Raw genomic sequence first — 56,947 nt, 5'->3', positions numbered from 1 at the left:
CTCGAGATCGCAGCTGCCGGAGCGCATCACGTGTTGATGACCGGACCCCCGGGGATCGGCAAGACGATGTTGGCCCGCCGGTTGCCGGGCATCCTGCCGCCGCTCGGGCCGGAGGAGTCATTGGAGGTGACCGCGATCCACAGCATCGCCGGAACCTTGCGCGCCGGACATCCGCTGATGACCGAGGCGCCGTTCATCGCGCCCCATCACAGCACATCTGTCACCGCGCTCTTGGGCGGTGGCACCGGACTCGCCCGTCCGGGCGCGGTCAGCCGCGCCCATCGCGGCATCCTGTTCCTCGACGAATGCGCCGAGATGGGGCCGAAGGTCCTCGACTCACTCCGCCAGCCGCTCGAGGAGGGGGAGGTGCGGGTGTCGCGGCGCGACGGCGTGGCGACGTATCCTGCGCGTTTCCAACTGATCATGGCGGCCAATCCGTGTCCGTGTGCGCCCGCACACGACGTCGATTGCATCTGCTCCGCGGTGGCACGCCGTCGATACCTCGGCAAACTGTCCGGACCGCTGATGGACCGGGTCGACATCCGGGTCCGCATGGACCCGCCGGGCAACACCGCGCTGATGCACGCGGCGGAGGAGTCCAGTGCTGTGATGCGTGCGCGGGTGGGCGCCGCACGGGCGGCTGCCGTCGAACGGTGGCGCGATCACGGCTGGCTGACGAATGCCGAGGTCCCGGGTTCGGCCTTGCGCCAGCGGTTTCGGCTCAGTCCCGCAGCGTTGCGGCCGGTCGAGCTGTTCCTCCGGGACGGGCGGGTCACCGCACGCGGTGCAGATCGCGCGATCAGATTGGCCTGGACCCTCGCCGACCTGACCGGGCGCGATCGGCCGGAGGAGGCCGATGTGGCCGAGGCGCTGTTGTACCGCGATCGGGGTGCACGGTGACATCGGGTGAGGTGGACGACGAGCGTCGTCGTGCGTGGGCCTACCTGTCCAGGGTGGCCGAATCCCCCTGCTCCGCAGTCGAAATGCTCGTCGCGGCCGTCGGCCCGGAAGAGGCTGCGGCGGCGATCCGCGCCCGCTCGGTCCCGGCGGGCCACGAGCAGGTCCTCGGCGTGACCACCGCGCGTGCGACGACCGACACGTCGGCGGCCGATCTGGAGGTTGCCGACCGGGTGGGCGGGCGGCTGGTCACCCGCGACGACGACGAGTGGCCGGGCTGGCCGCTGATGGCGTTGGCCCAGTCCGACACCGCGGCTCGTGGAGGCGAGCCGCTGGCGCTGTGGGTGCGCGGACCGCGGCGCCTGGACGAGATGGCAACCGCCGGGGTCGCGCTGGTCGGCTCCCGCGCAGCATCCGGGTATGGCGAACAGGTCGCGTCCAACCTGGCCTCCGGACTGGCACTCGAGAACTGGACCGTGACCTCGGGCGGGGCGTACGGGATCGACGGCGTGGCCCACCGGGCCGCACTCGCCGCAGGTGGTGCCACGATGGCGGTGATGGCCTGCGGCATCGACCGCGACTATCCGGCCGGTCACGCCCGGCTGCTCGCCGAGATCGGCGAACACGGCCTGATCGTGACGGAGTACCCGCCGGGCACGACGGCTGCCAAACACCGCTTCCTGACCCGGAATCGGTTGGTGGCCGCGATGTCGGACGCGGTCGTCGTCGTCGAGGCCGGACGACGATCCGGTGCCGCGAACACCGCGGCGTGGGCGCGCAAACTCGGGCGCCCGCTCGGCGCGGTCCCGGGGCCGGTGACCTCGGCGACCTCGGTCGGCTGTCACCGGATGATCGCCGACGATCTCGCCGTCCTGGTGACGGACACGCGGTCGGTGATCGCGCTGGCGGCGCCGGATGGCGGCGGCGACATCGGTCGCGGCCGCACACGGACGACCGATTCGCTGACCGCGGAGCAGAAGCGGGTCCACGACGCACTGCCAGGGCGCGGGTCGGTGACGATCGAGGAGATCGCGTTCTCTGCGGGTCTCGACATCCCCACCGTTCGTACGGCCCTCGCCTGCATGGATGTGTCCGGCCATGTCGCATGTGTCGACGGGATGTGGCGATTGCCGTGATGGCTGTTCGTCGTCCGCGGTGGCCGGGTCGCGCATAGGCTCGTCCGATGAGAATCCTTCTTGTCGGTGCCGGCGGCGTCGGCGATGCGATCGCCAAGATCGCAGCGCGACGACAGTTCTTCGAGCACATGGTCGTCTGCGACTACGACCCCGCTCGCGCCGAACGCACTGTCGCCGCGATCGTCGATGCCCTCGGCGCCGACGCGGGCGCGAGATTCAGCGCCGCCGCGATCGACGCCGGCGATGCCGACGCGGTGGCGCAGGCGGTCCGTGATCACGCCGCCACGCACGTGATGAACGCGGTGGAGCCGAGATTCGTCCCGACGGTGTTCGCCGGCGCATTCGCCGGTGGTGCGGACTATCTCGACATGGCGATGAGCCTGTCGCAACGACACCCCAGTAATCCGTACACCGAGACCGGCATCAAGCTCGGCGACGAGCAGTTCGCGGCGAGCGCGCGGTGGGAGGACGCGGGACGACTCGCACTCGTCGGGATGGGCGTGGAACCGGGCCTGTCGGACGTCTTCGCCCGGTACGCCTGCGACAACCTGTTCGACGACGTCGACGAACTCGGCACCCGCGACGGCGCAAACCTGGTGGTGCGCAACGAGAACGGCGAGGAGATCTTCGCACCCTCGTTCAGCATCTGGACCACGATCGAGGAGTGTCTGAATCCTCCGGTGATCTGGGAGCGCGACCGCGGCTTCTTCACCACACCGCCGTTCTCCGAGCCCGAGGTGTTCGAGTTCCCGGAGGGAATCGGGCCCGTCGAGTGCGTCAACGTCGAGCACGAGGAGGTGCTGTTGATGCCGCGGTGGTGTCGGGCCCGTCGGGTCACGTTCAAGTACGGGCTGGGGGAGGAGTTCATCGGTGTGCTCCGCACGCTCAACACACTGGGACTCGACTCGACCGAGCCCCTCACCGTTCGGTCTGCCGACGGCCCGGTACGCGTGGCTCCCCGCGACGTGATCGCCGCGGCGCTGCCCGATCCGGCCACGATCGGCCCGATCATGACCGGCAAGACCTGTGCCGGGCTCGCGGTGACAGGGACCAAGGACGGCAGGCCCCGGCGCGTGTACCTCTATCACGTCAGCGACAACGAGTGGACGATGCGCAACTACGGAACCCAGTGTGTGGTCTGGCAGACCGCGCTCGGTCCGGTCATCGCGCTCGAACTCCTCGCCACCGGTGTGTGGAGCGGGACCGGCGTCCTCGGCCCGGAGGCGTTCACGTCGGAACCGTTCCTCGAACTGATGGCGGCCGACGAGGCCGACGGCGGCTACGGCCAGCCATGGGGACTACGCGAGGACGAGCCGAACTGAATCGGCGGTCGCGGAGGGAAGACCGGCTGCCCGCGGCGATCAGCGCCGCGTCAGCAGATCGATGAACAGTCGCTTGTCACTCTCGTTCGCGGGACCGCGTGCCGAGTGCAGATAGCCGATCCCCGCGTACAGCAGGGTCGTCGCCCGCGCGTGCGCCTCGGGTTCGTCGAAGCCCAGGTCACGCATCGCCTGATGGGCCACCGCGAAGACCTGTTCGTCGAGAGCGGCCACGGTGGCCGCGATCGATTCATCGGTCTCCGCCCACTTGCGTACCGCGGACTCGACCGTCCAGCGCCGTGGGTCGGACACGAGGACCACCATCGCCTCGATGCGTTCGGCCGGAGGCCGCGATCCGAGGTCGGCGAGGGTCTGCCGTGCCGACTCTTCGACCTGTCGGCAGTGCTCCGCGAGGGCCGACATCAACGCTGCGATGTCGGTGAAGTGCCAGTAGAAGCTGCCCTTGGTGACCCCGAGCCGGTCGCAGAGCCGGGAGATCTTGATCCCTCCGACGCCCTCGCTCACCAGAACCTGCATGGCGGCGTCGAGCCAGTCATCGACGGTGAGGCGAGAGCCCCGTCGGGATGACGTCTCCGGCATGGTTGACCTCGAATGATGTGGACGGCAGTGATGACGATTCAGCGAACTGAAGACCGAGTTTAGATGACTCCTACAACAGGTGTGGTAATCGGGGAGTTCTTAGGTTTACCTAACGAGGCGTACTGTGGTGTCCGAGAGGAGGCTTCATGGCCAAGACACTGACCACGTTGACCGTGCTGAGGCGCGAACAGCTCAGCCCACACTTCGTCCGCCTGTACCTCGGTGGAGACGGCTTCGGCGACTTCACCCCGGCCGGGGAGGCCGGCCGGTGGGATACGGACATGTACATCAAACTCGCCTTCGGTCCCGATGGTGCCCCGTACACCGGGGCCGATTTCGACCGTAGGCAGATCGCACAGCTCCCGCCAGAGCGTCAGCCGGTCCTGCGGACCTACACGGTCCGGTCGGTCGACACCGACCGGCGAGAGATCGCGGTCGATTTCGTGGTGCATGGCGACGAGGGCATCGCCGGCCCGTGGGCGGCGTCGGTCGAGCCGGGCACCGCAGTGCGTTTCCTCGGTCCGGGCAGCGGATATCGACCCAGCCCGGTGGCGCCCTGGCATCTGCTCGCCGCGGATGAGGCAGGCCTTCCTGCCGTCGCGGCGGCGCTGGAGGCGCTCCCGGCGGATGCGATCGCGAAGGTGTTCCTGGAGGTGGCCGGGCCCGACGACGAGTTGCCGCTGACCGCCCCCGCGGGCGCGCAGATCACCTGGGTGCACCGCGGCGGACCGGCCCGTGAGGTGGGTGACGACGTCTCCGGCGACAACTCTCCGCTCATCGCTGCCGTGCGTGGAGCGCAATGGCTCGACGGCGAACCACACGTGTTCATCCATGGGGAGGCCCAGGCCGTCATGCACAACCTCCGCGGATATGTCCGCAAGGAGCGTGGCGTCGGGGCCAAGAACGCGTCCATCTCCGGGTACTGGCGTCGCGGGCGGACCGAAGAGGGATTCCGCCAGTGGAAGTCCGATCTCCGGGCGGCCGAAGAGTCGGCGGGCGTTTCCGCGTAACAACTGCGGGTCCGCGTGAGGCGGTCGGGATCCGTTGACCACCGCCCCATGGGGACACCACGATTCGGCAACGACCCGCGTGGCTGATTGCGGATGACGGCGTCGACCGCTTGGGTCGACGCCATGACCGATGTGGCCGGACGAGCCGATTCCGGTGTCCTCGCCGACTACGCCGACTTCCTGCGCCTCGAGAAAGGTCACAGCGCGCACACCGTGCGCGCGTACCTCGGTGACATCCGGGGTCTGATCTCGTATGCCGGGGCACGCGGTGTGGCGGTCGGCGACATCGATCTGGCCCTCCTGCGGTCGTGGTTGGCCGATCACACGCGACGTGGGGCGGCCCGGACGTCGATCGCACGTCAGGTGTCGTCGGCCAAGTCGTTCTGCGCCTGGGCGGTTCGCGACGGGCGGATGGGCGCTGATCCGTCGGCGCGTCTGCAGGCGCCCCGGGCGCACCGCACGCTGCCCGCCGTGCTCGCCCCCGAGCAGGCAGTGGCCGCCGTCGAGGCGGCGGCACGCGTGCGCGAGGGCGCCGACGCCGATCGGGGCCCTTCCGACCAGGCCGACGACGCCGGCCAGGCCGACGACCCGCTCGCGCTTCGCGACCGGCTGATCGTCGAACTGCTCTACGCGAGCGGCGTCCGCGTCGGCGAACTCTGCGGCCTCGATCTCGGCGACGTCGACTCCGGTCGCCGGGTGCTGCGGGTCATCGGCAAGGGCGACAAGCAACGCACCGTGCCGTACGGGGAGCCGGCTGCCCGGGCTGTCCGGCGGTGGTTGAGCGACGGTCGCCCGGAGCTCGCCAACGATCGTTCGGGTCAGGCGTTGCTGCTCGGTGCGAAGGGCGGGCGACTCAATCAGCGGATGGCGCGTGCCGTCGTCCACCGGGCGGTCGAGGCCGCGGGCGGTCCGTCGATGGGACCGCACGGCCTGCGCCACAGCGCGGCCACCCACCTGCTCGAGGGTGGTGCGGACCTGCGGATCGTGCAGGAGATGCTCGGACATTCGTCGTTGGCGACGACGCAGCTCTACACCCATGTCAGTGTGGAGCGCCTGCGGGCCGTGCATCGGCAGGCCCACCCGCGGGCCTGACCGGCTGGACCGGCTTCAGTCGTACCCGGACCGCGCCGAGCAGGGCGAGCGGGTTCAGATAGACCGCTTCCCGTCCGCGTCCACGACGAGCGCCCCAGTGCAGACATGCCGTCGCCCGACACTTCTCGTGGCCGGTCGACACGGTGCCGATCGCGTCCCCGCGGCGCACCGACGACCCCGTTCGCACCGTTGGCTCGACCGGCTCATAGGTGGTGATCAGGTCGGTGGCGTGCCGGATCGAGACCAGAGGCCGCCCGGCCACCCGACCGGCGAACTGCACCCGACCCGGACCAGCAGCGCGCACGATGGTGCCTGGAGCGACGGACAGGTCGACGCCGCGATGCCCGGGTTCCCACCGCTGCGCAGGGAGATCGAACCCTCGGACGACGGAGGTGGGCCGCGGTACCGGCAGACGGAACCGCGAGGTCTCGCCGACGGCGACCGCGGGCACGGCCCACACCAGGATCGCCACCACCAACAGCTCGGCGATCGCGCAGAGCGCGCCCCGGACGACGAAGAGGCGTGCCGGTCGATCCGGAGTCGAGGTCATATTCTTCAGACGCACGGGCGGGCCGATCGGATCCATCGGATCGTCGTCGGCGTGTCCCGGCCGAGGTGGCCGACCGGTCGACGTACCGATGGACATTTTGGTTTTCCGCAGGTGACCGGCGTAAACTCGCGTCCGCACCTCGTCGGGTTCGATGGGGTGACTTCGCGCGCCTGCACAGCGACGCCGTTCCACCTGGTGAGAGCGGCATCCACACCCGTGGCGGGCGGTCCCGGACACCCGGGTCCGTCACGGAGCAGACGCCAGGGTCGGCACCGCCGGTGTCGATGTCAACTGCACACAAAGGATCACTCATGGCTGTCGTGACCATGAAGCAGCTGCTGGACAGCGGCGCACACTTCGGGCATCAGACCCGCCGTTGGAACCCGAAGATGAAGCGATTCATCTTCACCGACCGCAACGGCATCTACATCATCGACCTGCAGCAGACGCTGACCTACATCGACAAGGCGTACGAGTTCGTCAAGGAGACCGTCGCCCACGGCGGCACCATCCTGTTCGTCGGCACCAAGAAGCAGGCCCAGGAATCCATCGCCGCCGAGGCCACCCGCGTCGGGATGCCGTACGTGAACCAGCGCTGGCTGGGCGGCATGCTCACCAACTTCTCGACCGTCCACAAGCGCCTGCAGCGCCTGAAGGAACTCGAGACCATGGAGCAGACCGGTGGCTTCGAGGGTCGCACCAAGAAGGAAATCCTCATGCTGACGCGTGAGAAGAACAAGCTCGAGCGCACCCTCGGTGGTATCCGGGATATGGCCAAGGTGCCTTCTGCTGTTTGGGTCGTGGACACCAACAAGGAGCACATTGCTGTCGGTGAGGCACGCAAGCTCAACATCCCGGTCATCGCGATCCTCGACACCAACTGCGATCCCGACCTCGTCGACTACCCGATCCCGGGCAACGACGACGCGATCCGCAGCGCCGCGCTGCTGACCCGCGTGGTGGCCTCGGCCGTCGCCGAGGGCGTCCAGGCACGGGCCGGCCAGTCGTCCGACGACTCCAAGCCGGAGGCGGGCGGCGGCGAGCCGCTGGCCGAGTGGGAGCAGGAGCTGCTCACCCAGGCCACCGCACCCGCGGGTGGCGAGGCCGGCACCGCGCCGGCCGCCCAGTAGTCGGTTCGGATCACCTCACCCGGTTGGAGATGCCGGACGGGGCGACCCGTCCGGCATCGACATCGACACACTCTCTCTAAGGAGGCTCGCCAACGATGGCGAACTACACCGCAGCCGATGTGAAGCGTCTCCGCGAGCTCACCGGCTCAGGAATGCTGGACTGCAAGAACGCCCTCGCCAACAACGACGGTGACTTCGACAAGGCCGTCGAGGAACTGCGCATCAAGGGTGCCAAGGACGTCGGCAAGCGCGCCGAGCGTTCGACTGCCGAAGGTCTCGTGGCCGCCAAGGACGGCGCTCTCGTCGAGATCAACTCGGAGACCGACTTCGTCGCGAAGAACGCCGAGTTCCAGGAACTCGCGGACAAGATCGTCGCCGCCGCTGCCGCAGCGAAGACCAACGATCTCGACGCGCTCAAGGCCGCCGCACTGGGCGACGGCACGGTCGACGAGGCCGTGCAGGCCCTCTCGGCGAAGATCGGCGAGAAGCTGGAACTGCGCCGGGTCGCCTACTACGACGGTCCGGTCGCCGTGTACCTGCACAAGCGTGCCTCGGATCTGCCGCCCGCCGTCGGCGTGCTGGTGTCCTACGCCGGTGAGGGCGACGCCGCCGCGGAGGCCGCTCGCGCCGCCGCGATGCAGGTCGCCGCGCTGAAGGCCAAGTACGCCACCCGCGACGAGGTCCCTGCCGACGTCGTCGACAACGAGCGTCGCATCGCCGAGCAGACCGCGAAGGAAGAGGGCAAGCCCGAGCAGGCGCTGCCGAAGATCGTCGAGGGCCGGGTCAACGGGTTCTACAAGGACGTCGTGCTGCTCGACCAGCCGTCGGTGCAGGACTCCAAGAAGACCGTGAAGGCTCTCCTCGACGAGGCAGGCGTCACCGTCAAGGCATTCGAGCGCTTCGAGGTCGGTCAGTCCTGACCTGCCCAACCGGATCGCTCACGACCCCGCGTCACCGCCACGGTGAGGCGGGGTCGTCCGTATGTGCGGACCTCTCCGTCCCGCGTCGACGACTGGCGCGCACCGCCAGGGCCAGTACGGCGATCACCACGCACATCCCCGACAAGACCCACAACGTCACCTGGAACGCGCCGACGAAGGTCCACGACGCCACCGAGCGCGCGGCAGTCTGCAATGGTGCGGCGGCGCGATCGGCGACCTGCGCGGCGACTCCGGTCTGACCGGCACCCTCCGCGGAGCAGCCCGGCGCCGGACGATCCGGATGCGCCGAGGTCAACTGAGCGCGCGCGCAGTCGGCGAACCGATCAGCGACGGCGCCGCGGAAGAGCGGCTCGACGGTACTGGTCCGCAGGTCGTCGGACAGCGCCGCGCGTACCGCCGGCACAGCCGAATCAGCCTGCACCGCAACCTGTCCGAAGAAGAACAAGGTAACGACGGCCAGACCGAGGGAGGCGCCGATCTGTTGCACGGTCGGCACGCAACCCGACGCCGAGCCGATGTTGGCCGGTTCGGTGTCGGACAGGATCGCCGTCTGCAGCGGCGCGACAAAGAGCCCGGTCCCGATTCCGCCTACGATCAGCGGAGCAATCACCGCGGGCACCGACAACGAACCGGACGCCGGATCGAGGGTCGTGGCGAGCCAGGCGAGCCCGACGGCGAGGACGAGGGCACCCGAACACAAGGTCAGACCGGCGCCGATCCGGGCCACCACCCACGGAGACGACAGCGAACCGATCGCGCCGCCGACGGCGAACGGCAACGCGAGCAGTCCGGTCGTGAGCGCGGAGTAGCCGAGACCGAACTGCACCGATACGGACACGGTGAAGAAGAAGCCGGCGAACACGCTGAAGAAGAGCAGCGACAACACCAGGCCCACCGAGAAGCGGCGGGACCGGAACAGGTCGATGCGCAGGAGGGGCATCCCACCGCGCGCGAAGGTCCGTCGTTCGACGACGACGAAGGCCGCCAGCAGGATCACCGCCGATGCCATCATCGCCCAGAGGCTCGGCGGCCAGTCCTCCTCACGTCCCACCGCGAGCGGATACAGCACCAGGAACAGGCCCGCCGTCGACAGGACGACGCCGGGCAGATCCAATCGTGATCCAGCGGACTCGCGGAGCTGGGGCAGACGATGCCATGCCAGCGCGCATGCCACGAGGCCCAACGGGATGTTGACGAAGAAGATGGTGCGCCACCCCCAGCCGAAGAGGTCCGAGGTGACCAGGACACCGCCGATGACCGGCCCGAGCATCGCGGCCAGACCCGCGACCGCTCCGTAGATGCCGAAGACGAGCCCGTGCCGTGACTTCGGGAACAAGGCCGCGATCAGGGCGAGGGTCTGGGCCGACATCATCGCGGCGCTGATGCCCTGGATGCCACGGAAGACGATGAGTTGGAGCGGACCCTGCGCCAGCCCGCACAGCACCGAGGTGACGGTGAACGCGACGACGGATGCGATGAACACCCGGCGGCGTCCCAGCCGGCCGCCGAGCGTGGCCGCGGTGAGGAGCGTACAGGCGAAGGCCAGGGTGTACACCGTCAGGACGAACAGTTGCTGGGATGTCGACGCGCCCAGGTCGACGGTCAGGTCGGGCAACGCGATGTTGACGATCGTCGTGTCCAGCATCTGCATGAACACGCCGAGCAGACATCCCGCGAGGGCGAACCACGCGGCACGGTCGACCGGCGCGGGCGCCCTGGCCGCGGTGGCCGCGGTGGCCGCCGTGACGTCGGCGTTCGAGCTCACGTCAGGACGGCGACAACTGGCTCGTACTCACCTTGGGCCGCAACCGCTTCCATGACCCCGATGAACTTCTCGGTGTAGTCGCGGACCGACGCGGCACCGATCTCGGTGTCGGGATACAGGAAGGTCATCGACGTCTGGTCCTGGAAGCGGTTGATCCAGATGAAGACCTCTTCGCTGCTCCCGCGGTTGCCGTAGAGACACCCGTTGATGGCATCGAACATCTCGACACCCGGCAGCTTGCGGACGTCGATGTAGGAGATCATCGGTACCGACCACCCCGGTTGCACCGCGATGCCGTCCTCGGGTCGCACGAGCTCGAGCACCCGGTGGAACGACACGTCGGTGAGTTCCTTGCCGGCGTCGTAGCTCTGTGCGGCCGCGGCGGCGACCGAAGTGAACGTGGCATCGGCGTCGACGGTCAACGGAACGGGGATCAGACTGGTGAACCATCCGACCGAGTTCAGCTCGGGACCGGCCTGCCGCGTGCTCTTCGGCGTCATACCGAGGTAGTCGGAATCGCCGGTGAACTCGAGGTAGACCAGTGCTGCGACGGCCATCAGGCCTGCGGTGACATTGGCGCCACTCGCGCGGCACACCTCCTCAAAGCGTTGTGCGGCAGCCTCATCGAACACGGTCGTTGTCAGATGGGCGCTGCGCGTGTGGGTGTCGGACTCGTCGGTCCCCAGCGGCAACGGGAAGTGGGGGAGTCGTCCCTCTTGTCCACGGACCAACTCGATCCATCGCTGCACGTGGGGGGACTCCCGGGTGAGTGCACGCGAAATGGTGCGCTCGCGATCGCAGTACTCGAGGTAGCTGCCGACGGGCGTCACGGGATTGTCCATGCCGAATGCGGCATTCATATACAGCGTCATGAGGTCCACGCAGGTGATCGCCTGGGAGATCCCGTCGGTGTTCAGATGATCGACGGCGCAGTAGATCGTGAACCCGCCGTCCCATTCGATCGCACCGAACGTGAAGCAGTCCCAATGCGACGGCCCCGGCGTCTCGGCCTGCACATGGTCGCGGATCTGGCCCGGGGTGGTGAAGTCACCGTGCGCGGTGTGCACCAGGTCGATGTCGTCGGCGTCGAACGCACGCCGCACCACGGCCCCGTCGGGCTCGACGGAGAACCAGGTCCGGAACGTGTCGTGCCTGCGGAGGAAGGTCGTGAGGGCGGATGTCAACGCGGCCGGATCCAAGGGTGCCTGGATGTCGAACGCGATGAGGCACAGGCGGGAGAAGCGGAATCCGGCGGTCTCGTTGCGTCGTGCCGCGCGGAGGTACTCCTCCTGCTGATGCGACGGCGGGACCGGATGCACGTCGGCGGCTGCCGCGGCGGCGATCGCCGCCGGAGCCGCGGTCCAGCTGGTGAGCCTGCCCGGTCGGGGCTGCCACTCGTCGATGAGTCCGAAACTGACCATGCCAAACCTCGAAATCTGTGGTCGCGGACGTGGAACCCCCCGACTGGCCGCCGCGTCATGTGGATGAAGTCACGCAGCGAGACCGTTCCGGTAGTGCGTTCCCCCTGCCCGATTAGCGAAGCTGCCATGGAAATCGTTGTCCGTCAACCTCTTTAGTTGGACAATGGTCCCACTTGTGAAGTGCGTCGTTTGCTGGACAGCCCGGGATGACGTCGGGCACACTCCCTTGCGTCGGGGTGGGAATCGTGCTGTGCATTCGGCGCAGTGCTGTGCGCATGAGGGATAACAGGGGTGGGGATGCCTGAGACGATGCGGTCGACGCCACGGTCGGCACCGCGACCGACGTGGGGAAACGTGGCGAGACGGGCTGCGGTGATGGTCGCGGTCGCGGCCGGGACCGCCGCAGTGGCCTCGCTCCTGCCGGCAATGTCGGCAGCAGCGCCGCGCGGGGCGACGATCGTGTCGGAGCGTGTCGCTCCGACCCAGGAGACCGACCTCACCGTGCGGTCCTTCGCCATGCGAAACACCGTGACCGTCAAGGTGATCCCGGCCGCGGGTGGCGGGCCGGCGCCGACGCTCTACCTCCTCAACGGCGCCGCCGGGGGCGAGGGGGGCAGCAGTTGGTTCGACAAGACCGACATCCGCTCGTTCTTCGCCGATCAGAATGTCAACGTCGTCGTCCCGATGGGCGGCGCCGCAAGCTATTTCACCGACTGGCGACAGACGGATCCGAAACTTGGTCGGCAGAAGTGGGCGACCTTCCTGACGCGGGAACTCCCCGCGGCGATCGACGAGCGGTTCGATGGCAACGGGCGCAATGCGATTGCGGGGATCTCGATGGCCGGGACGTCGGTGTTCCAGCTGGCACTGCATGCGCCCCGCCTGTACCGAGCGCTCGGTTCGTTCAGCGGGTGTGCACAGACCAGCGATCCGACGGGTCAGGCCGTGGTCCGGATGGTGGTCGAGGGCCGCGGCGGCGGCAACACCGTCAACATGTGGGGACCACCGGGCGATCCGATGTGGCAGGACAACGATCCCTATGTCCATGTCGACAGCTTCCGCGGCACGTCCATCTACGTCTCCAACGGTTCGGGCACGCCCGGTCGCTACGACACCATCGACGGACCGGGCATCGACGGCAACGGCAGCAAACTCTTCGATCAGCTCGCCGTCGGCGCGGTCATCGAGACGGCGACCGCGGAGTGCACGCGCAACCTCCAGCGGCGGATGGCCGAGCGCGGCGTGCCGGCCACCTTCCACCTCTACGACGGCGGGACCCATTCATGGCCCTACTGGCAGGACGAACTGCACCGGGCGTGGCCGCAGTTCCGGGCAGCGTTGGCATCGTGAACGCCGATCCGCGCGAGGAGATCACCATCGCCTCGATGGAAGGGTCGGCGACCTGGCTGGAGACCAACACCTGGGAGCGTCCGCGGTGGACCGTCGCCGATGTGCTCGCACGCAAGGGGGACCGCACGATCTCGGTGGTCCTGCCCGCACTCGACGAGGAGGCCACCGTGGGTTCGGTCGTCGAGAGCATCCGTCCGCTCCTCGGGAACCTCGTCGACGAACTCGTCGTGGTCGACTCCGGGTCCGCCGACGACACGATCGCGTGCGCGAGGTCGGCCGGGGCGCGGGTGGAGACCCGGGAGACCTCGCTGCCCGGTGTGCCGGTCGTGCCGGGAAAGGGCGAGGTGTTGTGGCGCTCGCTGGCGGCGACGACGGGCGACATCGTCGTGTTCGTCGACAGCGATGTCGTCGACGCCGATCCGCTGTACGTGCCGCGTCTCGTCGCGCCGCTGCTGACGGTGCCCGAGCTGCACCTCGTCAAGGGGTACTACCGTCGGCCGCTGGTCGGCGCGGGAGGCGTCGATCCCTCGGGTGGGGGACGGGTCACCGAATTGGTGGTGCGGCCACTCGTCGCGGCGCTGGCTCCCGAACTGTCGGCGATCATCCAGCCGTTGGCGGGTGAGTACGCCGGGACGCGCGAACTGTTGACCTCGATCCCGTTCGCCGCGGGATACGGCGTGGAGATCGGCATCGTCCTCGACACGCTCGACCGGCACGGGATCGACGCGATCGGCCAGGTCGACCTCGGCACGCGGATTCACCGCAACCGGCCGCTGCACGAACTGGGGCCGATGGCCCGGCAGATCGTCGCGACACTGCTGGGACGTCTGGGACTCGATGACTCGGGGAGTCCTCTCACACAATTCGTGATGGACGACGACGGCGGGCACAGCCTGCGACGTCGCTATCCGGTCCTCGATGACCGCCCGCCGATGTCGACGGTCCTCGCGACGCCGGTGGGCAGCCCCGCGATGTGACGGGCGAGCCGTCTCCGCGGCTCGACAATGACCAGGTCGGGGTCGGTGCACGATCTCTCGACAACCCCGCATGCGGAGCATGTCGGGTCTGTCGGTCCGGGCGGGACGTACGATGTTCACCGAACCGACCAGTGAGGAAGTAGATGAGCGCATCCCCGGATCCCCGAGAGTCCGAGCGTCACGGCTACACCCGTGTTCTCCTGAAGCTCGGCGGTGAGATGTTCGGTGGCGGCGGTGTCGGGCTCGACCCCGATGTTGTGGCAACCGTGGCCGATCAGATCGCCGAGGTCGTCGGGTCCGGTGTCCAGGTCGCCGTCGTCATCGGCGGCGGAAACTTCTTCCGGGGTGCCGAGTTGCAACAGCGGGGCCTCGACCGGTCGCGGTCGGACTACATGGGCATGCTCGGAACGGTCATGAATTGCCTTGCCCTGCAAGACTTCCTGGAGAAGCGCGGGGTCAGTACCCGAGTTCAGACCGCCATCACGATGGGTCAGGTGGCCGAGCCCTACCTGCCGCTGCGTGCGCAGCGTCATCTGGAGAAGGGACGAGTCGTCATCTTCGGCGCGGGGATGGGGATGCCGTATTTCTCCACCGACACCACCGCCGCCCAGCGGGCGCTCGAGATCAAGGCCGAGGTCGTGCTGATGGCCAAGGCCGTCGACGGTGTGTACGACGCGGATCCCCGGGTGGATCCGAACGCCACGCTGTTCCGCAAGGTCACCCACCGCCAGGTGCTCGATCGGGAACTGAAGGTCGCCGACGCCACCGCCTTCAGCCTGTGTATGGACAACAAAATGCCGATCCTGGTGTTCAATTTGCTGGAAGAGGGCAACATTGCCCGAGCGGTCGCCGGCGAACGGATCGGCACCCTCGTCTCCACCTGACCGCTGCACGAGAACCCACCGATGAACCCCATACGAGAAGAAGTAGGACGACGATGATCGACGATGCGCTGCTGGACGCCGAGGAGAAGATGGAGAAGGCGGTCGGTGTCGCCAAGGACGACATGGGATCGATCCGGACGGGCCGCGCGAATCCCGCGATGTTCAACAAGGTGACGATCGACTATTACGGCGCCCTCACCCCGATCACCCAGGTCGCCGGGATCACCACGCCGGAGGCACGCCTCGTCGTGATCAAGCCCTACGAGGCGTCGTCACTGCGCGACATCGAGACCGCGATCCGCAACTCCGATCTCGGCGTCAACCCGACCAACGACGGTTCCATCATCCGCGTCGCCATCCCGCAGCTCACCGAGGACCGCCGCAGGGAACTCGTCAAGCAGGCGAAGGGCAAGGGCGAAGACGCCAAGGTCGCGATCCGCAACGTACGCCGGAAAGCGGTCGACGAGCTCAAGCGCATCCAGAAGGACGGCGAGGCGGGCGAGGACGAGGTGTCGCGCGCGGAGAAGGAACTCGACAAGACCACGGCCGGATACGTCGCGCAGGTCGACGACCTGGTCAAGCACAAAGAGAACGAATTGCTCGAAGTGTGAGCGTCGATCCGACCCGATCGCCCACACCCGAACCGATGGCCACCGACGCGTCCGCTCCCGAACCGGCCGACTCCTCTGCAGGTGCCGGGGCGTCCGATCCGGCGGAGAAGAAGTCCCGGGCCGGTCGCAATCTGCCGGCCGCCATCGGGGTCGGGGTGTCGCTCGGGGTGTCGATCATCCTCATCCTGCTGTTCGCGCCGAAGATCTGGTACGGCGTCGTGGCCGTGGCCTTCGCCATCGCGACGTGGGAGGTCACCAAACGCCTGCGTGACGGCGGATATCAGGTCGCGTTCTGGCCCTTGGTGATCGGCGGGCAGGCCATCATCTGGTCCGGCTGGCCCTGGGGGCAGACCGGGGTGCTGACGGCGTTCGCGGGCACCGTGCTCGTGGTGATGGTGTGGATGCTGCTGGCCCAGGGCATCAGTCGGGCGCCGGAACACTATCTGCCCAATCTGGCCGCGAGCGTCTTCGTGCTCGCCTGGCTGCCGCTGCTCGCCTCGTTCGGCGCCCACATGGTCGTCCAAGATCACGGCGCCGCCCGGGTGGCCACCCTGATGGTCGTCGTGGTCTGTTCCGACGTCGGCGGTTACGCGGCGGGTGTGCTGTTCGGCAAACACCCGATGGCGCCGGCGATCAGCCCGAAGAAGTCGTGGGAGGGGCTCGTCGGCTCGCTCGTCGTGGGGACGACGGGCGCAGTGTTGTGCGGGATCTTCCTGCTCGACACCCACTGGTGGGTCGGTGCGATCCTCGGGCCGGTCCTCGTCGTGTGCGCCACGCTCGGCGATCTCGTCGAGTCGCAGGTGAAGCGCGATCTGGGCATCAAGGACATGGGGACCCTGCTGCCCGGTCACGGCGGGATCATGGACCGGCTCGACTCGCTCCTGCCGTCGGCGTTCATCGTGTGGGCGGTGCTGACGGCTCTTCTGTAGAGCCGTTCTACTTCTTGGCCTTGCGCAACGCCCGGCTCATCTGCAGCATCCGGACGCCTCCGGCCAGCGCGACGATCAGCGCACCGGCGATGGCGGCGATGAGAAGACTCACACCGAGCGGCAGATTGACCTCCCAGAAGATGAGCTCGATCCGCTGCGACTCCATGTTCTGCAGGATGAACACCAGCAGCAGGATCGTGATGATCGCGCCGATGACGAGCCCGAAGAACGTGGCGCGCGCCCTCGTGTGCTCGACTTTCTTGACCTGGGTCCGCAACTTGTCACGTTCGGCGAGAAGCGCCTGATGCTCCGGATCCATCGGGTCACCCGCGGCCGACTGGGCGGGCTCGATCGGTTCGAACTCCGGCTGGTGCGGATCTGGTGTCGTCATGCACCCATCATGACATGCGACAATGTCATCATGTCGTCACTGCCGCTCGTGTTCGACGCCCCCAAACGGGGGCGTCCCCCGACCCATTTCGCCGACCTCGACGCCGAGGGACGCGTGAGCGCGCTCGCCGACCTCGGTCTCCCGAAGTTCCGGGCGAATCAGCTCGCCCGACAGTACTTCGGTCGGCTCACCGGCGATGTCGAGGAGATGACCGATCTACCGTCGTCGGCCCGTGATGCCGTCGGCGCGAAGCTGTTCCCGTCGCTGCTCACCCCGGTCCGCCACATCGCGTGCGACGACGGCGACACCCGCAAGACCCTGTGGCGCCTGCACGACGGCACGCTGCTGGAGAGCGTCCTCATGAGGTACAGCGATCGGAACACGCTGTGCATCTCCAGCCAGGCCGGTTGCGGCATGGCGTGTCCCTTCTGCGCGACCGGACAGGGGGGTCTGGACCGGAATCTCTCGGCAGCCGAGATCGTCGATCAGGTCCGGGCCGCCGCCCGCGCCCTACGCGACGGCGAGTTCGGCGAACCCGGACGGCTGTCGAACGTGGTCTTCATGGGAATGGGGGAGCCGCTCGCCAATTACAAGCGAGTGGTCAGCGCTGTTCGGCAGATCACCTCACCGGTACCGGGCGGGCTCGGGATCTCGGCCCGATCGGTCACCGTCTCCACGGTGGGCCTGGCGCCGTCGATCCGGCGCCTCGCCGACGAGGGGCTCTCGGTCACCCTCGCGGTGTCCCTGCACACCCCCGACGACGAACTGCGCGACACCCTGGTGCCGGTGAACAACCGGTGGTCGGTCAAAGAGGTGCTCGACGCCGCGCGCTACTACGCCGACACCACCGGACGTCGTGTGTCCATCGAGTACGCCCTCATCCGTGATGTCAACGATCAACCGTGGCGAGCGGATCTGCTGGGGCAGAAGCTGCATCGTGCACTCGGCTCGCTCGTCCACGTCAACCTGATCCCGCTCAACCCGACACCGGGCTCAGAATGGGACGCCAGTCCCAAGCCGGTGGAGCGGGAATTCGTCCGGCGGGTCCGTGAACAGGGTGTGTCGTGCACTGTCCGCGACACCCGCGGACAGGAGATCGCCGCCGCGTGCGGTCAGCTGGCCGCCGAGGAGCGGTGAGCGCGGCGGTGGGGACCGTCAGTTCTTCCAGCGACCGCGCTTGTCCCAGATGGGCTTGAGCAGGAAGTACGCGAGCACCGCGGCGAAGGCCGCGAGCCAGATGTCCTCGACGTGGCCGCGGTGGTTGCCGATGAACATCGCGAGCAACGCGATCACGCAGAACCAGCCGGCGATCATGAAGGACTTGCGGGCCTGACCGTGCCAGCCGAACCGAGCCGACGGCGCGTCGGCGGGCTCGCGAACCCAGCCGGTGTCGACCTGCTCAACCTCGGTGCTTGCCACGGTGGCTCCTCACTGCGCGGCCAGAGTCCCGACCCGGGGAGGCCGCAAGTCTGACGATCGGTAGTAGTTCATCGAACAGCATAGCGGTAGGGTCCGGCCGACGGCGCGTTGCCACCACGCGGCCTACGGCGTTCGGTGACAGAATCTGGCCATGTCCGAGATCGCCCACCGAACGCTGGCCGACTATCGCTCCGAACACTATCCGCGCGACATGGTCGGGTACGGTGCCGCGCCGCCGGATCCACAGTGGCCGGGCGGGGCGAAGATCGCCCTGCAGTTCGTCCTCAACTACGAGGAGGGTTCGGAGAACAACGTCCTCGAGAACGATCGGGGCAGCGAGACGTTCCTGTCGGAGATGATCGGCGCACAGTCCTTCCCCAACCGGCACATGAGCATGGAGTCGCTCTACGAGTACGGATCCCGGGCCGGGGTGTGGCGAATACTGCGCACCTTCTCGCGCCGTGGGCTGCCTCTGACCATCTTCGCGGTGGCCCAGGCGATGGCCCGCAATCCCGAGGTCGCCGCGGCGTTCGTCGAGCGTGGGGACGAGATCGCCTGCCACGGATACCGTTGGCTCAGTTATCAACTCGTCGACAGCGCGGTCGAGCGTGAGCACATGGCCGCCGCGGTCGACCTGCTCACCGAGATCACCGGTTCGGCACCGCGCGGCTGGTACACCGGACGCGACTCGCCCAACACCCGGCGCCTCGTCGTCGACCACGGCGGTTTCGCCTACGACTCCGACTCCTACGCCGACGACCTGCCGTACTGGGTCGAGGTCCCGCGCGGCGACGATGTCGTCGATCATCTGGTCGTGCCGTACACCCTCGACACCAACGACATGCGGTTCGCCTCGGCGGGCGGATTCCCCTCCGGCGAGCAGTTCTTCACGCACCTTCGGGACGCGTTCGACGTTCTCTACCGCGAGGGCGCCGAGGGATCGCCGAAGATGCTCTCGGTCGGGCTGCATTGTCGTCTCGTGGGCCGGCCCGCCCGGTTGGCCGCGCTCGAACGCTTCCTGGACCACGTGCAGTCCCACGACGACGTCTGGGTGACCCGTCGTATCGACATCGCCGATCACTGGCGCGCGGTGCACCCGCCGCGATAAGTCGCCGCCGGCGTGGGGTTTGGGTGTGCCCGACGCAGGCGCGACAATGGCCGGGTGACGACACGCGTACTCATCCTCGGATCGACGGGGTCCATCGGCGTCCAGGCCCTCGAGGTCATCGCAGAGCACCCGGACCGGTTCCAGGTGGTGGGGCTCGGTGCGGGCGGCGGCAATCTCCGGCGGTTGCGCGAGCAGGCCGAAGCGTTCCGCATCGGCGCCGAGGCGCTGGCCGTCGCCGACGAGGCAGCGGCGCGGACCCTGTCCGACGACCTCGGTGCGAGCGTCCTCGGTGGCCCGGACGCGATGTGTGACCTGATCGACGCGGTGGACGCGGATGTGGTCCTCAACGCCGTGGTCGGGTCGATCGGCCTGCGCCCGAGCCTCGCGGCCCTGCGGTCGGGTGCACGTCTGGCCCTGGCGAACAAGGAGTCGCTGGTGGCCGGCGGCTCCCTCGTCCTCGACGCCGCGGCGCCGGGCCAGATCGTCCCGGTCGACTCCGAACACTCGGCCATCGCACAGTGCCTGCGCGGTGGAACGGCCGACGAGGTGGACCGGTTGGTCCTGACCGCCTCCGGCGGTCCCTTCCGCGGGTGGACGGCCGAGGCCCTCGCCGACGTCACCCCCGAACAGGCCGGCCGGCACCCCACGTGGTCGATGGGTCCGATGATCACCCTGAACTCGGCGACCCTGGTCAACAAGGCACTCGAGGTCATCGAGGCGCACCTGCTCTTCGGCGTCGACTACGACCGGATCGATGTGACCGTGCATCCGCAGTCGATCGTGCACTCGATGGTGACGTTCGTCGACGGCGCGACGATCGCGAAGGCGTCGCCGCCGTCGATGAAACTGCCGATCGCCCTCGCACTGGGATGGCCGGACCGTGTCCCGGGTTCTTCGAGCGCCTGCGACTTCTCGACGGCATCGTCATGGACGTTCGAACCGGTGGACCACACCGTCTTCCCGGCAATCGACGTCGCCCGTGAGGCCGGGAAGGCCGGCGGGTCACTCACCGCGGTCTACAACGCCGCCAACGAGGCCGCCGCCGAGGGGTTCTTCGCCGGCGCGATCAGATTTCCGCGCATCGTCGAAATCATCCGTGAGGTGCTCGTCGAGGCCGATCAGTGGCGCGGCACGCCAGGTACTGTGGAAGAGGTCTTGGCTGCTGATCAGTGGGCACGCGATCATGCTGCGCGTCTGGTCAAGACATATGCGGATGGAGTGAGTCAGTGAGTTTTGCGCTCGGCGTGGCGCTGTTCGCCGCGGCGCTGCTGCTGTCGGTGGCATGGCACGAATGCGGCCACATGTGGGCGGCCCAGGCGACCGGCATGAAGGTGCGACGCTACTTCGTGGGTTTCGGACCGACCGTCTGGTCGACCCGGCGCGGCGAGACCGAGTACGGCGTCAAGGCGCTGCCCCTCGGTGGCTTCTGCGACATCGCCGGCATGACGCCCTACGACGAGATCTCCGAGGAGGATCGTCCGCGTGCCATGTACCTGCAGAAACCGTGGAAGCGCCTCGTCGTCCTGTTTGCCGGTCCCGCACAGAACTTCATCCTCGGATTCGTGCTCGTCGTCGTCGTCGGCGCGATCTTCGGGCTCCCCAACATCAGCAACGACCCGGTGCCGGCCACCGTGTCGAAGGTCGACTGCGTCCCCGCCGCCACCACGTACTTCACCGACAAGAATCCGGAGTCGACCCCGTGCGCGAGCGCCCAGGGGCCGGCCGAGATCGCCGGACTGCAGGCCGGCGACACGATCGTCGCGGTCAACGGTGCTCCGGTGTCGGACTATTCGCAGGTGTCGGAGAAGATCACCGACTCGACCGGACCGGTCGCGCTGACCGTCGACCGCGACGGTTCGCAGCGTGAGTTCACGATCACACCGCAACCGTCGACGGTGACCGCGCCGACGCGTGACGGCGGCACCGAGACCCAGCAGACCCGCAAGGTCGGCATCGAGTTCAGCCCGCCGCCGTCGATCAACCATTATGACGGTCTCGCGGTCATCCCGGCGTCGTTCTCGTTCACCGGCGACCTGTTCGTGGCGACCTGGGATGCCTTGCTGTCCCTGCCCTCGAAGGTCAGCGCTCTGTGGACCGCGGTCACCGGCGGCGAACGCGCCGCCGACACCCCCGTCAGCGTCTACGGTGCGTCGGTGATGGGTGGCCAGGCAGTCGAGCGCGGCGCGTGGAGCACCTTCCTGCTGCTCCTGATCAGCATCAACTTCTTCCTGGGCCTCTTCAATCTCGTCCCGCTACTACCGTTGGATGGTGGGCACATGGCCATCGTCGGCTACGAGAAGGCCCGGAACACGGTGCGCGGATGGTTCGGTCGCGCAGCGGGCGGACCCGTCGACTACCTGAAGCTCATGCCGATCACGTATGCGGTGGTGATCATCATGGGTGGCTTCATGGTCCTGACCGTCACCGCCGACATCATCAACCCCATCCAGCTCTTCCAGTGACCAGCCCCGATGGTCCACACGGCCCGACCGGACCGGACACGTCGACACACCACACAGCCCCTTCGTCCTTCGAGGTGAATCAGATGAACTCCCCAGGAGACGCGATCCCGATCGGTCTCGGTATGCCCGCCGGACCGCCGCCCGTCCTCGCCCCGCGTCGCACCACCCGTCAGATCCAGGTCGGCTCGGTGGGAGTGGGCAGCGACCATCCGATCTCGGTGCAGTCGATGACCACCACCAAGACCCACGACATCAACGCGACGCTGCAGCAGATCGCCGAGCTCACCGCCTCGGGATGCGACATCGTGCGCGTCGCCTGCCCGCGTCCGGAGGACGCCGAGGCGTTGCCGATCATCGCCAAGAAGTCGAAGATCCCGGTCATCGCCGACATCCATTTCCAGCCCAAGTACATCTTCGCGGCCATCGACGCCGGGTGTGCCGCGGTCCGGGTCAATCCGGGCAACATCAAGGAGTTCGACGGCCGGGTCAAGGAGGTGGCGAAGGCCGCCGGCGCCGCCGGGATCCCGATCCGCATCGGCGTCAACGCCGGATCGCTCGACAAACGGATCATGGACAAGTACGGCAAGGCCACCCCCGAGGCGCTCGTCGAGTCCGCCCTGTGGGAGGCCGGCTTGTTCGAGGAACACGGTTTCGGTGACATCAAGATCTCGGTCAAGCACAACGACCCGGTGATCATGGTCGAGGCCTACCGGCAGCTCGCCGCGCAGTGTGACTATCCGCTGCACCTCGGCGTGACGGAGGCCGGGCCGGCCTTCCAGGGCACCATCAAGTCCGCGGTCGCCTTCGGTGCGCTGCTCTCCGAGGGCATCGGCGACACCATCCGTGTGTCGCTGTCGGCGCCGCCCGCCGAGGAGATCAAGGTCGGCGACCAGATCCTGCAGTCACTGAACCTGCGGCCCCGCAAGCTCGAGATCGTGTCCTGCCCCTCGTGTGGTCGTGCCCAGGTGGACGTCTACAAGCTGGCCGACGCCGTGACCGCCGGACTCGAAGGCATGGAGGTGCCGCTGCGCGTCGCCGTGATGGGTTGCGTCGTCAACGGTCCCGGCGAGGCGCGCGAGGCCGATCTCGGGGTCGCATCCGGCAACGGCAAGGGCCAGATCTTCGTCAAGGGTGAAGTCATCAAGACCGTGCCGGAAGCCGACATCGTGGAGACCTTGATCGAAGAAGCGCTGCGGATCGCGGGTGAGTCGGGTGACACTGGTGAGGACAGGGAAGCGGGTTCACCGGTCGTCACCGTCAGCTGAGGCGCAACGCAGCGGGCAGCCGCCGACCGCGCGAGCTCAAGGACACGTTCGGGCCCGACTACTGCAGAGGAGCGGTGGTGCTGAAGCTGCTGGGCGACCGGCCACTCGGGGCGCGTGACGCGCCGGTGGTCGAACGTGTGCTGACCTCCGACCCCGTCGCCATGTGCATGGTCGCCGCCCGGTTCGAGTCGCACGGCATCAATCCGCGATTGCTCGGCGGCGAACTGTGGACGACCGACGACCCGACCAGTTCGCTCTGTTTTTCCGGCGCCAATCTCATCCCGTTGCTCGGATCGCCCGGCGACATGGAGGGTTTCGCCGACCGTGCGTCCTCTGCGCCGCGTGTGTGTTCCTCCATCGTCGGCCGTGCGGAGATGGTGTTGCCGTTCTGGGAACGCATCGCACCCTGCTGGGGGCCGGCCCGCGAGATCCGGGACAGTCAGCCGCTGATGGCGCTGACCGACGCCCCCGCGGTGGCCCCCGATCCGCTGGTGCGGCTCGTGACCCTCGAGGATCTGGACGCATACCTCCCTGCCGCGATCGACATGTTCATCGGGGAGGTCGGTGTCGATCCGTGCGCGGGCGACGGCGGTCGGTCCTATCGCCGACGTCTGGCGTCTCTGATCACCGCGCAACGTGTGTTCGCCCGGTTCGATCGCGGCGAGGTGGTGTTCAAGGCCGAGATCGGTTCGCTCTCACGTAAAGTCGGCCAGATCCAGGGGGTCTGGGTCGCTCCCGACCGACGCGGTGAGGGGTTCGGCGCCCGCGGCACGGCTGCGGTCGCCGCCGCGATCATCGCCCACGGTCGGATCCCGAGCCTGTACGTCAACAGCTTCAACCACACCGCCCGGGCGGTGTATCGCCAGGTCGGCTTCAGCGAGGTCGGCACCTTCGCGACGGTCCTCGTCGACTGATCGGCGCGGATCACCAGCGCGGTTCGCCGATGTGCGCGCGTGGCGCACGGGTTTTCGGGTCAATCCGCCATATCATCGACAACGATGTTGCAGATGAGACGGCGTGCGATCAACGTGGCCTGTGTGTCGATGAGTGCCGTCGTGGCGTTCGGCGTCGCCGGCTGCGCCACGGCCGACGACGGTCCACGCCAAGCCGTCGAACGATTCCTGACCGCCTACGGCGCCAAGGACATTGCGGCTGCCGCCGGACTCACCGACAATCCGACCGAGGCGACCGCGAACCTCGCCGCCGCGTGGGATGGACTCGCCGCCGAGAAACTCTCCGCGAGCACCGGCAAGGCGGCTGTGTCCGGCGACACCGCCGACATCGACGTCACCTACCACTGGGACCTGCCGCGCGGCCGGGAGTGGAGCTATCCGGCGCGGGTCAAGATGATCCGATCGTCGGGCAGCGGATGGACGGTGCGCTGGACCTCGACCGACATCCATCCGGATCTCGGTGCCAATCAACGACTCTCACTGCGGATTCTGGGGGCGCCGCGGGCCACCGTCAACGAGGCCGACGGATCCGAGGTGATGGTCAACGGAACGGTCGTCGGCATCAACTTCGATGCCGCGGCCGCGGCCGCGAGTGGTTCGGTCGCCGACTCCGTGACCCGGCTCGTCTCGGTGCTGCGTCCGTTCGATCCCACCCTCTCCGCCCAGAAGATCGCCGAGGAGAGCACCGCAGCGCAGACGCCGTACCCGATCACGCGACTCTCGCAGCGGGATTTCGATCGACTCCGGGATCAACTGGCCATCCCCGGTGTCGTGCACAACGAGCAGGCAGAACTCGTCGCCAAGAACCCGGGTTTCGCTCCGGCGCTGCTGACAGAGGTGAAGAAGGTCGTCGACAAGGAGGTCGACGGTCGCGTCGGCTGGCGGGTGGTGACCGTCAACCCCAACGGCCTGGACGCCGACGTCCTCGCCGACCACGCGCCCGAACCGGCGCCAGCCGTCTCGCTGAGCCTGTCCCGACAGGTCCAGACCGCTGCGCAGCGTGCCGTCGACGCCACCAATCGGTTCCAGATCGCGATGGTGGTGGTCCAGCCCTCGACCGGACACATCCTCGCGGTCGCCCAGAACAAGTCGGCCGACCGGAGCGGCCCCATCGCCACCACCGGTCTTTATCCGCCCGGGTCGACGTTCAAGATGGTGACCGCGGCGGCGGCGATCAGTCGTGATCTCGCCCACCCGCAGACGATGGTGCCGTGCCCGGGCGAGATCGAGATCGGTCCACGCCGCATCCCGAACTACGATCGCTTCTCCCTGGGAACCGTGCCGATGCTGCAGGCTTTCGCGAGCTCCTGCAACACGACCTTCGCCAAGCTCGCCAGCGAGATGGGGCCGTCGGACCTGGCCCACACCGCGGCGTCGATGGGGATCGGACAGCAGTACGACATCGCCGGTCTCGACGCCGTCTCCGGTTCGGTGCCGATCGCACCGGAGCTGGTGGCGCGCAGCGAGGACGGTTTCGGTCAGGGCAAGGTCCTGGTCAGCCCGCTCGGACTGTCCCTCGTGGCAGCCACCGTTGCGCACAACGGCAAGGCGCCTGTCCCGCAGCTGATCCTCGGCAAACCGACGAAGGTGACCGGACCGCAGCCGTCGCTGTCACCCGGGGTGGTGGCCGAGCTGCGGCCGATGATGCGGGCCGTCGTCCAGCAGGGCACGGGCACGGTGATCGCCGGTCAGGGTGACGTTCTCGGCAAGACCGGCGAGGCCGAGTTCGCCGGCGGATCGCACGCGTGGTTCGCGGGCTATCGAGGCGACCTGGCCTTCGCCACACTCGTGGTGGGCGGTGGCGACTCCAACAACGCGGTCGCCGTGACGCGCGACTTCTTCGGGTCGTTGCCGCCCGGATACTATGCCGCGGCGCGATCCTGACGAGCGCCGGATGCGGCGCGCCTGGTGGCGCGCGAGCGGTCGATGGGCGTGAAGTCGACGGGTGAGCGGACTGTTCAGGTGCGGCGCGGCACGATGATCGGCTGACCGGACTCCGGGTGGTCGAGGATCTCGACCGGGTGATCGTAGGTGTCGGAGAGCAGGTCGGCGGTCATCACCTCGCGCGTGGGGCCCTCGGCCAGCAGGTGTCCGTCCTTCATGAGCGCGACGCGATCGGCGTAGGCCGCGGCCAGCGAGAGATCGTGCACGACGAGCAGAACGGCCGATCCGCCGTCTCGGGCACCGCGCAGGATGTCGAGCACGGACTCCTGGTGATGGATGTCCAGTGCCGCGGTGGGTTCGTCGAGCAGCATGACGGGCGCCTGTTGCGCGATCGCCCGCGCGATCGACACCCGGGCCTGCTGACCGCCGGACAGCTGCGAGAACGGACGGTCGACGATGTCGGCGAGGTCGCAGGCGAGGATGGCGTCGTCGATGATCTCCGGTGACCGGACCGCGGCGGGAGTGCGCAGCCACGGGAACCGACCCATCTCCACGACCTCGGCGACGGTGAACGGCGTGTCGGTGCGGTTGTGCTGGGTCACGAACGACCGGAGACGGGCGAGGTCTCGCGACGACGCGGCCGCCACCGGTCGGTCATCGATCAGCACGGTGCCGCGGTCCGGGCGGCGCAGCCCGGCGATCACGGACAGCAGGGTCGACTTTCCGCAGCCGTTCGGGCCCACCAGCGCGAGCAATGTGCCGGGCGCCACCCGCACGGAGACGTCGCGTACCACCTCGCGGCCGCCGAGCGTGACGGTGATGTCGGCGGCGACCACTCCCGTCGTCGCTGCCGTCGTGCTGTCGGCCGCGGTCACCAGCCGGCTCCCGCATGTCGGCTGCGGCGCAACAGGAGGAAGAACACCGGGCCGCCGATCAGCGAGGTGAACATGCCCAGCGGCAGGTCGGCATCCCCGAGCATGGTGCGTGCGGCGAGGTCGGCGGCGGTGATGACCAGCGCCCCGCCGACGACACTCGCGGGCAGCAGGATCGCGTGCCTCGGGCCGACGATCAACCGGAGCACGTGCGGCACGATCAGCCCGACGAACATGATGATCCCCGCGAACGCGACCGCCGCCGCGGTGAGGATCGACACGAGCACGATGACCTGTCGTCGCACCAGTTCCACGTTGACGCCGAGGGACGCGGCCTGGACCTCGCCGAGGGCGAGCAGGTCGATCTTGTGGACCAGGACGAGCGCCCCGGCGACCGCCGCGACGATCAGCGGTGTCGAGACCCACACCTCGTCCCACGTGGTGCCGGCCAGGGACCCCAACTGCCAGAACACGATCTGCTCACGCGCCGCGGTCGACGCGGCGAAGGTCAGGTAGGCGATGATGCCGAGGGTGAAGGCGTTCACCGCGATCCCGGTGAGCACCAGCATGATCGTCGACGTGCCGCCGTCGCGCAGGGACAGCAGATAGACCGAGGCCGCTGTGAAGAGGCCGAAGACGAACGCCGCCCCGGCGAGGGCCCAGTCGTTCGCCGTGCCGCCGCCCAGGACGATCATCAGGCACGCGCCGACCGCCGCGCCGGACGAGACACCGATGATGCCCGGTTCGGCCAGGGGATTGGCGAGCACGCCCTGAAGGAGGCAGCCACCCGCGCCCAGGGCCGCGCCGACGAGCAGACCCAGCACGATGCGCGGGAACCGCACGTTCCACAGTGCGCCTTCGCCGTTGGGGTGCGACGGCAAGGGGCCGATGTCGAGGTGGAAGTGATGGGCGAGGCTGCCGAGGACCTCGATGGGCGGCACCCCGACCTGGCCCATGCCCGCGGAGACGACCACGAGCGCGGCGGTCCCGATCAGGAGGACGGCCATCACGATCAGGTTGCGCGTCCGGTGGCGGGCGCGTCGGGCCGCCGCAGTCGTCGACGGGCGGGTCGTTGTCGGGGCGCTCATGTGTAGATCGCCCGGGCCAGGGACGACAGGACCTCGCCGACGTCGGGGCCGAACGCGAGGATCTTGGTCTCGTCCATCTGCACGATGCGGCGGTTGCGGCCGGCGTCGGTCTCGGCGATGCCGGGCAGTGCGAGCACACCGTCGAGACCGCCGACCGTGTCGGCGCCCTGTGTCATCACCATGATCACGTCCGGATCGGCTTTGATCATCGCCTCGGCGGTGATGGCGGTGAAGGCGCCGCTCAGGTCGGCTGCCTCACCGGCGTCGCGGCCGCCGAGCGTCTCGATCAGGTCGTCGGCGCCCGAGCCGGGACCGGCGAGCAGGATCAGGTTGCGCCCCCGGATGTAGACGAACGCGATCGTCGGATCGCCGGAGGGCGACGGGACCAGTTTCCTCGCGGCGGCGACCTGCCGGTCGGTGCGGGCCGCGAGTTGCTCACCCTGCTCCTCGACGCCGAGGGTGTGGGCCACCGACCGGATCAACGCGTCGTTGGACGCCAGGCTGCGCGTTCCCTCGAACACCACGATGGGTACCCCGGAGTCCCGGATCTGGTCGACGGCGGCGGCGGGCACCGTGTTCTCGTCGACCAGCACCACACTGGGCGCCAGAGCCAGGACCGACTCGGCGTTGAGGCTGTGACCCCGGTTGGTCACGACCGGAAGGCCGACGGCCGACGGGAATGCGGTCGAGGTGTCTCGGCCCACCACATGCGATCCAAGCCCGAGGGAGAACACGATGCTCCCGAGCGTGCCGTTGATGTCGACGGCGACGATGCGCGACGTGTCGCGGACGGTGACCGCGCCGTAGCGCACCGAGTCGACGGTGACCGGCAGGGACGGGGTGGGATCGTCGGCAACCGGGACGATGTCGCGTTGCGGCAACTCCGCGGTCTGCGGGCCGCTGCGCAGATGGGCCGTCGGTGCCACCGAGGACGAAGCGTCGGTCTGCTCGATCGGCTCGACGAAGCACGCCGACGTCGATCCGACGAGCAGCGCGGCGACGGCGACGAGGACCAGGCGCACAGCGCGGGAGCAGGGTCGGCGTCGCGACATCGTGCCGTCGGGGTCGATCCGTTCCGGACGTGGTGCGCCGCGGCCCACGCCTGCGCCCGGTCCGTCGGTCACATCCAGCTCGCCCGCCCTCACGAGTCCTCCACTCATCGCGCTCGCCTGCCACCTTAGTTGTCACGGCGCGCAAGGCCCGCGGTGCCCGCGGTGCCCGCGGTGCCTCCGCCCGTCCGGTGGACAGCGATACAGTGTGGGTCATGACTGTTCGCGCTGCCCTGCGGCCCGGCACGCTGTCGCCGACGCGTCCGGTTCCCGACTCGATCGAGCGACCGGAGTACGCCTGGAAATCGACGGTCGCCGAGGGCCACGAACCCTGGATCCAGACACCGGAGACCATCGAGAAGATGCGCGTCGCGGGGAAGATCGCGGCGAACGCCCTGGCCGAGGCCGGACGGGCCGTGGCGCCCGGCGTCACCACCGACGAGCTCGACCGGATCGCCCATGAGTACATGGTCGATCACGGCGCCTATCCGTCGACGTTGGGCTACAAGGGTTTTCCGAAATCCTGCTGTACCTCGCTGAACGAGATCATCTGCCACGGCATCCCCGACTCGACGGTGGTCGAAGACGGTGACATCGTCAACATCGACGTCACCGCCTACATCGACGGGGTGCACGGTGACACCAACGCCACCTTCCTCGCGGGCGATGTCTCCACGGAGGCGGCCGATCTCGTGGAACGCACGCGCACGGCGACCCAGCGTGCGATCAAGGCGGTGAAACCGGGACGGGAGCTGAACGTCATCGGCCGGGTGATCGAGGCGTACGCCACTCGGTTCGGGTACACGGTTGTGCGCGATTTCACCGGCCACGGCATCGGCGAGACGTTTCACAACGGTCTGGTGATCCTGCACTACGACCAGCCGAACGTCGACACGGTGATCGAGCCGGGCATGGTCTTCACCATCGAGCCGATGATCAATCTCGGCGGGCTCGGCTACGAGATCTGGGACGACGGCTGGACCGTGGCCACCACCGACAGACGATGGACCGCGCAGTTCGAGCACACCCTGGTCGTGACCGACGACGGCGCCGAGATCTTGACCCTCCCGGACGAGTGACACCGACCGCGTGAAGGGTGCGCTGCTCGTCGGCGGCACCAGTTCCGACGCCGGCAAGAGTCTCATCGTCGCGGGTCTGTGCCGAGAGCTCCGCCGACGTGGAGTGCGGGTCGCGCCGTTCAAGGCACAGAACATGTCGAACAATTCCGTCGTCACCCTTGACGGCGGGGAGATCGGACGCGCGCAGGCCTTGCAGGCGTATGCCTGTGGCCTCGCCCCGTCCACCCGGTTCAACCCGGTGCTGCTGAAGCCCGGCAGCGATCGCCGATCACATGTGGTGGTGCGGGGCAAGCCTGCGGGCGACGTCGGCGCACGCGACTATCACACCTGGCGGTCGCACCTCGCCGGTCTCGTCGCCGAGGAATTGGCCTCGCTGCGAGCCGAATTCGACGTCGTCGTCGTCGAAGGCGCCGGTTCGGTCGCCGAGATCAACCTGCGGGCCACCGACCTGGCGAACATGGGTCTCGCCCGCGCGGCAAACCTACCCGTCCTCCTGGTCTCCGACATCGACCGCGGCGGCTCGCTGGCACATCTGTTCGGTACCACCGCCGTCCTCGACGCCGACGACCAGCGGCTCATCGCCGGCTATGTCATCAACAAATTCCGTGGCGACCCGACGATCCTGGCGCCCGGACTCGATCGTCTGCGGGAGATGACCGGGCGGGACACCCTCGGGGTTCTCCCGTACAGCACTGACCTGTGGCTCGACGCCGAGGACTCGCTGGGCGCATCGGTGGGACGCCGCGTCGGACCGCCGGACACCGCAGGCACGGGCCTCGGTGCGAGTCGGTTGACCGTCGCCGCGATCCGTCTGCCGCGCGTGTCCAACACCACCGACGTCGAGGCGCTCGGCTGTGAGCCAGGCGTCGATGTCACCTGGGTCGACGACCCCTCCGCCGTCCGTTCCGCCGACCTCGCGGTGATCCCGGGTACCCGTGCGACGGTGTCCGACCTCGCCTGGCTCCGGGCGCGCGGACTCGATGACGCACTGAAGGGCCGGGCTCGAGACGGGCAGCCGGTGATCGGTATCTGCGGCGGGTTCCAGATGCTCGCACGGCGGATCGACGACCCCGTCGAGTCCGGCGCGGGCGGCGTCGACGGACTCGGCCTGCTCGATCTCGAGATCGCCTTCGATCAGGACAAGATCCTGCGCCAGGTCACCGGGACCGCGTCGGGTACGGCGGTCACCGGCTACGAGATCCATCACGGCCGTGTTCACTCCTCGCGCGAACAGCCGTGGCTCGTCGACGACACGCACGGCCCCGAGGGAGCGGTGCGTGGCGTGGTGCGCGGCACCCACTGGCACGGCCTGCTCGCCTCCGATGTGTTTCGCCGCGACCTGCTCCGCACCGTTGCGGCCGAGAGTGGTCGGCACGGCTTCGTCGTGTCGTCGACGACCGTGGTCGACGAGGTCCGCGCCGCGCAGGTCGACCTCATGGCCGATCTGGTGCGGGAACATCTCGATCTGACCCGCATCGAGGAACTGATCTGCGGAGGGATCGATCCTGCGCCGCCCGTGATCGGCCATCACCTGGACTGATCGCCGCCCGACGCCGAGGACTCGGGCCGCCACCGTCGGATGTCGCCTATCCTGGCCCGGTGGACACGGAACAGCGCGCGGTGACCGTCGGTGAGCTCACGTTCGACGTCCGGATCGGAGGGCCGGAGGGCGGCACTTGGGTGCTGCTGCTCCACGGATTCCCCGTCAACAGCTCCTGCTACGACGCCGTCGTCCCGAGATTGCACGAAAGCGGCTTGCGGACCATCGTTTTCGATCAACGTGGCTACAGCCCCGGTGCTCGTCCGGCCGGCGTCGACGATTACCGCCTCGACCTGCTGGCCGGTGACGCCCTCGGCGTGCTCGATGCGCTCGGTGTGCACTACGCGATGCTCGTCGGCCACGACTGGGGAGGCATCGTCGCCTGGCATCTCGCCGGCAAGCACCTGGATCGCTTCACCAGTCTCGTGGCCGCCAGCACGGGTCATCCGTCGGCCATGCGGGATGCCCTGGGTTCCAGCGATCAGCGCGAACGGTCGTCGTACATCAAGGATTTCATCGCCGACGACGCCGAGGAGAAACTGAGCGCCGGCAAGGGCGCGCTGCTGCGCCGGGCGGGCGTGACGGCCGAGGAACTCGTGCCGCTGCTCGAGCCCGGAGCGCTGACCGGCCCGCTGAACTGGTATCGCGCGAACTTCACCGGCAACATCGCCGACACGTTGGCCTGCCCGCCGGTGGAGATCCCCACCACGATGATCTGGGGCGATGCCGACGATGCGCTCGGACGGGAGCAAGCTCAGGGGAGCAGTCGGTACGCGTACTCCGACTACCGGTTCTGCGAACTGCCGGGCGTCGACCACTGGATTCCGCAGAACGCCGCTGCCGCCCTGGCGAGCGAGATCGCATTACGCTCCGCAGTGTTCTGAGGGGCAGTGTTCTGAGCGCGCGCATGCTGCCACGCCACACCCTGATCCCTGAGGTGCTGCCTCACCCCGATGCCTGATCCCTGAGGTGCTGCCTCACCCTGATCCCTGTTCCCTGAGGAGCGAGGCGCCAGCCGAGCGTCACGAAGGGCAGCTCCTCGTCTCAGCCGAACCGCTCGGTCCGAATCCGATCGGGCGGATGGCCGGCGGCGACCATCGCAGCGGCGGCGTGTTCGACGAACCGGTTGGGGCCGCAGATGAACACCGTCGGATCGCGGTCGGCGGCGATGGTGATCTCGGCGAGCTCGGTGGCGCCGAGCCGGCCGACCGGACGGCCCTTGTCGTCAGGCGCCACCCTGGTGTATGCGAGATGGACTGGGAGACGGTGTCGTTCGACGATCTGGCGCAGGTCGTCAGCGAACAGCATGCGATCCGGTGACCGCAAGGAATACACGAGGTCGAACGGCACCATCGGGGCGGCGACCTCACGGGTACGGATCATCGCGATCAGTGGTGCGAGTCCCGAGCCCCCGGCGATGAGCTGCACCGGACGCGGGTCTGTCCCGTCCCAGGTGAAGAAGCCGCCGTGTGGTCGGGTCACCTCGAGCGGTTCACCCACCTCGACCACGTCGACGAGGTAGGGCGACACCTCACCGTCCTCGGCCCGCTCGACGGTGACCTCGACCGTCCGGCTCTCCCGGACGTCCGACAACGAGTAGGTGCGGGCCGTCGAGTAGCCGTCCTCGGCGGTCAGACGGATGTCGAGGTGCTGGCCCGGGAGTCCACGGAATGGTTCGGACAGGGCCAGGCGCAACGATCGGGCGCTCTCGGTGTGCCGTGTCTGCGCGATCACCGTCGCGATCTGCCAGTCGGTCATCGATCACATCGAGTCACGAGTACCGCTGTTCGGTCCACGGGTCGCCGTGCATGTGATAGCCGCGACTCTCCCAGAAGCCCGGCGTGTCCGAGGACATGAAGCGCAGCCGCCGAACCCATTTGGCGCTCTTCCAGAAGTAGAGGTGGGGGACGAGCAGCCGCGCCGGACCACCGTGCTCGGCCGACAGCGGCTCGCCGTCGAAGGTGTCGGCGATCCAGCCGCGACCGGAGACGAGGTCGGCGAGTGCCACATTGGTCGTGTACCCGCCGTGGCAGTGCGCCATCACGTGCGTGTCGGCCGGCCAGGGAAGCCGGCTCACGATGGTGTCGAAGGAGACGCCGCGCCACCGCGTCTCGAACTTCGACCATCGGGTGACGCAATGGATGTCGGTGACGATGTCCTCGTGCGGCAGCGCTTGGAACTGTGCCCAGTCCCAGGTGTGTGCACGATGATCTGACGACTGCAGGGTCAACGTCCACGTGTCGAGACCGACGGTCGGGGTGGGTTCGGCCGACAGCACCGGGAAGTCGAAGGTTCGATACTGGCCTGGTGGGAGCCGACCCGCGTCGCGGTCGCGACGGCCGACGAACCCGCGGTTGACGATCGCCATGTGGAGATCGTACGCGCGCCACCCGGGCCCGCGCCGTCCGAGCGGGTCAGAGATCGAGGCCGAGCAGCGCGTTCTCCAGCACCTCCGGCATCGCCGGATGAATCCAGTACTGTCCCCGCGCCATCTCCCGGGCAGCGAGACCGAAGGACATGGCCTGGATGGCGGGCTGCACGACCGTCGGTGCCTGCGGGCCGAGGACGTGGCAGCCGAGCAATCGGCCGGTCCCGCGCTCGGCGATCACCTTGCAGAAACCGGTGGTGTCCTCCATCGCCCATCCGTAGGCGATGTCGCCGTACGCCTGCACCTTCACCGCGATGTCGAGGCCGCGTTCTCGGGCCTGGTCCTCGGTGAGGCCCACCGACGCGATCTGCGGATGGGTGAACACCGCGAACGGGACGAACCGATGGTCGAACGAATCGAGATCGTCAGCGTCCCAACCCTTCAGGAGATTGGCCTGGACCACCCTCTCCTCATGGTTGGCGACATGTTTGAGCTGATAGGGGGAGCTGACGTCGCCCAGTGTCCACACCTTCGGCGCCTGCGTCCGGCCGTGCTCGTCGCAGATGACCCGCCCCTCGTCGTCGAGTGAGATCCCGATCGACCCGAGATTGAGCCGATCGCCGTTGGGGCGGCGGCCTGTGGCGACGAGGAGGACGTCACCGTCGATGTGCGTCCCGTCCTCCAGGCTGACACGCACGCCTCCGTCGGGGAGGTCGGTGGCCTCGGTGACAGCCGCGTCGAGGTGGACATCCCACTTCTGTTGCGCGATCTCGGTGAACCGGCGCGAGACGTCGGCGTCGAGTTTGCGCAGGATGGCCGGGCCCCGCGCCACGATCGACACACGACTGCCGAGCGCGCCGAACACATGCGCGAACTCGGCTGCGATGTAACCACTTCCGAGGATGATCAGGCGTTCTGGGACGCGGTCGAGCCGCATGACGTCGTTGTTCGTGTAGTACCGCACCGAGCTCTGCTCGATGACCGGCGGCGCCGTCGCGCGGGATCCGGCGGCGAGGACCACCTCCGAGGCGAGGACGAGCGCATCGTCGGTGACCAGACGGTACCGCCCGTCGGCGTCGCGTCCGTCGAACTCGACATGCGACGAGTAGACGGTGATGTTGGGGCAGCGCTCATCGTCCTCGCGATACTCCTTGCCGCCCACCGAGATCGGGTCGATCCTGCCGAACACCCGGTCCACGATGGCGGGCCAGTCCACCGCATCCACATGGGCGGCGACGCCGAAACGGTCGGCCTCGCGGGCATTCTCGGCCACCTCGGCGGCGTAGACGAACATCTTGGTCGGGATGCAACCCACGTTCAGGCAGGTCCCGCCGTACACGCCCTCCTCGAAGATGGCGATGCTCGTGTCGTCGAACCGGTCATCCGGGATGGAATTGCCGCTGCCCGAACCGATGATGGCGAGATCGACGACCTGGGTGACGCTCATGCGTGCTCCGTTCTGATCGTGGCGTCCTGGCTCGGTGTGTGCCCGGGCGAGGCCGGAATCCCGAGTGTGCCCCGCAGCCAGACATCCACCTCTCGATAGGCGGCGGACCGTGCCCGCTCGACCGAGAGGAAGACATCGTGGCGGGCATCGGTTATCGGCACCACGGCGACCCGGTCGCCGAGGCAACCGCTCCACCGGGTCATGTGCCGGACGTCGAGGACCACATCCGCGTTGTCGACACCGGCCGGCCGGTGAGGACCGAAGATGGTCTTGTCGGAGCGCAACACCAGGGTCGGCACCCCGACGTCGATACCGCGGTGCAACCGTGCGTGGCCGCGCCGGACCGCGTGCAGGAAGCCGAACGTGACCGGGAACCCGCCCATCGGCTTCAACGCCAGGTCGTAGGCCCATTCACCTCCGGTCGTCTCGTGAATGCTGCGGCCATAGCCCTCGGACAGTTCCTGGGGGATGACCGCCGTCGGGCGGACTGCGGCGGCGATAAGAAGGGCGAGGGAGACGACCGGGGTGCGCAGAACAGGGCTGCCCTGGAGATCGAACCAGGGACTGTTCAGCAGCAGGCCGTTGACGTGCGCGAACCGTGCCGGCGACGACGCCCGCACTCGGTCCAGCCAGAGCGGTGTGATCAGCCCCCCGGTCGAGTGGGCCGCGATGAGCACCCGTGCCGGGGCACCCTCGGTCGCGGTCTCGGCGACCACGACGTCGAGCGCCTTGTCGAGCTCCTCGTCGTAGCAGCGCAGGTCGGTGGTGAGGTGGGGTGTGTGGTGCGGCTTCAGGGACCGGCCGCACTTGCGCAGATCGATCGCGTAGAACGCATACCCGCGTTCGTGGAAGAAGTCCGCGAGGGGCTCGTGGAAGAAGTAATCGGTGAAGCCGTGCACGTAGAGCACCGCTCCGTTGACCGCGGGCCCACCGCCCGCCCGGCGGACGAGTGTCGCGGTGATCGGGTCCTCGCCGTCGACGTCGGGCCCCAGCGGCAGGGTCAGCGTCTCGTAGCGGTCCAGCAGATGGTCGGGTTGCCAGTTCGCAGCGGGTCCGCCATCGTCAGGGATGGGCCCGGGGGATGCGGTCACGTCGTCCACTGTAGAGAAGGCGTCCCCGCGTCGATCGGCGGCGGAGTGTCGCCCAGCCCACACTTTGCCCGAGGCGATTCCGTTGTTCGGCGGTGGATGGGGAACAATGGCCGTTGACAGGGACGACCGCGTCGGCAACAGCGACAGCGTCGATCGTCCAGGCTGTGCGAAGGAGAGTTCCTCGTGTCTCAAACGGTGATCAAGACGGACGTCGCGCTGGTCGGCGCGGGCATCATGAGCGCCACGCTCGGTGCGCTGCTGCGTCGGTTGCAGCCGGACTGGTCCATCAGCCTGTTCGAGCGGCTCGACGCCGCGGCCGCGGAGAGCAGCGACCCGTGGAACAACGCGGGCACCGGCCACTCGGCCCTCTGCGAGCTGAACTACACGCCGAAGACCGCCGACGGTGACGTCAACATCGACAAGGCGATCAACATCAACGAGCAGTTCCAGGTGTCGCGCCAGTTCTGGGCCAACTCGGTCGACAACGGCATCCTCGGGGATCCCAGCGAGTTCATCAATCCCATCCCGCACGTCAGCTTCACCCATGGCGCCGACGGCGTGGAGTACCTGCGCAAGCGCCACGAACGTCTGGCCGGTCAGGTCCTGTTCGAGGGTATGGAGTTCATCGACGACCCCGCCGAGTTCTCCGCCCGCCTCCCACTGATGTCGGCCGGCCGTGACTTCGCCGACCCGGTGGCACTCAACTGGTTCACCGACGGCACCGACGTCGATTTCGGTGCCCTCACCCAGCAACTGCTGAACTACGTCGGCCGCACCGGTGCCGACATCTACTTCGGCCACTCCGTCACGAACCTCTCGCAGCAGTCCGACGGCAGCTGGATGGTCAAGGTGCGCAATCTGCGGACCAAAGAGAAGTTCACCGTCCACGCCAAGTTCGTGTTCGTCGGTGCCGGTGGCGGTGCGCTGCACCTGCTGCAGAAGTCGGGCATCAAGGAGGCAAAGGGATTCGGCGGCTTCCCGGTCTCCGGCGAGTTCTTCCGCTGCACCAACCCCGACCTGATCACCGAGCACCACGCCAAGGTGTACGGCCAGGCCGCCGTCGGCGCGCCGCCGATGTCGGTGCCGCACCTCGACACCCGCGTGATCAACCACAAGCCGGGGCTGCTGTTCGGCCCGTACGCCGGGTGGTCGCCCAAGTTCCTCAAGAGCGGCAAGGTCACCGACCTGCCCTTCTCGGTCAAGCCGGGCAACCTGCTGCCGATGCTGTCCATCGCGCCGCAGGAATTCGGCCTGCTCAAGTACCTGATCAGCGAGCTGGCCGCGAGTCGAGCCGACCGCGTGAACACCCTCGGGGAGTTCGTTCCACGGGCCGACGGCGACGACTGGGAGATCATCACAGCCGGTCAGCGTGTGCAGGTCATCCGCAAGACCGGCGTGGGCGGAAGCCTGGAGTTCGGGACGGCGGTCGTCACCGCGGGTGACGGCACGATCGCCGGGCTGCTCGGTGCGTCCCCCGGAGCATCGACGGCCGTGCCGGCGATGCTGCAGGTCCTGGAGAAGTGCTTCCCGACCGAGTACGAGGGCTGGGGACCCGCACTGACCGAGATGATCCCGTCGTTCGGCCGCAAACTGTCCGATGACCGCGATCTGTTCCGTCAGGTCTGGGACTGGACGACCGCCAGCCTGCAGCTCAAGCGTGACGATCTCGCACCTCCGGTCGGAGCCGACCACGCCCCGGCCACCGCGGTCTGAGATCGGCATCCGACGCGGCGCCGACGACGTGGCTGGTACGGGAGAGTCCGAGTGTGATAGTCACGAGGTCATGACCACGGAAGGGCAACTGCGCCACAGCCTGTCCGCCGATCTGGATGCGGCGACCCTGTATCAGATCCTGCGACTGAGGGTCGACGTCTTCGTCGTCGAGCAGGCGTGTCCGTATCCCGAACTCGACGGCCGCGACCTGGACCCGCAGACCCGTCAGTTCTGGATCTCCGGCGACGACGGGGTCATCGCCACCCTGCGTCTGCTGGTCGACCCACCGGCCGCCGACGGCAGCCCGATGTATCGCATCGGGCGGGTGTGCACCGAACGCGGTCATCGGGGACAGGGACTGACCGCGCAGCTCCTCGGTGCCGCCCTCACCGAGATCGGTGATCATCCCTGCCGGATCGATGCGCAGGTCTACCTCGTCGACATGTACGCCAAGTTCGGTTTCCTGGCCGAGGGTGACGAATACCTCGAAGACGGCATCCCGCACATTGCGATGCGGCGTGACCCGGCGCCGTCGGCGGGCCGGTCCCGATGAGCGGACGACATCGGTCGGCGGACGCCGTCGCGCCGGCCCGCTATCCGTTCAGCGCCGTCGTCGGCCAGGACACGCTGAAACTCGCGCTGATCCTGTCCGCGATCTCGCCGGCGATCGGCGGAGTGCTGATCCGCGGCGAGAAGGGCACGGCCAAATCGACGATCGTCCGAGGACTCGGGCCGATCCTCGGCGCGGACGGTGAGCGCCGGAGCGGACGGGTCGTCGAACTGCCCATCGGCGCGACCGAGGACCGTGTCATCGGGTCGCTGGATCTCACCGCGGTCCTGAGCGAGGGGCGGGCGGAGTTCACACCGGGGTTGCTCGCACAGGCCGATGGTGGCGTCCTCTACATCGACGAGGTCAATCTCCTCGCAGATCATCTCGTCGACGTACTGCTCGACGCCGCGGCGGGCGGTCGGGTGACCATCGAACGAGATGGCGTGTCGCACACCCAATCCGCCGATTTCGTGCTGGTCGGCACGATGAACCCGGAGGAGGGGGAGCTGCGGCCCCAGCTGCTGGACCGATTCGGTCTCGCGGTCGACGTCGCCGCCGGCCGCGACATCGACGAGCGTGTCGAGGTGGTGTCACGCCGCATGGCCTACGACTCCGACCCGGAGGGCTTCATCGCGGAGTACTCCGCAGCCGAGACCGATCTCGCCGACCGCATCGCGGTCGCGCGGGAGCTCGTGTCGTCGGTGACCGTGCCGACGACCGAGTTGCGTCGAATCGCCGGGGTCTGCGCGCACCTGGCCGTCGACGGCCTGCGCGGTGACATCGTGGTCGCACGGACCGCGGTCGCGCACGCGGCGTGGCGGCAGGCCGCCGAGGTCACCGCCGACGACGTCCGCGTCGCGGTGGAACTGGCACTGCCACACCGTCGTCGGCGCAATCCGTTCGACGAGTCGGGGTTGTCGCCGGATCAGCTCGACGAGGCGATGGACGCGGGCGACGAGGCGTCCGGCGGAACCGGACCCGAGACAGACGGTCCCGACGACGACCCGAATCCGACGGACCCGACCGAGCCGCCGGATCCCGGTTCCGGGACCGATGACCGCGCCGACGGAACCGAGACACCGCCCGAGGCCGCGTCGAGTCCGGATTCGTCTGCGAGCCCCGACTCCTCCGCGCCCGAGCCGCCGGCCGAGGACGCCGACGAGCCGACGCCGTCGGAGACGGTGCCGGGCGCGAGATTCGGCAGCCCACGCACCACCGAGACGTCACAACGTATGCGGCGCCTACGGCTCACCGGTGTCGGGGAGGGTGACCCGGGTCGTCGGTCACGCGCCCGGTCCCGCCGTGGGCACGACACGCGCGCAGTCGATTTCGAGAACGGTAGCCCGGTCCACCTGTTCGGCACGATCCTGTCGGCGGCCGGACGCGAGTCGGTCCGCACCGCCGGCGCCGCGCTGCGCATCGGCGCATCCGACCTGCGTGCGGCCGAGCGCATCGGCCAGGAGGGCAATCTCGTCGTGTTCGTCGTCGACCTGTCCGGGTCGATGACAGCCCGGCGACGTCTCTCGGCGGTCAGCGAGATCTGCGTCGACCTGCTCCGTGACTCCTACACCCGTCGTGATCGCGTCGCGGTCGTCGTCGCGCGGGGAGCCACGGCCTCGGTCGCCGTCCCGCCGACCAAGTCGGTCGACATCGCGGTTCGCCGCCTCGCCGACATCCGGACCGGCGGCCGCACCCCGCTGGCCGAAGGGCTGACGGCGGCAAGCGAACTCGTCGAGCGCGCGGCGCGACGCGAACCGCAACGTCGGCCACTGCTCGTCGTCCTCACCGACGGCCGGGCGACCGCCGGCAAGGACGCCGCCGCCCGGGCACGCGCGGTGGCCGAGACGATCGGGCGGCGCGGCCTGGAGTCGGTGGTGGTGGACTGCGAACAGGGGATGATTCGGCTCGGCCTCGCCGGTGAACTCGCCGCGGCCATGGGTGCGCGATGCCTGCCGATGGACGAGCTGTCGGCGGGAGCGCTGTCCCGTCCGACGCGGGCCGCGTGAGAGACCGCGCGTAGATCCGACAATCGGTAGGAGGCGCAGTGCCGCAAGGAGTTCCCGACACGATACCCGCGGACGGTCTGACGACCCGACAGCGACGGAACCAGCCCGTGTTGGCGGTGCACACGGGCGACGGCAAGGGCAAGTCGACGGCGGCGTTCGGTATGGCGATGCGCGCGTGGAACGCCGGGATGCGGGTCGCGGTGTTCCAGTTCGTCAAGAGTGCGAAGTGGCGGGTCGGTGAGGAGTCGGCCCTCGCCGCGCTCGGTGATGTCCACGCGCAGACCGGGGCGGGGGGTCCCGTCGAATGGCACAAGATGGGGCAGGGATGGTCATGGCTGCGCGCCAATGCCGACCAGGCTGACGACCACGCGGCGGCGGCGCAGGCCGGATGGGCCGAGATCGCGCGCCGTCTCGCCGCCGAGCAACACGACTTCTATGTCCTCGACGAGTTCACCTACCCGCTGGGTTGGGGCTGGGTGGACACCGACGAGGTGGTGGAGACGTTGCGTCTGCGACCCGGTCGCCAGCACGTCGTCATCACCGGGCGGCGTGCACCTGCCGCGCTCGTCGAGGCGGCCGATCTGGTGACCGAGATGACGAAGATCGCGCACCCCATGGATGCCGGCCGCAAGGGCCAGAAGGGCATCGAGTGGTGACCGGGGACCGGCCGTCGTGACCCGACCACCCGCGGTCGTCATCGCCGCTCCCTCCTCGGGAAGTGGCAAGACGACCATCTCCACCGGACTGATCGGCGCCCTGCGCGCCGCCGGACACCGGGTGGCGCCGTTCAAGGTCGGACCCGACTACATCGATCCCGGCTACCACGCCGTGGCCGCAGGAGGCGTCGGACGCAACCTCGACCCGAACCTGGTCGGCGCCGACCTCGTCGGACCGCTGTTCGCCGCCGGCACGGCGGGTGCGGACATCGCCGTGGTCGAAGGGGTCATGGGGTTGTTCGACGGTCGCATCCTCGACGACTCCGCCTCTGACAGTGCGGATCCGACCGGTTTCGGTTCGACCGCCCATGTGGCGCGGCTGATCGGCGCGCCGGTGATCCTCGTCGTCGACGCGGCAGGTCACAGCCAGTCGGTGGCCGCGCTGCTGCACGGCTTCATCGGCTACGACCCGTCGATCCGGATCGCCGGCGTGATCCTCAACCGCGTGGGATCGCCCCGGCACGAGACCGTCCTTCGGCAGGCCTGTGGCCGTGTCGGGCTGCCCGTCTTCGGAGTCGTGCGCCGTGACCCGGATCTGCAGGTGCCGTCGCGACATCTGGGGCTGATCCCGGCGGCCGAGCGGCGCGACGACGCGGTGCGGGCCGTCGATGCGATGACCATGACGATCGGTGCGGCCCTGGACCTCGACGCGATCGTGGCGGCCGCCCGGACCAGGCGGGCAGAACCTGTCGCGGCCTGGTCCCCGGCGGGGGCGCTCGACGACGACCCGACGATTGTGCCGGGTGCGCGGCGACCGGTGATCGCCGTCGCCGGTGGTGCCGCATTCACCTTCGGGTACGCCGAGCACCGGGAACTGCTCGAGGCCGCCGGAGCCGAGGTCGTCGGGTTCGATCCGCTCTACGACCGGTTGCCCTCGGACGTCGACGGAATCGTCATCGGCGGAGGTTTCCCCGAAGAGCACGCCGAGGCGCTCGCCGCCAACGACGAACTGCGCGACGGGGTGCGCCGCCATGCCCGTGAGGGGCGGCCGATCGTCGCCGAATGCGCCGGATTGCTTTATCTCGCACGAGAACTCGACGGGCACCGGATGACGGGGGTCATCGACGCCGTCGGCCGGTTCGGTCCCACGCTGACCCTCGGATACCGCGACGCCGTCGCCGTGGGTGACTCGGTGACCTTCACCGCGGGACAGCGGGTGACGGGGCACGAGTTCCACCGGTCCACCGTGGCGCCGGGCGACGCCGCCCCCGCGCCCGCGTGGGCGTGGCGCGATCACGGCGGTCGTCCCGGCAGCCACGGCCATGCCTCGTCGTCGGTGCACGCCTCCTACCTCCATGTCCATCCGGCCGGTGCCCCGGGCTCGGTGGCGCGATTCGTCCGGGCCGCCCTCGCGGCGCGGACCGCCGGTGGGGTCGGGGAGCCGTCGCGGTGAATCAGCACCGGCTGAGCGAGGCTCTCGACGCTCTCGCCGAGCACGGGGTCGACGACCCGGTCGTCCTGCGTGACCTGCTCGAGGCGGTCCTCGTCGTCGGACAGGGCCTCGACCTCGACCGCGCGCTGCAGCGCATCGTCGAGGTGGCCTCCCAGGTGGTCGACGCCCGTTACTGTGCCCTCGGTGTCCGCGGCCCGGACGGTGGACTCAGTGCGTTCGTCTACACCGGGATCAGTCCGGCCCAGCGCGCGCGTATGGATCACCTGCCTGTCGGCAGGGGCGTGCTCGGTCTGCTGATCGAGGAACCGCAGGTGCTGCGCATCCCGTCCTTGGCGAAACACCCATCGTCGGTCGGCTTTCCGCCGAACCATCCGCCGATGCACACCTTCCTCGGTGCGCCGATCATCGTGCGCGGGTCGGTGTTCGGGAGCATCTACCTCACCGAGAAGCAGTCGGCCCTGGAGTTCAGCGAGGTCGACGAGACGTTGGTCGCCGTTCTCGCCATCGCCGCCGGGATCGCCGTCGACAACGCCCGGCTGTTCGGGCAGGCCCGCACCCGACATCGCTGGATGCAGGTCATCGCGCGTCGTGGTTCCGAACCGCTGGCGGGCATCGCCCTCGAGGACACGCTGACCCGGCTGTGCGTCGACGTCGCCGAGCTCGGTGACGGGATCGACGTGTTCATCCTCACCGGGGAGCCGGGCGCGGTCTCCGTCCGTGCACACACCGGTGGTCCGATCACCGCCGGCGACCTGACCCTGCCCCCGACAGGCGCGCGGGCGGTCTACCCGGTCGCCGAGATCCCGTCGGAACTCGTCCGGCGCGACGCCGCATGGGTGACGGTGCAGCCGCTACAGCGGGCCGCGGGCGCGTTCGGCTGGATCGTCATCACACATGCGAACCGACCCGACTGGGACGACGACGACACCTCGGGATTGGCCGGTGTGGCCGAGGTCGCCTCGCTGTCGGTGGTGTACGCCGACCAGCAGCAGATCGCCCGCGATCTGGAGGTCCTCGAGGACCGGCACCGTATCGCCCGCGACTTGCACGACCACGTGATCCAACGACTCTTCGCGATCGGGATGTCGGTGCAGACGATGCTCGCCGCCCGGGCCGGCGACTCGTCGGCCGACGCGGCGACGACCGACCGTGCGACGACTGATCGGCTCGAACAGGTCGTCGGCGACCTCGACCGCACCATCGCGCAGATCCGCACCTCCATCTTCGACCTGCAGACCGTTCCCGGCCATCACGACACCGCGACCCTGCGTCGGCGGGTGCTCGACATCGTCGCCGAGCTCGCGGGTCACGCCCCGATCGCGCCGGGTGTGCAGTTCGCGGGACCCGTGGACACCGTCGTTCCCGAGGCACTCGGTCCGCACATCGACGCGGTGCTCCGCGAGGGGCTGTCGAATGCCTTGCGGCACGCGCAGGCTCAGCACATCGATGTCTCGGTCCGGGCCGAGGACGACGTGCTCTCGGTGGAGATCGGCGACGACGGCGTCGGGATCGGATCCGACGTCGTCTACCGCGGCCTCGACAACCTCACCCGACGGGCCGAGGACTGCGACGGGGTGTTCAGCGTGGTGACCTCGCCGCGCGGGCCGGGCAAGCCGGGTGGGACGACGCTCACCTGGTCGGTACCGCTGACCGGGTAGCTGCCCCCAGCCCGGGGCAGACGTAGCCGAAACCGGCTGTCCGCGACGGTTTCCGCTACGTCTGCGGTGCGCTACGTCTGCGGTGCGCTAGATCGTGCCGTCACGCAGTTTCGTCGCCATGACCGCCACCTGGGTGCGGCGCTGCATGTCGAGCTTCGCCAGGATGCGGGACACGTAGTTCTTGATCGTCTTCTCCGCCAAGAACATCCGCTCGGCGATCTGGCGGTTGGTCATGCCGTCACCGATGAGGTTGAAGACCTCGCGCTCCTGGTGGGTGAGCTCCGCGAGCGGGTCGGCGGCATCACCCTTGCCGTCCCGCAGCCGGGCCAGCAGGGCGGTGGTGCTGCGATCGTCCAGGAGGGAACCACCGTGGCCGACGGTGCGTACCGCCTCGATCAGGTTGTGGCCCAGGATCTGCTTGAGCACGAATCCGGACGCACCGGCGAGCACGGCCGCGAGGAGGGCGTCGTCGTCGGCGTAGCTGGTGAGCATCAGGCACCGTACCGACGGTTCCGCCGCGCGGACATCGCGGCACAGTTCGACGCCGTTGCCGTCGGGCAGGCGCACATCGAGAACGGCGACGTCGGGCTTGGCCGCCAGGATGCCGACCTTCGCCTCGCCGACGGAGGCCGCCTCGCCGACGACCTCGAGATCGGTGGCGGTCCCCAGGAGGTCGCGGAGCCCGCGCCGGACGAGTTCGTGGTCGTCGACGAGATAGACGCGCACCGGCGGCGCGGTGGCCTCGCCGGCGGATGGGGCATCGGCTGACATGGACTCGACGGTACCGCAGGTCGGGGTGGGTGGAGAGGTTCCACGATCGGATGACCAGGGTCCCACGGGATCCGGGACCTTCGGCTCACGTCACCGCCCGCGCGGCGGCGCAGAGTTGGTACCTGCCCAGCGAGTCCGAACGACGAGGGAGAACGATGACCAGCCTGATCGACCCACCGGCGCTGACGGATACCGGCATGACCGGCTCGGATCTGCTCCGGGAACTGCTCCCGGTCTGCGAGTCCGAGGTCGAACGACACATGAAGATGACGAAGGACTGGCACCCACACGATTACGTGCCCTGGGACGACGGCCGTAACTTCGCCGCGCTCGGTGGGGACGACTGGGACCCATCACAGTCCCAGCTCTCGGAAACGGCGAAGGCGGCGATGATCACCAATCTGCTGACCGAGGACAATCTGCCGTCCTATCACCGGGTGATCGCCGACAACTTCAGCCTCGACGACGCGTGGGGGTTCTGGGTCGGTCGGTGGACCGCCGAGGAGATGCGGCACTCGGTCGTCATGCGCGACTACCTCGTGGTGACCCGCGGTGTCGATCCGGTGGAGTTGGAGAACATCCGGATGGAGCACATGACCCACGGATTCAACCCGCTGCCCGAGGACGACGGTCAGCGTGACCACAGCTACGACATGCTCTACGCCGTCAGCTATGTCAGCTTCCAGGAACTCGCGACCCGGGTCTCACACCGCAACACCGGCAAGGCCTGCGGCGACCCGATCGCCGACCGGATGCTGCAGCGCGTCGCCGCCGACGAGAACCTGCACATGCTCTTCTATCGCAACATCGTCGACGGAGCGCTGGATCTCGTCCCCGATCAGGCGATGGCGGCGATCTACGCGATCGTGTCCAACTTCCAGATGCCCGGCGCGACCATGCCGAACTTCCGGCGGAACGCGGTGCTGATCGCCAAGGGTGGCATCTACGATCTGCCGCAACACATGTCGGAGGTCGTGATGCCGGTGCTGCGGAAATGGCGCATCTTCGAGCGCGACGACTTCGGTCCGCTCGGCGAGCATTACCGAGAACTGTTGGGAGACTTCCTCGAACAGATGGACATCAAGGTGCGCAGGTTCGAGGAGTCCCGCGATCGTGCGCTCGCCCGGCAGCATGCCAGGGCGGGCCGGTCCGATGAGAGGGTGCTGCGGTGACAGTCCTCGACGGCCCACGATTCAACGGCCCGGTCCTCGACATCACGGTCGGGACCCCGCGCTCGTGCGATGGTTGCACGTGCACCGGGTGCGACCGCGACGACGAACCGGTCATCCCCGGGTTCGACACCGCCATCGCCATGGCCGAGGCCGCCAGTTGCGGCAACGTGACCTGGTGGAACGCCATCCGCGCGCACACCGACGACCCGTCGACCGGAGAATATGCGGCATCGGTTCTGCTCGCCCGGTTGATCCGGTCGGCCGCGCACCGATCGGGCATCCCCGCAGCCGACGTGTGGGCGTCCATCCGCCGGGCCGGTCGTCTGCCCGAGTGAGCGCCTCCGTGCGGCCGGGCGGGAGGCGGCGCGCGGATGCGGCGGCCGGTCAGCGGGTCGGTAGGCTCGTGGGTCATGTCCTCTGGCGTGTCCGACGGTGCCCAGCCCGCACATCCCCAGCCCGCACATCCCCAGCCCGCACATCCCGTACCCGATGAGCCGACCGAGTCCGCGCGTGGCCATTACCTCGTCGGCCTCGACCTCGTCGGCCGCAAGGTCGTGGTCGTCGGCGGTGGATCGGTCGCGCAACGGCGACTGCCCAATCTGATCGCGTCGGGCGCCGACGTCCATGTCGTCGCCCTCGATCCCACCCCGGCCGTCGAGTCGACGCCTGGAATCACGGTCTATCGCCGTACCTACCAGGACGGCGACCTCGACGGTGCTTGGTATGTGATGGCGTGCACCGACGATCCCGGGGTCAATGCGCAGGTGGTCGCCGACGCCGAGGCCCGCCACACCTACTGCGTCCGGGCCGACGACGCCCGGTTCGGCACGGCGGTCACGCCGGCGTCCGGACGGCACCGAGATCTGCAGTTCGGGGTGCTCGCGGGCGGTGATCACCGTCAGTCGGCGGCGTTGCGGGCCGCGATCGGGCGTGCCCTCGCCGACGGCTCGCTCACGGTCGCCGACGACGTGCCCCACCCGCCCGGTGTCGCGCTGGTCGGTGGGGGACCGGGCGACCCGGACCTCATCACCGTTCGCGGACAGAAGCTGCTCCAGCAGGCCGACGTCGTCGTCGCCGACCGGTTGGCCCCGCCGCAACTGCTCGCCGAGCTGGGTCCGCAGGTGGAGATCGTCGACGCCGCCAAGGTGCCCTACGGGCGCGCGATGAAACAGGAGGCGATCAATGCGGTCCTCGTCGACCGCGCTGCCGCCGGCAAGTTCGTCGTCCGGCTCAAGGGGGGAGACCCGTACGTCTACGGACGTGGTTTCGAGGAGGTGCAGGCGTGCGTCGAGGCCGGCGTGCCGGTCACGGTCGTCCCCGGCATCACCAGCCCGATCGCAGCGCCGGCCGCCGCAGGCATCCCGGTCACCCATCGGGGCGTGACCCACGAGGTCGTGATCGCCTCGGGGCACGTCCCGCCCGGACACCCCGATTCGCTGGTCGACTGGGATGCGGTCGCCCGGCTGCGCGGAACCCTCGTGCTGATGATGGCGGTCGAGCGTATCGACGCGTTCGCCGACGCACTTCTCGCAGGCGGCAAGCCTGCCGACACCCCGGTCGCGATGATCGAGAACGGGTCGTTGCCGTCGCAGCGGATACTGCGATCCGACCTCGCCGGCGCGGCCGGCACGGCTGCCGAGCAGGGGCTGCGGCCGCCGGCCATCCTGGTCATCGGCGAGGTCGCCGGCTTCACCGACCTCGCCCCCTGACCGCGCTCCCTGCCGACTGTGTCCCCGGGACCGCACATGTCGCCACCGCGCAGGGGCCGGACCTGGACATTCGACCGTGACGTCCGACCGGTCGGTGACGTCGGCAACAGACCAATGGGGATTGGCATATTCGGGTCCGCGGGCGGTAGCGTCGAAGCCTATGTCCGCCCCCGAGACGTCGAGCTCCGCGCACGCCGCCGTGCCGGAATACCGCAGCGTGTTCGGCGCCGCGATCCTGGTCCTGAGCGGGATGCAGCTGCTGATGGTGCTCGACGGCACGGTCGCGGCCCTCGCCCTCCCCAAGATCCGTGACGCACTGCAACTCTCCGAGTCGAGCGCCAACTGGATCATCAGCAGCTACGTGCTGGCCTTCGGCGGCCTGATGCTGCTGGGTGGACGACTCGGCGACACCTTCGGCCGCAAGCGCATGTTCATCATCGGTGTCGTCGCGTTCACGCTGACCTCGCTGCTGTGCGGCGTCGCCTGGGACGAGACCAGCCTGATCATCGGCCGGGCCCTGCAGGGCGCCTCGGCGGCGATCGCCGCACCGACGGCCATGGCCCTGGTCGCGACGACGTTCGCGCCCGGCAAGCCACGAAGTCAGGCCTTCGCGATCTACGCCGCGATGACCGGCGTCGGATCGGTGGCGGGACTCATCCTCGGCGGCGTACTCACCCAGCTGTCCTGGCGCCTGGTCTTCCTGATCAACGTGCCCATCGGGATCATCGTGGCCCTCGGCGCGATCCTCGTGCTGCGCGAATCGCAGGGCGAACGGCTCTCGCTCGACGTCCCCGGCGCGGTGCTGGCGACCCTCGGCTGCACGCTGCTCGTCCTGGCGGTGAACGAAGGGCCGAACGGTTGGGCGAGTCCCCTGGTGGTCGGTTCGTTCGTCCTCGGTGGCCTGGCGCTGGCAGCGTTCATCGTCGTCGAGCGGCGCGCGAGCAACCCCATCCTGCCGTTCGTGCTCTTCGGCAACCGGAATCGGGTAGCGGCCCTGGTCGCCATCTTCTTCGCCAGCATGATCATGATGTGCATGGCGGTCTTCATCTCGCTGTACCTGCAGGGCATCCTCAAGTACTCACCGATCCAGAGCGGTCTTGCCGTCGTCCCGTTCGCCTTCGGGCTCGGTCTTGCCGCCGCGATCGCGTCCAAGCTGTCGCTGATGGTCCAGCCCCGCTGGCTCGTCCTGTTCGGCGGTGCGATCATCCTGGCCGGCTGTCTCTACGCATCGTCGATCGCGACGGGCGCGCCCGACTACTTCCCGAGCATCGGTCTGCCGGTCGTCGTGATCGGCTTCGGCGTCGGCTTCGCCGTCATCCCCCTCACGTTGTCCGTGGTCGCCGGGGTCGGTCCACTCGAGATCGGCCCGCTCACGGCACTGGCCCAGGTCGCCCAGAACCTCGGCGGCGCCATCGGCCTCGTGGCCGTCGGCGCGGCGGTCACCTCGCGGGCGCTGTCGCAGGGCGGTACGACCGGTCCGGTCGAGGACATGAACCCGACCGAACTCGCCGCCCAGGCGAGTGGATACGGTCTCGCCTTCGCGTGCTGCGCGGGGATCGCGGTGCTCGCCGCCGTCGTCGTGCTGTTCATGCGATTCACCCCCGAAGAGGTGGCCGAGGGGCAGGCCGCCCAGGAGGCGGCGAACGCCAGCCTCGACGTCGACGAGCCGCGGTGACCTCTGACGCCCGATGAGTTCTGGGACCCACCTGGGTCTACCAGAACATGAAGGCGAAGAATCTGGCTGAGTTGTACGACGTGGCGACCCTGGACTGGGGTCCTGTCGCCGCGCGCCTCGAGGAGGGCGTGCCGCAGGCGCCCGGCACCGGCGGTCCCGACCGGCACACCTGGTGGCTGGCGACGATCGACGCCGACGGCGCGCCACATGTCACCGGGGTGGGTGCGCTCTGGCACAAGGGTTTCCTGTGGTTCGAGACCGGGGAGACCACGCGCAAGGGGCGCAACGTGGCGCGCGATCCACGCTGCACGATGTCGCTGGCCGCCCGCGACTACGACCTCGTCGTCGAGGGTGAGGCACACCTGATCCGCGACCCCGACGTCGTCGCGGAGATGGCCGAGCTCTGGGCCGCCGACGACGGTTGGCCCTGCCGCGTGGACGAGACCGGCACGGCGTTGACCGCCGACTTCAGCGCACCGTCGGCGGGCCCGCCGCCCTGGCACGTCTATCGAGTCACGCCCCTGCGCGCGACCGCGTTGCAGACGGTCGAACCCGGCGGTGCCACGCGATTCACCTTCGACTGAGCGAGCATCGGCGGCGGTGCCCACCACCGACGGAGAACGCGATCAGTCGGTGAGCACCACGATCTGATCGGCCGCCGCGATCTCCACACGCTGTCCGGCATCGGCGAGCACGGCGGCCAGCCCGTTCACGTCGCGCACGGTCCGCCGGGTCCGGACGAGCTCGCGCGCCATGAGGCCTTTGTAGTGCTTGTTGAAGTGGCTCACCACTTTTCGACTGCCGTCGGCGGCCTCGGTCATCACCGTCGCGCTGACCGCACCGCGCACCGGACCGAGCTGGTGGTAGACACCTGAGCGGAGATCGACGACGAAGTCGTCGACGGCATCGAGGGCGTCGGAGAGATCGGGCTTCCACACCGACGCGAGGGTCGGCATGTCGGGCAGTCGCGAGCCGCCGGAGAGGCGATAGGCCGGGATCGGATCGCCGGCTCGCACCACACCGAACAACGCCGACCCGATCGCGAGCCGTTCGGTGGCCTTGATCTTCCCGGCGCGGGTGAGCCCGCGATGATCGAGTGCGTCATAGAGCACGCCGGTGTAGCGCTCGATCGCGGGCCGGGTGGGCGAGAGCCAGAGGTCGGCGTTGCGATCGATCTCGGACAGCTGGGTCGCCCCGAGGCCCAGGGCCGCGCGGCTCGCGTCGAGATCGCCGGCCAGATCGACGATCGCCTCGGCGATGCGCTTGCGAATCGGGTTCAGCTCCGAGAACGACAGCGTGTCCAGGTCCAGCGGGCCGCCCCGCCCGCCGTCGGACTTGGTCTCGGAGGGAGGCAGGATGACGAGCACCGCAACACCATATCGGGGCCGATCGTGGGCGTCCCACACCGCACACATCCGACCGGCGGTACCCGACTAAGCTCGACACTCGTGATCACTCGCATGTCGACCTTGTTCCTGCGCACCCTCCGCGACGATCCCGCCGACGCCGAGGTGCCCAGCCACAAACTCCTCGTGCGCGCCGGATACGTCCGCCGCACCGCGCCGGGGGTCTACACCTGGCTGCCGCTGGGCCTGCGTGTGCTCAAGGCCGTGGAGAACGTGGTCCGCGAGGAGATGGCGTCGATCGGCGCGCAGGAGATCCTGCTGCCCGCGTTGCTGCCGCGCGACCCGTACGAGTCGACGGGACGATGGACCGAGTACGGCGACGCCCTGTTCCGTCTCAAGGACCGCAAGGGTGCCGACATGCTGCTCGGCCCCACCCATGAGGAGCTCTTCGCCCAGCTGGTCAAGGGGGAGTACTCGTCGTACAAGGATCTGCCCGTCATCCTCTATCAGATCCAGACGAAGTACCGCGACGAGGAGCGGCCTCGCGCCGGGATTCTCCGCGGCCGTGAGTTCGTGATGAAGGACGCCTACTCCTTCGACCTCGACGACGACGGTCTGAAGGCCGCCTACGATGCCCATCGCGAGGCGTATCAGCGGATCTTCCGTCGTCTCGAGGTCCGCTATGTGATCGTCGCGGCGACATCGGGGGCGATGGGCGGTAGCGCGTCCGAGGAGTTCCTCGCCGAGAGCGAGGTCGGGGAGGACACGTTCGTCCGATGCCTGGAGTCCGGGTACGCGGCGAATGTCGAGGCGGTGATCACGCCCGCGCCCGAGCCGATCCCCTTCGACGGCCTGCCGCAGGCGACGATCCATGACACTCCCGACACCCCGACCATCGAGACGCTGGTCGCCTGGGCGGACGCCACCTTCGAGCGTGCCTACAGCGCCCGGGACACTCTCAAGAACGTGATGATCAAGGTCCGGCGACCGGGCGCCGACTGGGAGATCACCGGCGTCGGCGTACCGGGCGATCGCGAGGTCGACATGAAGCGCCTCGAGGCGGCGCTGGAGCCCGCCGAGGTGGAATTGCTCACCGACGAGGATTTCGCCGCCAACCCGTTCCTCGTCAAGGGGTACATCGGGCCCAGAGGGCTTGCCGCGCACGGTGTCCCGTACCTCGTCGATCCGCGGGTGGTCGACGGCACGTCGTGGGTCACCGGCGCCGACGAGAAGGGCAGGCACTACGTCGACCTCGTCGCCGGACGTGACTTCACCGCGGACGGGACGATCGAGGCGGCGGAGGTCCGCGACGGTGATCCCTCACCCGACGGCAAAGGGCCCCTCGTCTCCGCGAAGGGCATCGAGATCGGCCACATCTTCCAGCTGGGCCAGAAGTACACCGACGCCTTCGAGGTCGACGTGCTCGGTGAGAGCGGCAAGCCGGTCCGCCTCACGATGGGGTCCTACGGTGTCGGCGTGTCCCGTCTCGTCGCGGTCATCGCCGAACAGAGTCACGACGACAAGGGACTGCGCTGGCCGCGGTCGGTCGCCCCGTTCGGTGTGCATCTCGTCATCGCGAACAAGGACGACGCCGCCATCGCCGGCGCCCACGGGCTGGCCGAGGATCTCGACGCCGCCGGCGTGTCGGTGCTTCTCGACGACCGCAAGGCCTCGCCGGGGGTCAAGTTCAAGGACGCCGAACTCCTGGGCATGCCGGTCGTCGTCGTCGTCGGGCGCGGATATGCCAACGGCACCATCGAGATCCGCGACCGCTTCACCGGGGAGACCACCGAGGTGCCCGTCGAGGGGGCCGTTGCGGCGGTCGCCGCGGCAGCACGCGACTAGCTAGCCGGATGTGATCGGAGACGGGGATGCATCCCCGTCTCGTCCGCCCTAGCCGGGGGAGCCGGGGAATGCGATCGTCACGGGCGAATCTCGCAGGGCCACACGCCAGTTCGCTGCACGGACGGTCGAGTCGGTGAGGCCGCCCAGGCCGAGCCGTCGGACGACGGGGTCGTCGGCCTGCTCGATCAGCGCACGATAGGCCACCGTGCAGTCGATCTCTGCGGCGAGCAATGCCCCCACGGCCGTCACCGAGTCGTCGACGGTCAGCGGGAGCGTGTAGCCGGCGGCCGCCTCGGGCACGGTCGCGTCGGCGGCGTCGAGAGCGGCGACGAGTTCGTCCCGCCGCACCCGATGCGCGGCCGTGTACTCGGCGACGGTGGTCCTCCGCGCGGCGGAGGTGAAGGCGGTCGCCACCCCGTAGGCGAAGATCGCCGCGTTCTCGGTGTCGACGGCCTTCGACAGGGCATCGGTCGTCGCTGTCATCCGAGCTGCACCTCCACCATGCTCGTGACCGACGCGGACACGGCGCCGGCGAGTCCGGCCGCGTAGCCACCGAGAGTGCCCGCGGCATCCCCGGCGGTCCGCGCTGAGCGCGACAGCCGGCCCCGCAGGTCGGCGACCGACGTCACGTCGGGGACGGAGGTCACCGATCCCGTCGAGGGTGCCGGCGCCGCCGTGCTCGATCCTCCCGAACCTGCCGGTGCGGCCGGGTCGATGCGGGTGGCGGTCTCCTGATCGAGACGGATGATCTCCTCGCGCAGGGCGCGTGCGTGCTCACCACGCTGAGACGCGACCACGCCGAGCGCGTTCGTGTACTCCGGGGTCCGGGGTGCCAGCGACTGCGCGGCGGCCTGGTCGGCGAGGGCCGCCTGGACCAGGGGGACGAGTGCCGCCGCGGTGATCTGGTCGGCGGTGGGACCGCGATCGCACGCGGAGATCGCCGAGAGGGCGACGGTACCGGCGGTGACGGCGAGGCCGCCCCGCAGGACCGTTCGGCGCGTCAGGGGTGAGGTCACGCGACACATGATGCCAGCCGCGGACGGCGACGCGCGGCGGTGGCGTCCGGCACGCGGCCGGGGGAGGGTCGGCGGCCGCCGTGGTCGGAAGCGGTCGCCGAATCCTCTAGGATGGTGCACTGCCACTCAGCCGGTCGCGGACCTGCCGACACCCCGAGGTGCCGGCCGCGGAATGTCCCCACCGACAACTGAAGACGAGGAGAGTGCCGTGCCGATCACCGCCGAGCAGGTCAGCGATCTCGTCGAATCCGTGGTCACCGGACGGGGATTCGACCTCGAGGACGTCATCGTGGACTCGCCGTCGACCCGTCCCGAGATCACGATCGTCGTCGACCGCGACGGTGGCGGCGACCTCGATGTGCTCGCCGACCTCAGCCGCGAGATCTCGGCCGTTCTCGACGACACGCCGACCACCGCCGACGAGGAGTACACCCTCGAGGTCACCTCCCCGGGCATCGATCGCCCGCTCACCGCGCCGCGCCACTGGCGTCGCGCGCGCGGACGCAAGGTCGCGGCGACCGTGTCGACCCCCGACGGCGGTTCACCCCGACAGGTGACGGGCCGGATCGGTCCCGTCGACGACGGCCACGTCCGCATCGTCGCCAACGACAAGGGCCGGTTGCGGACGCAGGACCTGGACCTCGCGACGATCGTCGACGCGGTGGTGCAGGTCGACTTCTCCCGCCCGGGGACCGCCGAACTGGAGCTCTGCGGCCTCGATCCCGACGAGATCGCCCGCCGACGCTCCGACAGCTAGACGACGACCCCCAGCCGATGACCCGGACACCCGCGTCCGACACGGCTCCCGCCGGACACACCACCCCGGCGGATACCCAAACGCCACAGATCCGCGCACAATCGAATCGGACAAGTGAATAGGAGCAGACAAATGAATAGGAGCCCATCCCCATGAACATCGACATCAACGCGCTGCGCATGATCGAGGCGGACAAGGGCATCTCGATCGACACGGTCATCACCGCGATCGAGACGGCGCTGCTGACCGCCTACCGCCATACCGACGGCTTCGCGCCGCACGCCCGCATCGACGTGAACCGCAAGTCCGGTGCGGTCCGGGTGATGGCGCAGGAACTCGACGACAACGGAGACGTGGTCCACGAGTGGGACGACACGCCCGAGGGTTTCGGCCGTATCGCGGCGACCACCGCCCGACAGGTGATCCTGCAGCGTCTGCGCGACGCCGAGAACGAGAAGAACTTCGGCGACTTCGTCACGCACGAGGGGGAGATCGTCGGCGGTGTGGTCCAGCAGGACGCCCGCGCCAACGCCCGCGGCATGATCGTGGTGCAGATCGGCAGCGACGCCAACAGCGCGGAGGGTGTCATCCCGCCCGCCGAGCAGGTTCCCGGCGAGACCTACACCCACGGCGACCGGATCAAGTGCTACGTGGTCGGGGTCAGTCGCGGCCCGCGCGGCCCACAGATCACGTTGTCGCGCACCCATCCCAACCTCGTGCGCAAGCTCTTCTCACTCGAGGTTCCCGAGATCGAGGACGGCTCGGTCGAGATCGTCGCGGTCGCTCGGGAGGCCGGGCATCGATCGAAGATCGCGGTCCACACCGGCGTCAGCGGGCTCAACGCCAAGGGCGCATGCATCGGCCCGATGGGGCAGCGCGTGCGCAACGTGATGAGTGAACTGGCCGGCGAGAAGATCGACATCATCGACTACGACACCGAACCGGGCGTGTTCGTCGGGAATGCGCTGTCGCCGGCGAAGGTTGTGTCGGTCGAGGTCGTCGACCTCGCGGGCAAGGCAGCCCGCGTGGTCGTCCCGGACTATCAGCTCTCGCTGGCCATCGGCAAAGAGGGGCAGAACGCCCGGCTCGCCGCCCGGCTGACCGGCTGGCGGATCGACATCCGATCGGATGCCGACCCCGCACCGGCACCCGCCCCGGCACGCCGTTCCGACGCTCCGCACGCCGACTGAGCAGCCGGTTGTCCGAGAACCGACCTGGCGCGCTAGACTGATCGATGGTTCAGCGATCGCTGTCGACACCACCCGAGGGCCCGGCCCTCCGCACGGGCTCACGCCCACGCGGACCGGTCCGCACGTGCGTCGGATGTCGGCAACGTGCCGAAGCAACGGATCTGGTCCGGGTCGTCGCCGTACACGGCGACGGGCCACCGGTGATCGTCGTCGACGCCGCGAAGACCATGCCGGGACGAGGTGCCTGGTTGCACCCGCAGCGGGACTGTGTGTCCGCCGCGGTGCGACGACGGGCGTTTCCCTCGGCGCTTCGGGTGCCCGGTCTGACCGTGGACCCCGACGACCTCGCCGAAGCAATCGGCGGGATCACCGCAGTAGATGGCCATAGCGGCCGGAACAGGTAGCAGAAGACATGAGCACACCGTGAAGTACCCACGATGAGCGCGTTTCGGACGTAAACCGAGGTCGTAGCGGGCAGCCCGCTCGACCTCCAAGTGAGGAGAGCAGTGGCAGGCAAGGCCCGCGTGCATGAACTGGCCAAAGAACTGGGCGTGACGAGCAAGCAGGTGCTCGAGCGTCTGAAGGAGCAAGGCGAGTTCGTCAAATCCGCGTCGTCGACGGTGGAGGCCCCCGTGGCCCGTCGACTCCGCGAGTCATTCCCCCAGAAGTCGGGATCCAAGGACGCCGGGAAGCCGGCGGCCCGACCGGGTGGCGCCCCCAAGCCGGGTGCCAACGGTTCCGGTGGCGCCAAGCCGGGTCCCGCGCGTCCGGGCCCCAAGCCCGGTGCGCCGACCCCCGGTCC

The 56,947-nt window shown here is 68.8% G+C and carries 55 protein-coding genes (1 of these 55 cut by a window edge); 38 read left to right on the top strand and 17 right to left on the bottom strand.

Annotated features, from left to right (window positions below):
* From EEB19_RS04755 to EEB19_RS04745, 3 genes are all read left to right on the top strand, one after another.
* Positions 1-900 carry the 3' portion of a YifB family Mg chelatase-like AAA ATPase gene (locus EEB19_RS04755; RefSeq protein ID WP_187583697.1) on the top strand. 633 nt of this gene lie to the left of the window's left edge, so only the last 900 of its 1,533 coding nucleotides appear in the window; its start codon lies off the left edge, out of view; the stop codon is at positions 898-900.
* Between the two features lie 83 nt (positions 901-983).
* Complete coding sequence (gene dprA / locus EEB19_RS04750; protein WP_187584011.1) at positions 984-2,033, top strand: DNA-processing protein DprA; 1,050 nt, start codon at positions 984-986, stop codon at positions 2,031-2,033.
* A gap of 47 nt (positions 2,034-2,080) precedes the next feature.
* Positions 2,081-3,355, top strand: a complete 1,275-nt coding sequence (locus EEB19_RS04745) for a saccharopine dehydrogenase family protein (RefSeq protein WP_187583696.1) — start codon at positions 2,081-2,083, stop codon at positions 3,353-3,355.
* A 39-nt stretch (positions 3,356-3,394) separates the two neighbouring features.
* On the opposite strand, the gene EEB19_RS04740 is transcribed toward EEB19_RS04745, so the two are convergent.
* Positions 3,395-3,952 (bottom strand): TetR/AcrR family transcriptional regulator, encoded by a 558-nt coding sequence (locus tag EEB19_RS04740; protein ID WP_187583695.1) that lies wholly within the window; start codon positions 3,950-3,952, stop codon positions 3,395-3,397.
* A 146-nt stretch (positions 3,953-4,098) separates the two neighbouring features.
* On the opposite strand from EEB19_RS04740, the gene EEB19_RS04735 reads away from it, so the two are divergent.
* The gene (locus EEB19_RS04735) at positions 4,099-4,962 is read left to right on the top strand and encodes a siderophore-interacting protein (protein ID WP_187583694.1); all 864 of its coding nucleotides are present in this window, start codon (positions 4,099-4,101) and stop codon (positions 4,960-4,962) included.
* Between the two features lie 123 nt (positions 4,963-5,085).
* Complete coding sequence (locus EEB19_RS04730; protein WP_187583693.1) at positions 5,086-6,054, top strand: tyrosine recombinase XerC; 969 nt, start codon at positions 5,086-5,088, stop codon at positions 6,052-6,054.
* Here the strand turns inward: EEB19_RS04730 and EEB19_RS04725 are convergent.
* A complete protein-coding gene (locus EEB19_RS04725) occupies positions 6,002-6,700 on the bottom strand; it encodes a M23 family metallopeptidase (protein ID WP_316245458.1) in 699 nt (232 codons plus the stop codon). The genes EEB19_RS04730 and EEB19_RS04725 overlap by 53 nt on opposite strands.
* Positions 6,701-6,915: 215 nt before the next feature.
* Here EEB19_RS04725 and rpsB point away from each other — a divergent pair, with 215 nt between their 5' ends.
* Together rpsB and tsf are read left to right on the top strand one after the other, a co-directional pair.
* Positions 6,916-7,734, top strand: a complete 819-nt coding sequence (gene rpsB, locus EEB19_RS04720) for a 30S ribosomal protein S2 (RefSeq protein WP_187583692.1) — start codon at positions 6,916-6,918, stop codon at positions 7,732-7,734.
* A 95-nt stretch (positions 7,735-7,829) separates the two neighbouring features.
* Positions 7,830-8,654, top strand: coding sequence for a translation elongation factor Ts (tsf, locus tag EEB19_RS04715; RefSeq protein WP_187583691.1), 825 nt, complete (start codon positions 7,830-7,832; stop codon positions 8,652-8,654).
* Positions 8,655-8,685: 31 nt separating this feature from the next.
* Here the strand turns inward: tsf and EEB19_RS04710 are convergent, their stop codons facing one another.
* Positions 8,686-10,440: a DHA2 family efflux MFS transporter permease subunit gene (locus EEB19_RS04710; RefSeq protein WP_187583690.1), complete on the bottom strand. Its 1,755-nt coding sequence runs from the start codon at positions 10,438-10,440 to the stop codon at positions 8,686-8,688.
* Positions 10,437-11,861 (bottom strand): condensation domain-containing protein, encoded by a 1,425-nt coding sequence (locus tag EEB19_RS04705; RefSeq protein ID WP_187583688.1) that lies wholly within the window; start codon positions 11,859-11,861, stop codon positions 10,437-10,439. Before EEB19_RS04705 ends, EEB19_RS04710 begins: the two co-directional genes overlap by 4 nt.
* Before the next feature lie 426 nt (positions 11,862-12,287).
* Here EEB19_RS04705 and EEB19_RS04700 point away from each other — a divergent pair, with 426 nt between their 5' ends.
* The 5 genes from EEB19_RS04700 to EEB19_RS04680 all read left to right on the top strand — a co-directional run bounded on the left by EEB19_RS04700 (position 12,288) and on the right by EEB19_RS04680 (position 16,612).
* Positions 12,288-13,211, top strand: coding sequence for an alpha/beta hydrolase family protein (locus EEB19_RS04700; protein ID WP_262365461.1), 924 nt, complete (start codon positions 12,288-12,290; stop codon positions 13,209-13,211).
* A gap of 35 nt (positions 13,212-13,246) precedes the next feature.
* Positions 13,247-14,188, top strand: coding sequence for a glucosyl-3-phosphoglycerate synthase (locus tag EEB19_RS04695; RefSeq protein WP_187584005.1), 942 nt, complete (start codon positions 13,247-13,249; stop codon positions 14,186-14,188).
* A 143-nt stretch (positions 14,189-14,331) separates the two neighbouring features.
* Positions 14,332-15,072, top strand: a complete 741-nt coding sequence (gene pyrH / locus EEB19_RS04690; RefSeq protein WP_187583686.1) for a UMP kinase — start codon at positions 14,332-14,334, stop codon at positions 15,070-15,072.
* A gap of 53 nt (positions 15,073-15,125) precedes the next feature.
* Entirely contained in the window at positions 15,126-15,683 is a 558-nt protein-coding gene (gene frr / locus EEB19_RS04685) for a ribosome recycling factor (protein WP_187583684.1), read from the top strand.
* Between the two features lie 35 nt (positions 15,684-15,718).
* The gene (locus EEB19_RS04680; RefSeq protein WP_187583682.1) at positions 15,719-16,612 is read left to right on the top strand and encodes a phosphatidate cytidylyltransferase; all 894 of its coding nucleotides are present in this window, start codon (positions 15,719-15,721) and stop codon (positions 16,610-16,612) included.
* A gap of 7 nt (positions 16,613-16,619) precedes the next feature.
* On the opposite strand, the gene EEB19_RS04675 is transcribed toward EEB19_RS04680, so the two are convergent.
* The gene (locus tag EEB19_RS04675; protein ID WP_262365460.1) at positions 16,620-16,931 is read right to left on the bottom strand and encodes a lipopolysaccharide assembly LapA domain-containing protein; all 312 of its coding nucleotides are present in this window, start codon (positions 16,929-16,931) and stop codon (positions 16,620-16,622) included.
* Positions 16,932-17,033: 102 nt separating this feature from the next.
* Here EEB19_RS04675 and rlmN point away from each other — a divergent pair, with 102 nt between their 5' ends.
* The gene (gene rlmN / locus EEB19_RS04670) at positions 17,034-18,140 is read left to right on the top strand and encodes a 23S rRNA (adenine(2503)-C(2))-methyltransferase RlmN (RefSeq protein ID WP_187583678.1); all 1,107 of its coding nucleotides are present in this window, start codon (positions 17,034-17,036) and stop codon (positions 18,138-18,140) included.
* 18 nt (positions 18,141-18,158) lie between these two features.
* Here the strand turns inward: rlmN and EEB19_RS04665 are convergent, their stop codons facing one another.
* Positions 18,159-18,422, bottom strand: a complete 264-nt coding sequence (locus EEB19_RS04665) for a DUF2631 domain-containing protein (RefSeq protein WP_187583676.1) — start codon at positions 18,420-18,422, stop codon at positions 18,159-18,161.
* A 151-nt stretch (positions 18,423-18,573) separates the two neighbouring features.
* Here EEB19_RS04665 and puuE point away from each other — a divergent pair, with 151 nt between their 5' ends.
* The 6 genes from puuE to EEB19_RS04635 all read left to right on the top strand — a co-directional run bounded on the left by puuE (position 18,574) and on the right by EEB19_RS04635 (position 26,094).
* Positions 18,574-19,530, top strand: a complete 957-nt coding sequence (gene puuE / locus EEB19_RS04660) for an allantoinase PuuE (protein ID WP_187583674.1) — start codon at positions 18,574-18,576, stop codon at positions 19,528-19,530.
* 54 nt (positions 19,531-19,584) lie between these two features.
* Complete coding sequence (dxr, locus tag EEB19_RS04655) at positions 19,585-20,760, top strand: 1-deoxy-D-xylulose-5-phosphate reductoisomerase (protein ID WP_187583672.1); 1,176 nt, start codon at positions 19,585-19,587, stop codon at positions 20,758-20,760.
* A complete protein-coding gene (locus tag EEB19_RS04650) occupies positions 20,757-21,992 on the top strand; it encodes an RIP metalloprotease (RefSeq protein ID WP_187583670.1) in 1,236 nt (411 codons plus the stop codon). The genes dxr and EEB19_RS04650 overlap by 4 nt, the downstream gene beginning before the upstream one ends.
* Positions 21,993-22,075: 83 nt before the next feature.
* Positions 22,076-23,257, top strand: a complete 1,182-nt coding sequence (ispG, locus tag EEB19_RS04645) for a flavodoxin-dependent (E)-4-hydroxy-3-methylbut-2-enyl-diphosphate synthase (protein ID WP_187583668.1) — start codon at positions 22,076-22,078, stop codon at positions 23,255-23,257.
* Positions 23,258-23,334: 77 nt separating this feature from the next.
* Complete coding sequence (locus tag EEB19_RS04640; protein ID WP_187583666.1) at positions 23,335-24,171, top strand: GNAT family N-acetyltransferase; 837 nt, start codon at positions 23,335-23,337, stop codon at positions 24,169-24,171.
* Between the two features lie 84 nt (positions 24,172-24,255).
* The gene (locus EEB19_RS04635) at positions 24,256-26,094 is read left to right on the top strand and encodes a penicillin-binding transpeptidase domain-containing protein (protein WP_187583664.1); all 1,839 of its coding nucleotides are present in this window, start codon (positions 24,256-24,258) and stop codon (positions 26,092-26,094) included.
* A gap of 74 nt (positions 26,095-26,168) precedes the next feature.
* On the opposite strand, the gene EEB19_RS04630 is transcribed toward EEB19_RS04635, so the two are convergent.
* Genes EEB19_RS04630 through EEB19_RS04620 form a run of 3 tightly spaced genes read right to left on the bottom strand, consistent with a single transcriptional unit; the run spans position 26,169 to position 29,106 of the window.
* Complete coding sequence (locus EEB19_RS04630; protein ID WP_187584003.1) at positions 26,169-26,972, bottom strand: heme ABC transporter ATP-binding protein; 804 nt, start codon at positions 26,970-26,972, stop codon at positions 26,169-26,171.
* Complete coding sequence (locus EEB19_RS04625; protein ID WP_187583662.1) at positions 26,966-28,054, bottom strand: iron ABC transporter permease; 1,089 nt, start codon at positions 28,052-28,054, stop codon at positions 26,966-26,968. The genes EEB19_RS04630 and EEB19_RS04625 overlap by 7 nt, the downstream gene beginning before the upstream one ends.
* The gene (locus EEB19_RS04620; RefSeq protein WP_187584001.1) at positions 28,051-29,106 is read right to left on the bottom strand and encodes a hemin ABC transporter substrate-binding protein; all 1,056 of its coding nucleotides are present in this window, start codon (positions 29,104-29,106) and stop codon (positions 28,051-28,053) included. The genes EEB19_RS04625 and EEB19_RS04620 overlap by 4 nt, the downstream gene beginning before the upstream one ends.
* A gap of 212 nt (positions 29,107-29,318) precedes the next feature.
* Between EEB19_RS04620 and map the strand changes: the two genes are divergently transcribed.
* The 3 genes from map (at position 29,319) to EEB19_RS04605 (ending at position 32,606) form a co-directional block, all read left to right on the top strand.
* Entirely contained in the window at positions 29,319-30,182 is an 864-nt protein-coding gene (gene map, locus EEB19_RS04615; protein ID WP_187583660.1) for a type I methionyl aminopeptidase, read from the top strand.
* 10 nt (positions 30,183-30,192) lie between these two features.
* Positions 30,193-31,722 (top strand): cobyric acid synthase, encoded by a 1,530-nt coding sequence (locus EEB19_RS04610; protein ID WP_187583659.1) that lies wholly within the window; start codon positions 30,193-30,195, stop codon positions 31,720-31,722.
* An 80-nt stretch (positions 31,723-31,802) separates the two neighbouring features.
* The gene (locus EEB19_RS04605) at positions 31,803-32,606 is read left to right on the top strand and encodes an alpha/beta fold hydrolase (protein ID WP_187583999.1); all 804 of its coding nucleotides are present in this window, start codon (positions 31,803-31,805) and stop codon (positions 32,604-32,606) included.
* A gap of 160 nt (positions 32,607-32,766) precedes the next feature.
* Here the strand turns inward: EEB19_RS04605 and EEB19_RS04600 are convergent, their stop codons facing one another.
* Genes EEB19_RS04600 through EEB19_RS04585 form a run of 4 tightly spaced genes read right to left on the bottom strand, consistent with a single transcriptional unit; the run spans position 32,767 to position 36,628 of the window.
* Complete coding sequence (locus EEB19_RS04600) at positions 32,767-33,480, bottom strand: FAD-binding oxidoreductase (RefSeq protein WP_187583658.1); 714 nt, start codon at positions 33,478-33,480, stop codon at positions 32,767-32,769.
* Positions 33,481-33,493: 13 nt separating this feature from the next.
* Positions 33,494-34,090, bottom strand: coding sequence for a molybdopterin-dependent oxidoreductase (locus tag EEB19_RS04595; RefSeq protein ID WP_187583657.1), 597 nt, complete (start codon positions 34,088-34,090; stop codon positions 33,494-33,496).
* Between the two features lie 46 nt (positions 34,091-34,136).
* On the bottom strand, positions 34,137-35,537 hold the full coding sequence (gene mtr / locus EEB19_RS04590; RefSeq protein WP_187583656.1) for a mycothione reductase: 1,401 nt from the start codon (positions 35,535-35,537) through the stop codon (positions 34,137-34,139).
* Positions 35,534-36,628: an alpha/beta hydrolase gene (locus EEB19_RS04585; RefSeq protein ID WP_262365434.1), complete on the bottom strand. Its 1,095-nt coding sequence runs from the start codon at positions 36,626-36,628 to the stop codon at positions 35,534-35,536. Before EEB19_RS04585 ends, mtr begins: the two co-directional genes overlap by 4 nt.
* A 183-nt stretch (positions 36,629-36,811) precedes the next feature.
* Between EEB19_RS04585 and mqo the strand changes: the two genes are divergently transcribed.
* From mqo to EEB19_RS04555, 6 genes are all read left to right on the top strand, one after another.
* The gene (gene mqo / locus EEB19_RS04580) at positions 36,812-38,341 is read left to right on the top strand and encodes a malate dehydrogenase (quinone) (RefSeq protein ID WP_187583655.1); all 1,530 of its coding nucleotides are present in this window, start codon (positions 36,812-36,814) and stop codon (positions 38,339-38,341) included.
* 70 nt (positions 38,342-38,411) lie between these two features.
* Complete coding sequence (locus EEB19_RS04575) at positions 38,412-38,894, top strand: GNAT family N-acetyltransferase (protein WP_187583654.1); 483 nt, start codon at positions 38,412-38,414, stop codon at positions 38,892-38,894.
* The gene (locus EEB19_RS04570; protein ID WP_187583653.1) at positions 38,891-40,897 is read left to right on the top strand and encodes a VWA domain-containing protein; all 2,007 of its coding nucleotides are present in this window, start codon (positions 38,891-38,893) and stop codon (positions 40,895-40,897) included. The genes EEB19_RS04575 and EEB19_RS04570 overlap by 4 nt, the downstream gene beginning before the upstream one ends.
* Positions 40,898-40,935: 38 nt before the next feature.
* Entirely contained in the window at positions 40,936-41,553 is a 618-nt protein-coding gene (gene cobO, locus EEB19_RS04565; RefSeq protein WP_187583651.1) for a cob(I)yrinic acid a,c-diamide adenosyltransferase, read from the top strand.
* Positions 41,554-41,569: 16 nt separating this feature from the next.
* Positions 41,570-43,006, top strand: coding sequence for a cobyrinate a,c-diamide synthase (locus EEB19_RS04560; protein ID WP_262365433.1), 1,437 nt, complete (start codon positions 41,570-41,572; stop codon positions 43,004-43,006).
* Positions 43,003-44,664 (top strand): GAF domain-containing protein, encoded by a 1,662-nt coding sequence (locus tag EEB19_RS04555; protein ID WP_187583647.1) that lies wholly within the window; start codon positions 43,003-43,005, stop codon positions 44,662-44,664. The genes EEB19_RS04560 and EEB19_RS04555 overlap by 4 nt, the downstream gene beginning before the upstream one ends.
* An 87-nt stretch (positions 44,665-44,751) precedes the next feature.
* On the opposite strand, the gene EEB19_RS04550 is transcribed toward EEB19_RS04555, so the two are convergent.
* Positions 44,752-45,435: a response regulator transcription factor gene (locus EEB19_RS04550; protein WP_187583646.1), complete on the bottom strand. Its 684-nt coding sequence runs from the start codon at positions 45,433-45,435 to the stop codon at positions 44,752-44,754.
* A 155-nt stretch (positions 45,436-45,590) separates the two neighbouring features.
* On the opposite strand from EEB19_RS04550, the gene EEB19_RS04545 reads away from it, so the two are divergent.
* From EEB19_RS04545 to EEB19_RS04525, 5 genes are all read left to right on the top strand, one after another.
* Positions 45,591-46,607 carry an acyl-ACP desaturase gene (locus EEB19_RS04545; RefSeq protein WP_187583643.1) on the top strand — a complete coding sequence of 339 codons (1,017 nt, stop codon included), beginning with the start codon at positions 45,591-45,593 and terminating at the stop codon, positions 46,605-46,607.
* Positions 46,604-46,942, top strand: coding sequence for a hypothetical protein (locus EEB19_RS27120; RefSeq protein ID WP_316245457.1), 339 nt, complete (start codon positions 46,604-46,606; stop codon positions 46,940-46,942). The genes EEB19_RS04545 and EEB19_RS27120 overlap by 4 nt, the downstream gene beginning before the upstream one ends.
* A 75-nt stretch (positions 46,943-47,017) precedes the next feature.
* On the top strand, positions 47,018-48,316 hold the full coding sequence (gene cobA, locus EEB19_RS04535; protein WP_187583641.1) for a uroporphyrinogen-III C-methyltransferase: 1,299 nt from the start codon (positions 47,018-47,020) through the stop codon (positions 48,314-48,316).
* A gap of 160 nt (positions 48,317-48,476) precedes the next feature.
* Positions 48,477-49,991 (top strand): DHA2 family efflux MFS transporter permease subunit, encoded by a 1,515-nt coding sequence (locus EEB19_RS04530; protein WP_187583639.1) that lies wholly within the window; start codon positions 48,477-48,479, stop codon positions 49,989-49,991.
* A 47-nt stretch (positions 49,992-50,038) separates the two neighbouring features.
* Positions 50,039-50,575, top strand: coding sequence for a pyridoxamine 5'-phosphate oxidase family protein (locus EEB19_RS04525; RefSeq protein WP_187583637.1), 537 nt, complete (start codon positions 50,039-50,041; stop codon positions 50,573-50,575).
* A gap of 42 nt (positions 50,576-50,617) precedes the next feature.
* Here the strand turns inward: EEB19_RS04525 and yaaA are convergent, their stop codons facing one another.
* The gene (gene yaaA, locus EEB19_RS04520) at positions 50,618-51,358 is read right to left on the bottom strand and encodes a peroxide stress protein YaaA (RefSeq protein WP_187583636.1); all 741 of its coding nucleotides are present in this window, start codon (positions 51,356-51,358) and stop codon (positions 50,618-50,620) included.
* A gap of 93 nt (positions 51,359-51,451) precedes the next feature.
* Between yaaA and EEB19_RS04515 the strand changes: the two genes are divergently transcribed.
* Positions 51,452-53,182, top strand: coding sequence for a proline--tRNA ligase (locus tag EEB19_RS04515; protein ID WP_187583634.1), 1,731 nt, complete (start codon positions 51,452-51,454; stop codon positions 53,180-53,182).
* A 48-nt stretch (positions 53,183-53,230) separates the two neighbouring features.
* On the opposite strand, the gene EEB19_RS04510 is transcribed toward EEB19_RS04515, so the two are convergent.
* Both EEB19_RS04510 and EEB19_RS04505 read right to left on the bottom strand, forming a co-directional pair.
* On the bottom strand, positions 53,231-53,665 hold the full coding sequence (locus EEB19_RS04510; protein WP_187583632.1) for a ferritin-like domain-containing protein: 435 nt from the start codon (positions 53,663-53,665) through the stop codon (positions 53,231-53,233).
* On the bottom strand, positions 53,662-54,207 hold the full coding sequence (locus EEB19_RS04505; protein WP_187583630.1) for a hypothetical protein: 546 nt from the start codon (positions 54,205-54,207) through the stop codon (positions 53,662-53,664). The genes EEB19_RS04510 and EEB19_RS04505 overlap by 4 nt, the downstream gene beginning before the upstream one ends.
* Before the next feature lie 199 nt (positions 54,208-54,406).
* Between EEB19_RS04505 and rimP the strand changes: the two genes are divergently transcribed.
* The 4 genes from rimP to EEB19_RS04485 all read left to right on the top strand — a co-directional run.
* The gene (gene rimP / locus EEB19_RS04500) at positions 54,407-54,955 is read left to right on the top strand and encodes a ribosome maturation factor RimP (protein ID WP_187583628.1); all 549 of its coding nucleotides are present in this window, start codon (positions 54,407-54,409) and stop codon (positions 54,953-54,955) included.
* Positions 54,956-55,107: 152 nt separating this feature from the next.
* Positions 55,108-56,145, top strand: a complete 1,038-nt coding sequence (gene nusA / locus EEB19_RS04495) for a transcription termination factor NusA (protein WP_187583626.1) — start codon at positions 55,108-55,110, stop codon at positions 56,143-56,145.
* A gap of 44 nt (positions 56,146-56,189) precedes the next feature.
* Entirely contained in the window at positions 56,190-56,549 is a 360-nt protein-coding gene (locus EEB19_RS04490; RefSeq protein ID WP_187583624.1) for a YlxR family protein, read from the top strand.
* A gap of 102 nt (positions 56,550-56,651) precedes the next feature.
* A partial coding sequence (locus tag EEB19_RS04485) for a translation initiation factor IF-2 N-terminal domain-containing protein (RefSeq protein ID WP_187583622.1) occupies positions 56,652-56,947 on the top strand: 296 nt, incomplete at its 3' end.

It is taken from the genome of Gordonia sp. OPL2 (assembly GCF_003797825.1).
GTDB lineage: Bacteria > Actinomycetota > Actinomycetes > Mycobacteriales > Mycobacteriaceae > Gordonia.
The sequence above is the reverse complement of the archived record's forward strand: the minus strand, read 5'-3'. Positions and strand labels throughout refer to the sequence as shown.

Coding starts and splice junctions, on each gene's coding strand:
- rlmN (WP_187583678.1), top strand. CDS start 17,034: ATGTCGTCACTGCCGCTCGTGTTCGACGCCCCCAAACGGGGGCGTCCC.
- frr (WP_187583684.1), top strand. CDS start 15,126: ATGATCGACGATGCGCTGCTGGACGCCGAGGAGAAGATGGAGAAGGCG.
- cobA (WP_187583641.1), top strand. CDS start 47,018: ATGTCCTCTGGCGTGTCCGACGGTGCCCAGCCCGCACATCCCCAGCCC.
- EEB19_RS04530 (WP_187583639.1), top strand. CDS start 48,477: ATGTCCGCCCCCGAGACGTCGAGCTCCGCGCACGCCGCCGTGCCGGAA.
- ispG (WP_187583668.1), top strand. CDS start 22,076: ATGAACTCCCCAGGAGACGCGATCCCGATCGGTCTCGGTATGCCCGCC.
- puuE (WP_187583674.1), top strand. CDS start 18,574: ATGTCCGAGATCGCCCACCGAACGCTGGCCGACTATCGCTCCGAACAC.
- EEB19_RS04745 (WP_187583696.1), top strand. CDS start 2,081: ATGAGAATCCTTCTTGTCGGTGCCGGCGGCGTCGGCGATGCGATCGCC.
- pyrH (WP_187583686.1), top strand. CDS start 14,332: ATGAGCGCATCCCCGGATCCCCGAGAGTCCGAGCGTCACGGCTACACC.
- EEB19_RS04515 (WP_187583634.1), top strand. CDS start 51,452: ATGTCGACCTTGTTCCTGCGCACCCTCCGCGACGATCCCGCCGACGCC.
- rpsB (WP_187583692.1), top strand. CDS start 6,916: ATGGCTGTCGTGACCATGAAGCAGCTGCTGGACAGCGGCGCACACTTC.
- EEB19_RS04595 (WP_187583657.1), bottom strand. CDS start 34,090: ATGGCGATCGTCAACCGCGGGTTCGTCGGCCGTCGCGACCGCGACGCG.
- EEB19_RS04550 (WP_187583646.1), bottom strand. CDS start 45,435: ATGTCAGCCGATGCCCCATCCGCCGGCGAGGCCACCGCGCCGCCGGTG.
- EEB19_RS04620 (WP_187584001.1), bottom strand. CDS start 29,106: ATGTCGCGACGCCGACCCTGCTCCCGCGCTGTGCGCCTGGTCCTCGTC.
- EEB19_RS04730 (WP_187583693.1), top strand. CDS start 5,086: ATGACCGATGTGGCCGGACGAGCCGATTCCGGTGTCCTCGCCGACTAC.
- EEB19_RS04695 (WP_187584005.1), top strand. CDS start 13,247: ATGGAAGGGTCGGCGACCTGGCTGGAGACCAACACCTGGGAGCGTCCG.
- mtr (WP_187583656.1), bottom strand. CDS start 35,537: ATGAGCGTCACCCAGGTCGTCGATCTCGCCATCATCGGTTCGGGCAGC.
- EEB19_RS04635 (WP_187583664.1), top strand. CDS start 24,256: ATGTTGCAGATGAGACGGCGTGCGATCAACGTGGCCTGTGTGTCGATG.
- EEB19_RS04490 (WP_187583624.1), top strand. CDS start 56,190: ATGGTTCAGCGATCGCTGTCGACACCACCCGAGGGCCCGGCCCTCCGC.
- EEB19_RS04700 (WP_262365461.1), top strand. CDS start 12,288: ATGTCGGCAGCAGCGCCGCGCGGGGCGACGATCGTGTCGGAGCGTGTC.
- EEB19_RS04525 (WP_187583637.1), top strand. CDS start 50,039: ATGAAGGCGAAGAATCTGGCTGAGTTGTACGACGTGGCGACCCTGGAC.
- EEB19_RS04545 (WP_187583643.1), top strand. CDS start 45,591: ATGACCAGCCTGATCGACCCACCGGCGCTGACGGATACCGGCATGACC.
- tsf (WP_187583691.1), top strand. CDS start 7,830: ATGGCGAACTACACCGCAGCCGATGTGAAGCGTCTCCGCGAGCTCACC.
- EEB19_RS04725 (WP_316245458.1), bottom strand. CDS start 6,700: ATGTCCATCGGTACGTCGACCGGTCGGCCACCTCGGCCGGGACACGCC.
- EEB19_RS04740 (WP_187583695.1), bottom strand. CDS start 3,952: ATGCCGGAGACGTCATCCCGACGGGGCTCTCGCCTCACCGTCGATGAC.
- EEB19_RS04735 (WP_187583694.1), top strand. CDS start 4,099: ATGGCCAAGACACTGACCACGTTGACCGTGCTGAGGCGCGAACAGCTC.
- map (WP_187583660.1), top strand. CDS start 29,319: ATGACTGTTCGCGCTGCCCTGCGGCCCGGCACGCTGTCGCCGACGCGT.
- EEB19_RS04675 (WP_262365460.1), bottom strand. CDS start 16,931: ATGGATCCGGAGCATCAGGCGCTTCTCGCCGAACGTGACAAGTTGCGG.
- EEB19_RS04570 (WP_187583653.1), top strand. CDS start 38,891: ATGAGCGGACGACATCGGTCGGCGGACGCCGTCGCGCCGGCCCGCTAT.
- dprA (WP_187584011.1), top strand. CDS start 984: ATGCTCGTCGCGGCCGTCGGCCCGGAAGAGGCTGCGGCGGCGATCCGC.
- EEB19_RS04600 (WP_187583658.1), bottom strand. CDS start 33,480: ATGACCGACTGGCAGATCGCGACGGTGATCGCGCAGACACGGCACACC.
- EEB19_RS04680 (WP_187583682.1), top strand. CDS start 15,719: ATGGCCACCGACGCGTCCGCTCCCGAACCGGCCGACTCCTCTGCAGGT.
- EEB19_RS04575 (WP_187583654.1), top strand. CDS start 38,412: ATGACCACGGAAGGGCAACTGCGCCACAGCCTGTCCGCCGATCTGGAT.
- EEB19_RS04705 (WP_187583688.1), bottom strand. CDS start 11,861: ATGGTCAGTTTCGGACTCATCGACGAGTGGCAGCCCCGACCGGGCAGG.
- EEB19_RS04625 (WP_187583662.1), bottom strand. CDS start 28,054: ATGAGCGCCCCGACAACGACCCGCCCGTCGACGACTGCGGCGGCCCGA.
- nusA (WP_187583626.1), top strand. CDS start 55,108: ATGAACATCGACATCAACGCGCTGCGCATGATCGAGGCGGACAAGGGC.
- EEB19_RS04505 (WP_187583630.1), bottom strand. CDS start 54,207: ATGTGTCGCGTGACCTCACCCCTGACGCGCCGAACGGTCCTGCGGGGC.
- EEB19_RS04510 (WP_187583632.1), bottom strand. CDS start 53,665: ATGACAGCGACGACCGATGCCCTGTCGAAGGCCGTCGACACCGAGAAC.